Below are 57164 nucleotides of genomic sequence, written 5' to 3'. Positions count from 1 at the left end.
GCGCCAGAGCGGGTTTCGCGACGCGGTGGGGCGCACCGCCCGCGAACTCGTGCCCGATCTCCCGCGCAAGTGGCTCGACGTCTACGACCGCATCACGCGCAGCGGCACGGCCGAGCGCTTCGAGGAACAGCAGGAGAAGCCGCGCCGGTTCTTCGAGATCTATGCGACCCCGATCGAAGGGCCGGGCGGCTCGCGTCTGGCCGTCCTGTTTCGCGACGTCCTCCCGCGGCGGCGCGCGGAGGCGGAGCTGTCGCGCAGCGAGCGGCGGCTTTCGACCCTTGTTCAGAGCATGCCCCAATTCGTCTGGCGGGCGACGGCCGCCGGGCGGTGGACCTGGGCCAGTTCGCAATGGGGCGCCTATACCGGCCAGAGCGGTGCGGACAGCCGCGGCCTCGGCTGGCTTCGAATGATCCATCCCGACGACCGGGGACGTGTGGCGGCTGCCTGGGCGAAGGCGCGCGAGCGTGGGGAGTTCCAGGTCGAAATCCGCATCCGTCCGGCGGGTGGGGAGGGTTATCGCTGGTTCCATGCCCGGGCCCTGCCGGTCCGCGACGAGGCGGGCGCGACGCGCGAATGGGTTGGCACCTGCACCGACATCGACGAGATGCGGCAGCTCCAGGCCCGGCAGGAGGTGCTGCTGGCCGAGCTTCAGCACCGCACGCGCAACCTCCTGGGCGTCGTCACGTCCGTCGCGGAGCGCACCGCCCGCAGCGCGCGGTCGGTGGCCGACTTCCTCCCGCGCTTCCGCGAGCGGCTCCTGGCGCTCTCGCGCATCAACGGGCTCCTGTCGCAACTCGACCGCGGCCAGCGGGTGACCTTCGACGAGCTGATCCGCGCCGAGCTCGGCGCGCGCGGCGTCCTGGATGAAGGCGGGGAAAGGGTGGTGCTGGACGGGCCGCTCGGCGTGCGGCTGCGTTCGGCAACGGTCCAGACCTTCGCGCTCGCCATCCACGAACTGGCGACCAACGCGGTGAAATACGGGGCCTTGTCCGGCGATGCCGGGCGGCTGGCGGTGCGCTGGCGGCTCGGCGAGCCGGAGGGCGGGCCGCGGCGCCTCTGCGTGGAATGGATCGAGAGCGGCACGGCGCCGCCCCCGCCCGTGCCCGCCGCCCCCGGCCGCGGCTACGGGCGCGAGCTGATCGAGAAGGCGCTGCCCTACCAGATGAAGGCGCGCACGCGCTACGAGATCGGGCCGGAGGGCGTGCGCTGCACGATCGACGTGCCGGTGGACTGAGAGGCCTGTTCAGAACCCGCCGGCGATCCGCTTCTGCAGGGCATGGACCGGCGAGCCGCGGCGTCCCGGGGCGCCGAGTTCGAACTTGCCGATCATGGCGTTGAGGGCGTTCACCTCGTTGGAGAGTTCCGCGCAGGCCGCCGCCGACTCCTCGACCATCGCCGCGTTCTTCTGGATGCTCCGGTCGAGCGTGCCGACGCCGGCATTGATCTCCGACAGGCCCTGGGCCTGGTTGCGCACGGCCTGGACGATCGAGCCGACGTGTTCGTTCACTTCGGCGACCTTCCCGACGATGCTCTGGAGCGAGGTTCCCGCCCGCCCGACGAGTTCGACGCCTTCCTCGACCTGGCGGCGGGAGGTCGAGATAAGCTCCTTGATCTCCTTGGCCGCTTCCGCCGAGCGCTGGGCGAGGCCGCGCACCTCCTGCGCCACCACCGCGAAGCCCTTGCCGGCCTCGCCGGCCCGCGCGGCTTCCACGCCGGCGTTGAGCGCCAGGAGGTTGGTCTGGAAGGCGATCTCGTCGATCACCCCGATGATGCTGCCGATGCGATCGGACGAGCCCTCGATCTTGCCCATGGCCTCCACGGCACCGCCGACGATCGAGCCGGACTGCTCGGCCTCCTGACGGGTGCGGGCGACGAGTTCGCCCGCTTCCTCCGCCTTGCGGCTGGCGGTGCGCACGCCGTTGGTCATCTCGGACAGGGCTGCGGAAATTTCCTCGACCGCGGCGGCCTCCTGCTCGGTGCGACGCGCGAGATCGTCGGAAGCGGTGCGGATGCTTTCGGCATTGGCCTGGATGGTCGAGGCGTTCCGGGTGATCGCGACCATCGCCCCTTCCAGCGTCTCGACCGAGCCGTTGAAGCTCTCGCGGATCGGGTCGAGAGCCGCGTTGAAGGGCTGGTCGATGCGCTCGCGCAGGTTGCCTTCGGCGAGGTGCTCCAGGGCGATCCCAAGGGACGTGACGGCCCGGACCCGACCCGTGACGTCGGTGGCGAACTTCACCACCTTGGCCACCTTGCCGTCGAGGCCGAGAACGGGATTATAGGAAGCCTGGATGAAGACCTCGCGCCCGTTCTTGCCGATGCGGCGGAACTCGCCGGATACGAACTCCCCGTCGCGCAGCTTGGTCCACAAGGCGGCATAGCTCGGCGCGGCCACTTCGGCGCGCTCCAGGAACATGGAATGATGGCGCCCGACCACCTCATCCAGCGAATAGCCTAGAGCCGACAGGAACGCGGCGTTGGCCGTGACGATCTCGCCCTGGAGAGTGAACTCGATCACCGCCTGGGAGCGATCGATCGCGGCCATCTTCGCGACGCTGTCGATCTGGCTGCGCTTGGTCGCGGTAATGTCGTTGGCGAACTTGACGATTTTCGTCGGCTTGCCCGACCGGTTCATCACCGGATTGTAGTTGCCGCGGATGAAGACCTCTCGCCCGCCTTTCGCAAGGCGCCGGAACTCGTCGCATTCGAACTCCCCGCCGCGGAGCTTCGCCCAGAAGGCCACGTATTCGGGCGAGGCGGCATAGGCCGGATCGAGGAACATCGAGTGGTGGCGCCCGACGAGCTCGTTCTCGGCATAGCCCATCACGTCGCAGAAATTGCGGTTCGCGCGGAGGATCTTGCCGTCCAGATCGAACTCGATGATCGCCATGGACAGATCCAGGGCAGCCAGGAGCCGATCGGCATCCGAAGCGAACAAGGCACTCATTTTTTGATCTCCCAGCGCAATCGGCGGATGATGAACCGAAAGACTTAATTCGTGCTGAAGACCAAGCCCTGCTCCAGGGAAGGCGCAGGATGCCTAACGCTACGGCGCCCTTGCGCCGAAGCTGCCGACAAGAAGCGAAGCGGCGAGCGTCAGCATCACCGCGCCGACGATCGCGTCGAGAACGCGCCAGGCCTCGGGCCTCGCGAACAGCGGACGCAGGAGGCGCGCGCCGAAACCGAGCGAGGCGAACCAGGCATAGCTCGCCGCGGCCGCGCCGAGCACGAAGACCGGGCGCAGGTCCGCCGGCTGCGCCGAGCCGGCGACGCCCATCAGAAGCACCGTGTCGAGATAGACGTGCGGGTTCAAAAACGTGAAGGCGGCGGCGGTGGCGAGCGCGCGTCCGAGCGAGGATCCGCCCTCGGCCTCGGCCGCCAGCGCGCCAGGCGAGGCCATTCGCCGCAGCGCCGCCAAGCCGTACCAGGTGAGGAAGGCGGCGCCGCCGAGCGCCAGCGCGCGGGCGAGGCCCGGGGCCGCGGCCAGGAGCGCGCCCGCGCCGCCGACGCCGGCCGCGATCAGAAGCGCGTCCGCCGTGCCGCAGAAGAGGACGATCGGACCGACATGCCGGCGCAGGAGACCCTGGCGCAGCACGAAGAGGTTCTGCGCTCCGATCGCGACGATCAGGGCCGCCGACAGGGCGAAGCCGGAGAGGAAGGGGGGAAGGACCGTGCTCATGCCCTGTCCATGCCGGTCGGCGCCGATGTAGTAAAACTTGTTCTTCTTCGCTGGATGAAGCAAGGCTTCATTCGTGCTCGATTACTCCGCCCTTGCCGCCTTTGCCGCCGTCATCCGCGAAGGCAGCTTCGATCGCGCAGCCGCTTCGCTTGGCCTCACCCCGTCCGCCGTCTCGCAGCGGGTGCGGGGCCTGGAGGAGCGCCTGGGGGCGATCCTGGTCGTGCGCGGTGCGCCTTGTCTGCCGACGGACCTCGGACGCACGCTCTCAGCGCATGTCGACCGTGTCCGGCTCCTAGAGGCCGACCTCGGCCTGGCCGGGGCGGGGGCGGCCGAGCCCGTGAGCCTCAGGATCGCCGTCAACGCAGACAGTCTTGCCACCTGGTTTCCGGGAGCCGCCGCCGCGTTCGGCCAGGTGGGCGGCGCGACGCTCGACCTCGTGCTGGACGACGAGGCGCATACGGCCGACCGGCTGCGGTCGGGCGAGGTGGTGGCGGCCGTGACCGCCGATCCCGAGCCCGTCCAGGGCTGCCGGACCTTCCCGCTGGGAAGTCTCCGATATGCGGCCTGCGCCAGCCCCGGCTTCCATCAGCGCTTCTTTTCCGGGGGCGTCGATCCGGCCGCGCTCGCGCTTGCACCGGTTTTGCGCTTCGACCGGCGCGACGGGCTGCAGGCGCGCTGGATGCGGGAGGCCCACAGCTGCGCGCCCGGCGCGCCGACGCACTGGGCGCCTTCGACCCACGGCTTCCTGGACCTCGCGCTCGCCGGCCTCGCCTGGGGCCTCCAGCCGGTCGCGCTGGCCGAGGCGCATCTCGCGGCCGGTCGCCTCGTCGAGCTGCCCCCGGCCCGACGCGTCGCGGTGTCCCTGTTCTGGACCGTCTCGCGCCTTCCCTCCGCCGCGCTTCGCCGCCTGACGGAGGCGGTCCGGGCGGCGGCAGTCGGCGCCCTCGTGCCCTCGCGGGCTAACGATGGAGACGACGGCGGAGGCGGCCGATGAGGTTGCGGCGCCGGTTGAGCGGCTCGAACATCTCCTCCGGGCCTTCGGGGTCGAGGATCTTGTGATCCGCGAGCCATGCCTCGATGTCGCCGAGTTCGGGCGCCTCGTAAGGCACCAGCGAGCGGCCGGGGCCGCGAAGCGTCTCGATCGTCTCGATCAGCGACCCGGTCCGCGCCAGCGTCTCGGCGACGCGCTCGGGGCTGATGCCGAGATGCTCGGCCAGGAGATCGTCGCGGATCGCCGCGATCTGTGCCCGCGCGCCGTCGGGCGCGCGCTCGGCCTCTACCGTCACGTCGCATTCGGTGTCGAGCCGCATCGAGCGGTTGTTCATGTTGGAGGAGCCGACCCGCAGGTAGCGGTCGTCCACCACCAGGATCTTGGCATGGACATAGATCGACTCGCCGCCCGAGTTGACGGGATGGTAGAGGCGGAAGCGATGGGCCGTGTCGATCCGGCGAAGCGCCTCGGCGAGGCGCGCGCGCGCCGTGTCCATCGCCACCGGCTCCAGCCAGCCTTGGGCCGAGACCGGATTGATCACCACGATCTCCGGTCCGCCCGGCTCCTCCAGCCGATGCGCGATCGCCTCGGCGATGCGGCGCGAGGCGAAATACTGGCTCTCGGCATAGATGAAGCGCCGGGCGGCACGGATCTGATCGACGTAGAGTTCCTCGATCTCGCGGACCGGCTCGCGCCCGCCGTGGCACGGGGCGGAGCGCGACACGGCGATGTCGAGGTCCCGGAAATGCGTCCACAGGCCCGTCGGCCAGATGGGAACTGGTTCGGGCAAAGGCTCGGGATCCGGCTTGCCCCCCGCCACCTGCCAGCGGGCGCGGCAGATGGCCGCCAGCGTCTCCACCGCCGGGCCGGTGAAGGCGGTGGAGGCGTCGTGCCAGGGCTTGTAGCGGCGTCGGGTGAAGGGACGGCGGCGGCGCTCGTCCTCGAACAGGTGCTCGCGCGTGTCCCAGCGGTCGGCAGTCATGTCGATGCCGCCGCAGAAGGCGAGGGCGTCGTCGATCACCACGATCTTCTGGTGGTGCGAGGAGCCCGTCGGATGCGCGCCGTCGAGCTTGGTGTGGATGCGCGGATGGGCCATCCACCTGAGCAGCGTCAGGAAGGTCGATCCGCGCAGCAGCGTCTTCACCGCGCCCACGACCCAGCGCAGGAGGAAGATTTCGAGGTCCGGATTGCGCTCCACCAGCCAGTGGACGAAGTCGCCGAGCTTTTCCGGCCCCTCCTCGCCGAGGTCGTGGCCGAGCGTGATCCGGGCGTCGAAGTCCCAGCCGATCAGCATGATGCGGCGTCTGGCGGCCGTCATCGCGCGCCGGGCGAAGCGGAAGTAGTCGTCGGCATCGATGATCACCGACAGGCGGTCCGCCCGCGCGATCGCCATGCAGTTGCGCCCGGGCGCCAGAATGGTCGGCGCCGCATCCGCGGTCGCCCGCGCCGCACCAGCGGTCGCCTGCGCCGCGCCGGCGGTCGCCTCGTTCACCGTGTCCAAGCCCGCATCCTCTCGTCGTTCGCCCGAACCATTCCCGTGCAACCCGAACCGGCCTCCACCGCCCATGCATCGCGCGAACGTTCATGCCCTTCGATCCGCTTCATAGCAGACGCGATGCATCCGGCCATGGCACGACGCGCGCTTGTTGCCCTCACCGGATTTCCCCGGCCGCCTCGCGACGGCGCAGTTCCAGCTCCTCGCTGTAGCGCCGCAGCGTATGGCTTTCGGTGAGGAGCCCGACGACGCCGCGCGTCTTCGGCCCGTCCACCACTGCCAGCGCCTCGCTCTCGGCCGCATCGAACAGGGCGGCCGCGTCGCGCGCGCTCATCTGGGGCAGGAGCACGGCGTCCTGCCAGCGCAGGAGGTCGTCGATTCTGGCCTCGAGATCCGTCACCGCGTCGGAATAGGCGTCCGCCACGAGCACGATCCCGGCATAGGCGCCCGCGCCGTCCACCACCACGACGCGCTGGACGGAGCCCAGCGGGAAGTCGCGCCGGAAGGTCTTGAGGCTGGTGCCGAGGCTCGTGGTGCGCACGTCCGTTCGCATCATGCGGCCGACCGTCAGGTTGCGGATCCAGCCGATGTCGTGGGCGCTGCGGATGCTCTCTCCGCGCAGGTGAAAGCGCCAGGTGGCGAAGGAATAGCCGAAGGTCTTGCGCGCCGTCAGCGAGGCCGTGACGACGGCGGCCAGCGCCAGCGCGGTGATGGGGAAGTCGCCGGTCATCTCCAGGGCCAGGAAGGTCATGGTCATCGGCCCGCCGACGATGGTGACGGCCAGAGAGCTCATGCCGACGATGGCGAAGGTGACGGGCGTCAGCGCGGTGTCGGGGAAGAGGAGCGGTGCGAGGCCGGCAAAGAGCTTGCCGAGAAGCGCGCCCATGAAAAGGGACGCGAAGAACAGGCCGCCGCGAAAGCCGCTGCCGATCGACACGGCGGAGGCGAAGGCCTTGAGCGCGAGAAGCAGCGCCAGCGGAGCAAGCGCCGTCGGAAGGTCGAGCTGCAGGTGCAGCGCGCCGTGGCCGGACGACAGGACCTGCGGCGTGACGAGGGCGAGCGCCCCGAGCACCAGCCCGCCCGCCACCGGGCGCAACGGGGCGGGCAGGCCCGAGCCGCGCACGCCGCGCTCCACGGCCGTCACGCCCTTCATGACGGCGATGCCGAGCCCGGCGGCCAGCACCGCCAGGAGGATGGCCGGCGGATAGTCCTGCGCCATCATCGGCCCGGGATCGCCGGCATCGATCAGGAAGGGCGTCGAGCCGAAGAACCGCGCCACGAAGGTGCCGCACAGGGCCGCCGCGACGACCGGGGCCAGCGAGACCACCGAATAGGTGCCGATGATCAGCTCGAAGGCGTAGAACGCACCGGTCAGCGGCGCGTTGAAGGCGGCGGCGATCGCGCCCGCCGCGCCGCAGCCGACCAGCATGCGCAGGTCGCCCCGCCGCATCTCGAAGGCGATGCCGAGGCGCGAGGCGAGGCCGCCGGCCATCTGCGTATAGGCGGCCTCCAGGCCGACCGAGGCGCCGAAGCCGTTGGACACGAGGTTCTGGAACACGACGATCACGCTGTCGCGGATCGACATGCGCCCGCCATGCAGGGCGTTGGCCTCGATCGGATCGACGAGGGCGCGCGCCTTGCGCTTGCGCATCCAGAGAAGATAGGCGCCGAGAAGCGCGCCGCCGCAGGCCGGAATGGCCGCATGCCAGGGCGAGGCGAGGGCCGGCATCGCGCTGAGATGTCCGCCCTCGGCCGAGAAGAACAGGATGTGGAGCGCCTCGGCCGCCCGCCCGATCGCGGTGACGACGAGGCCCGCGAGGACGCCGACGACCGCCGCGACCAGGACGAGGCCGACCTCGTTGCCGCGCACCAGCGCCCGGAACCGGCTCGGCGCCTTGACCGGCACCGTGGTCGCGGGCGTTTCCTGGTGCGCCTTGCCTCCGTCCATGGTTCAGACCGTCGTCATGCCGTTCATCCCTTTGCCTGCCGCAACATAGGCCGCGGCAGGCAAAGGGCTCGGGAATGCGGCGATCTTTGTGGCGCTATCCCGCGTCCGAGCCCGGCGCGGTGCCGACCGAGATCCCGCCGGCCGCCTCCAGCCGCCTGGGCGCCGCCTTGGGCGGGCGGGCGCGCAACTGCTCCAGCCCCTCGCGCGACAGGGGCCGCAGGCCCGCGCCCCCGGCGTCGAGATGGGCGAAGATCATGGCGCGCATGCGCGGCGTCCAGAAGGCCGCGACATGGTCGGCGACGCCGAGAACGCCGGGCTCGTGCGCCTGGCTCTCGAAGAAGCGCGCCACCTGGTTGACCATGGTGACGAGCTTCTCCACCTCGCCGCCGTGGGTTTCGGCCTCGGCGCTCATTCGGCCGGCTCCGCTTGGGCGACGCGGCGCGAACGCTCGGCAAACGAGTTGTAGCGCTCCTGCCAGTCGGTCGGCCCGTTGGAGGGCGAGACCTGGACCGCCGTGACCTTGTATTCCGGGCAGTTGGTGGCCCAGTCGGAATAGTCGGTCGTCACGACGTTGGCCTGCGTCAGCGGGTGGTGGAAGGTCGTGTAGACGACGCCGGGCGCCACGCGGTCGGTCAGCGTCGCGCGCAGGGTCGTGTCGCCCGCGCGGCTCGCGACCTTGACGAAGGCGCCGTCCCGGATGCCCCGTTCCTCCGCGTCGTGGGGATGGATCTCGAGGACGTCCTCCTCGTGCCACATCGTGTTGTCCGTGCGCCGCGTCTGCGCGCCGACATTGTACTGCGACAGGATGCGGCCGGTGGTGAGCAGCAGCGGGAAGCGCGGTCCGACCTTCTCGTCGGTCGGCACGTATTCGGTGACGACGAAGAGGCCCTTGCCGCGCACGAATCCTTCCATGTGCATCAGGGGCGTGCCGAGCGGCGCCTTGTCGGTGACCGGCCACTGCAGCGTCTCCGTCTCCAGCCGCTCGTAGGAGACGCCGGCGAAGGTCGGGGTGAGCGCGGCGATCTCGGCCATGATCTCGCTCGGGTGCGCGTAGTTCATGGGGAAGCCGAGGGCGTTGGCGAGAAGCTGCGTGACCTCCCAGTCGGCATAGCCGTTCTTGGGTTTCATCACGCGGCGCACGCGCTGGATGCGCCGCTCGGCATTGGTGAAGGTCCCGTCCTTTTCGAGGAAGGTCGAGCCCGGCAGGAAGACATGGGCGTGGACGGCCGTCTCGTTGAGGAAAAGGTCCTGCACCACGACGCATTCCATCGCCGCCAGACCGGCGGTGACGTGGCGCGTGTTGGGGTCGGACTGGAGGATGTCCTCGCCCTGGATGTAGATGCCCTTGAACTCGCCCGCGACGGCGGCGTCGAGCATGTTGGGGATGCGCATGCCCGGCTCGTCGTCGAGCTCGACGCCCCACATGGTCTCGAAGAGGGCACGCGCCGTGTCGTCGGAGACGTGGCGGTAGCCCGACAGCTCATGCGGGAAGGAGCCCATGTCGCAGGCGCCCTGCACGTTGTTCTGGCCGCGCAAGGGGTTCACGCCGGCGCCCCGCTTGCCGATATTGCCGGTGGCCATCGCGAGGTTGGCGATCGCCATCACGGTGGTCGAGCCCTGTGAGTGCTCCGTCACGCCGAGGCCGTAATAGATCGCGGCGCGCCCGCCGGTCGCGTAGAGGCGGGCGGCGGCGCGAAGCTCGCCGGCCGGCACGCGCGTCATCGGCTCCACGGCTTCGGGCGAGCGCGAGGCGTCGGAGACGAACTCGGCCCAGGCCTGGAAGGCTTCGAGGTCGCAGCGCTCGCGAACGTAGGACTCGTCGATCAGCCCTTCCGTCACGATCACATGCGCCATGGCGGTCAGGACGGCGACGTTGGTGCCGGGGCGCAGCGGCAGATGGTGCGCCGCCTCGACATGGGGCGTCTTGACGAGGTCGATGCGGCGCGGGTCGATCACGATCAGCTGCGCGCCCTCGCGCAGGCGCTTCTTCATTCGGCTGGCGAAGACCGGGTGGCCGTCCGTCGGGTTGGCGCCGATGACGAGGATGACGTCGGCCTCCTCGACCGAATCGAAGTCCTGCGTGCCGGCCGAAGTGCCGAGCGTCGTCTTCAGGCCGTAGCCCGTCGGCGAGTGGCAGACGCGTGCGCAGGTGTCGACGTTGTTGTTGCCGAAGCCCGCGCGGATCAGCTTCTGGACGAGGAAGGTCTCCTCGTTGGTGCAGCGCGACGAGGTGATGCCGCCGACCGAGTTGCGCCCGTACTTCGCCTGGATGCGCTTGAACTCGGACGCCGTGTGGGCGATCGCCTCCTCCCACGACACCTCGCGCCAGGGCTCCGAGGTGGAGGCGCGGATCATCGGGGAGGTGATGCGCTCGCGGTGATTGGCATAGCCGTAGGCGAAGCGGCCCTTGACGCAGGAATGGCCGTGGTTCGCCTTGCCGTCCTTCCACGGTACCATGCGCACCAGCTCCTCGCCGCGCATCTCGGCCTTGAACGAGCATCCGACGCCGCAATAGGCGCAGGTCGTGACCTTGGAATGCTCCGGCACGCCCATGGCGACGACGGACTTCTCCATCAGCGTCGCGGTCGGGCAGGCCTGCACGCAGGCGCCGCAGGACACGCATTCGGAGGAGAAGAAGTCTTCGCTTTGGCTGGGAGAGACGCGGCTCTCGAACCCTCGGCCGGCGATCGTCAGCGCGAAGGTGCCCTGCACTTCCTCGCAGGCCCGCACGCAGCGCGAACAGACGATGCACTTCGACGGATCGTACTGAAAGTAGGGGTTGGAGAGGTCCTTCTCCATGAACAGCGGGTTCGGCGCGCCGTGCTCGTGCGGGTGGACGTGGTTCTCGCCGTGCTGGCCGTAGCGCACCTCGCGAAGGCCCACCTCGCCCGCCGTGTCCTGCAGTTCGCAGTCGCCGTTGGCCGAGCAGGTCAAGCAGTCCAGCGGATGGTCGGAGATGTAGAGCTCCATCACGCCCCGGCGCAGCTTGGCGATCCGGTCGGTCTGCGTCTTCACCACCATGCCCTCCGCCGCGAGTGTGGTGCAGGAGGCGGGCGTGCCGCGCATGCCCTCGACCTCGACCAGGCACATGCGGCAGGAGCCGAAGGGCTCGAGCGAATCCGTCGCGCAGAGCTTCGGAATCTTGGTGCCCATTTCGGCGGCCGCGCGCATCAGCGACGTGCCGGCGGGGACCGTGATCGTCTCCCCGTCGATGGTGAGGGTCACCTGCTTCTCGGCAACGCGGGCGGGGGTGCCGTAGTCGGTCTCATGAACGAGGGACATATCGGTCTTCTTCTTATTCCGCCGCCTGGAGCCCGGCCGGAAGGCGACGGGCGTCGAGGTCGAAGTCTTCGGGGAAATGGGTCATGGCGCTGGTCACGGGATAGGGCGTGAAACCGCCGAGCGCACAGAGCGAGCCGAACTTCATCGTGTCGCAGAGGTCGGCGAGCAGCGTGAGTTCGGCGGCGACCGGCTGACGCGCCTCGCGCTTCTGGAGAATGCGGTCCACCGCCTCGACCCCGCGCACCGCGCCGATGCGGCAGGGCGTGCACTTGCCGCAGCTTTCCGCCGCACAGAACTCCATGGCGAAGCGCGCCATGTGGGCCATGTCGACGGTGTCGTCGAAGACGGTGATGCCGCCATGGCCGATCAGCCCGTCCTTGGCGGCGAAGGCCTCGTAGTCGAAGGGCGTGTCGAAGAGGGCAGGGGGGAAGTAGGCGCCGAGCGGGCCACCGACCTGCACCGCGCGAACGGGCCTCCCTGAGGCCGTGCCGCCGCCGATCTCGTTGACGAGTTCTCCGAGCGTGATGCCGAAGGGCACCTCGACGAGGCCGCCATACTTCACGTTGCCGGCGAGCTGCACGGGCATGGTGCCGCGCGAACGCCCGAGGCCGAGCCGCTCGTAGGCTTCCGGTCCCTCCGCGAAGATCGCGGGGACGGCGGCGAGCGACAGGACGTTGTTGACCATCGTCGGCTTGCCGAAGAGGCCCTGGAGCGCGGGAAGGGGCGGCTTGGCGCGCACGATGCCGCGCTTGCCCTCGATGGAATTGAGGAGCGAGGTCTCCTCGCCGCAGACATAGGCGCCCGCGCCGACCCGCACCTCCATGTCGAAGGCGAGCCCCGAACTGCCGACGGAGGCACCCAGCCACCCGGCGCGGCGGGCGCCAAGGATCGCCTCTTCCATCGCCTCGATCGCGTGCGGATATTCCGAGCGGATATAGATGTAACCGTAGGTCGCGCCGACCGAGACACCGGCAATCGTCATACCCTCGACCAGGCGGAATGGATCGCCTTCCATGGTCATCCGGTCGGCGAAGGTGCCGGAATCCCCCTCGTCGGCGTTGCAGACGACGTACTTCTGCGCGGCTTCGGCCTTGCGGACCGTTTCCCACTTGATGCCGGTCGGGAAGCCCGCCCCGCCCCGCCCGCGAAGGCCGGAGGCGGCCACCGTCTTCACCCGCGCCTCGGCGTCCATCGCCAGCGCCGCTTTCAGGCCGCGCCAGCCGCCATGGGCGGCGTAGTCGCTCTCCGAGCGGGGATCGATCACGCCGCAGAGCGCCATCGTGGAACGCGTCTGGCGGGCGAGGAACGGATGCTCCTCCGGCCGGCCGATGCGGCTCGGGTGGTCGGCGCCCTCGAGCATGCCGGCGGCGATCAGCGCGCCGACATCCTCCGGCATGACCGGGCCGTAGCCGATGCGCCCGTCCGGCGTCTCGACCTCGACCAGCGGCTCCAGCCAGTGCATGCCGCGCGAGCCGGTGCGTACGATCTCGACCGGCCGGCCGGATGCCTGGAAGGCGGCGGCCACCTCGTCGGCGCCGACCGCGACGGCGGCCGCGTCGCGCGGCACGAAGATGCGGATGGCCTTGCTCATCGGATCGCCTCCTCGATGATGGCGGAGAGCCGGTCCTCGGACAGGCGTCCGTGAATTTTGCCGTTCACCATGGCGGCCGGCGCCACGGAACAGAGGCCGAGGCAGTAGACCGGCTCCAGCGTCGCCGCCCCGTCGCCGGTCGTGCCCTTCATCGCCACGCCGACGACGCGTTCGGCCGCCGCCTGGAGGGCGCGTCCGCCGGCGGCCTGGCAGGCCTCGGCGGCGCAGATCTTGACCACGGTGCGCCCGGCCGGCTGGCGGCGGAAGTCGTGGTAGAAGGTGAGCACGCCGTGCACGTCGGCGCGCGACAGGTTGAGCGCCTCCGCGATCACCGGCACGGCGGCGTCGTCCACCATGCCGAACTCGGCCTGCACGTCGTGCAGGATCGGCAGGAGCGCCCCTGCCCGGCCCTTGTGGGCGGCGAGGATCTCGTCCAGCCGCTCGCGGTCGAAGGGTGTGGCGCGTCGTGCGGAATCGAGCATGGGTGTCTCCCGAGGTGGTCAGGAGCCGGCGCGGCCAGGGCGCGCCGGCTTGGACTCATTCTAGAACAGAGCCGTCGCCTTCAGAAGCGTGATGTAGACGCCCCAGAGAAGCGGCAGCCCCACAGCGATCCAGGCCGCGATCGCCGGCGCGCTGACGCCGCCACGCCCGATCCCGTAGTCGCCGCCCGCTGGGGCGAGCGTCGCGCCCGCGGGGGCGGACAGGCCCGCGCCCTTGGCCTCCTGTCGCATCTGGTACTTTTCCGCCACCGGGCGCACCAGAAGATTTGCGACGAACCCGACGGCCAGAAGCGCCGCGACGGTGAAGAAGATCGGCTGGTACACGGCCTCGCGCGGCACGCCGGCGGCGATCTGCGCGTCGCGGATGTTGCCCGTGATCAGGCCGCCGAAGACGCCGGCGAGCGACCAGGCGGTCAACAGGCGCCCGTGGATCGCGCCGACGAACTTGGTGCCGAAGACGTCGGCGAGATAGGCCGGCACGGTGGCGAAGCCGCCGCCGTACATCGACGCGATCACGCAGAACGAGGCGACGAACACGAAGAGGAGGCCGCTCGACGCCGAGTAGGGGATCAGCGCCGCGTAGAGCGCGAGGCCGAGCGCCAGGATCACGGCATACATGGTCTTGCGGCCGAGCCGGTCGGAGAAGGAGGCCCAGAAGAAGCGGCCGCCGATGTTGAAGAGCGACACGAGGCCGACGAAGCCCGCACCCACCGCCGCGGCCGCGGCGCGCTGCTCGGGCGTGAAGTCGAGGAAGGACACGCCCTCCGCCCCGATCAGCCGGCCGGCGAAGATCTCCTGCAGCATGGGCGAGGCGACGCCGATGATGCCGATCGAGGCCGAGACGTTGGTCAGGAGCACGACCCAGATCAGCCAGAACTGCGGCGTCTTGTGCGCGTCCTTGAGATGGACGTCGCCGGTCGCGATCATCCGGTTGCCGGTGGCCGCCGGCGTCCAGCCGGCCGGGCGCCAGTTCTCCGGCGGAACGCGGTAGCCGAGCGCGCCCGCGACCATGAAGACGAAGTAGCCGGCAGCCAGGACCAGGAAGGTCTGCCAGACGCCGACGCCGTCGGGCGAGGCGAAGTGCCGCATCAGGATGTCGGCCAAGGGCGATCCGATCATCGCGCCGCCGCCGAAGCCCATGATGGCCATGCCCGTCGCCATGCCGCGCTGGTCGGGGAACCACTTGATCAGGGTGGAGACCGGGGAGATGTAGCCCAGACCGAGGCCGATGCCGCCGATCACGCCCGAGCCCAGCCACATCAGCCAGAGCTGGTGGAGGTAGATGCCGAGCGCCGAGATCACCATGCCGCCGCACCAGCAGACGGCCGATACGAGCCCGGCCTTGCGCGGCCCGGCCCGCTCCAGCCAGCCGCCCCAGATCGCCGCCGCACCCCCGAGCACGACGAAGAACAGCGTGTACATCCACAGAAGGTCCGACACGCGCCAGTCGCACGTCGTCGTGAAGAGGGCCGTCCAGAGCGTCATGCCCTCGCAGGCGACGGGCTGGCTTACGCCGATGGCGCGCGACAGGGGCAGCCAGAACACCGAGAAGCCGTAGGCCATCCCGATACAGAGATGGATGGCGAGCGCGCAGGGCGGGATGAGCCAGCGATTGAAGCCGGCCATCGCTACGGTGTTTTCCCGATCGAGGAAGCCGGTTCCCGGCGGTCTTGCGATATCGGCTGCGGAACTCATCGAACCTCCCCCATGTCCAGAGCCTCGGCCTCCCAGCCGTGCCCATGCGTCATGCGGTAAGGGTCGCGCCCAATTTAGAATGCGTCAAACGTCGGCGGAACGATCGATGATAGAGAGGATCTATCACGCCTCCGCGCGCAGCGGCTCGACGCGGCGTCTGAACTCGGCCGAGCGCGCGCAGGCGAGGACCGCGCGCGTCATTGCCGACATCGGATGGCGGTCGAGCACCACGAGGCCGACCGCCTGCGGCGGCGAAGGGTCGTCGAAGGGCAGGATCAGGATGGCCGGGTCGCGCTCGGCGGTGGCCGCGTGCGTATGGGGCAGGATGGAGGACATCTCGCCCATGCGCACCATCGACAGGAGGGCGGTGTAGGAATTGGCGGAGGCGCGCGGCTGCACCTCCATGCCGATCCGTCGCATCTGCGCGTCGAGGATGCGGCGGTTCTGCATGTCGCGCGTCAGAAGGCAGAGCGGCGCGGCCGCGGCCTCGGCCCAGGAGACGGACGCGCGCCCGGCGAAGGGGCCGCCCGAGGGCGTCGCGAAGCGGTATCGCTCCTCGTAGAAGGTCCAGGTGATGACGCCGGTGAGCGGCTCGCTCTCGAGATAGGTGACGCCGCCGTCGATGTCGTGGGCATGGAGCGCCCGCTCGATCTCGCGCGAGGTCATGGACAGGATCACGAGCTGCAACTCGGGGTGATCGAGCGCCAGCACGGGCGCCAACGCGCCGACGGCGGGCATGGCGGCGGGAATGACGCCGAGCCTGAGGCGCCCTGTCAGGCCGAGGCCCGGCTGCCCCGCCGCGCGCAGCAATCCGTCGCAGTCGGCCAGCATCCGCTGGGCCCAGGGAAGCGCGGTCTCGCCCTCCGGCGTCAGGCCGACATAGCGCCGGTCGCGCCTGACGAGTTCCACGCCGAGCGCGGTCTCCAGCGAGGCGATGCCGGCCGAGAGCGTCGGCTGCGACACGCCGCAGCTTTCCGCCGCACGTCGGAAATGGCCGAGCCGCGCCAGCGTCACGAAATATCGGAGATGACGGATCTGCATCGGCCCCCGCACGTCGCCGGCCATCACGGGCCCGCCGCGCGAGGGGTAGCGGCCGCGATCCGTCGTCGCAATGCGTCTCGTTCAACGAATGAAGGGCGACGTGACCCGCGATCCGGTCGAGCCGGTCCGAAAAATGCCGGTCGAGGCAATCCGAATTTAACGTTCTTCGCGGACCATCGGGCAACGCCATGGCCAAAACCGTGCATGGACCTGTTCGGCCGCATCCGTCACCGATCCATCCATGCAATGAGCCCATGACGCTGGAGCAGGGAAACACATGGCGAGGGAATGCCGCTTTCGGGGCTTCAGTCTGGCCCATGTCGAACTGGTCGAGGCCCGCGACGACGGCACGATCGCCATGATCGGCCTCAGCGGATCGGGCGATGCCGTCGCGATGATCGTCCATCCCGAGACCATCGACGAACTCCTGTCGAGGCTGCAGGCCGTCCGCGCCCAGCGGGACGCGCTCGCCTGAACGCACATCCACCCTCGCCGGCGGACGGATCGGTCTGCGACGAACCTTCCAGTCCTCTCCAACGGAGCCGACCATGACCGAAGCCTCCACCTCCGCCGAGAACCGCGAACTGATCGCCTTCACCGTCGCGGGGCAGGAGTTCTGCGTCGACGTCCAGACCGTTCGCGAGATCCGCAGCTACACCGCCGCGACCGCGATCCCGCATGCGCCGCCCTACGTGATCGGCGTCGTCAACCTGCGCGGCATGGTGCTCCCGATCGTCGATCTCGGCGATCGGCTGGGTTTCGGGCGCACCGCGCCCAACGCGCGCTCGGCCATCATCGTCGCGGACATCGGCGGCGATCTCGTCGGCCTGCTCGTGGATTCGATGTCGAGCATCATGACGGTCCGTCAGGACCAGCTCCAGCCTGCGCCCGATGTCGCGTCGTCGCTGGCCCAGTCCTTCGTCGGCGCCGTTCTGGCGATCGACGATCGCATGATCTCGCTGCTGTCGGTCCAAGGGGTCCTGCCCGCGAAACTGGACGTGGCGGCCTAAAGGCGCCTCGTCACCGAGCCGAAGAGCATCCGGCGTCGCAAGGGCCGCCTCGGCGCGGGGCCCGTCTTCGTCGTTCCATGCGATCGTGCAGGTTGGAACAGCTGGAATTGGAGCTGGTCGTGCGAGAGCTATGGCTGCGGATCAGGACCTAAGTCCTGTATCCGCACCGGTCGGCCACGACCGAGCGATAGGGCTCCGCGGCCGGTAGCCGCTGCGAACATTGGTCGATGATCAGGAGAACCGGGGCTCCAGTGCCCGGACGGGGAGCTTCGTATCTTGCCGAAATTCCCCGGGATCGAATGGTGGGCGTGACAGGGATTGAACCTGTGACCCCTACGATGTCAACGTAGTGCTCTCCCGCTGAGCTACACGCCCATTCGATGAAGCGGCTTACACCACAGGAGGCGCAGGGCGGTCAAGACCGTTTGCGCCCCTTGTGGCGGGTTGGCCGCAAAAAAATCAGGCGGCGTCCTGGAGCATCTTGCCGACCTCTTCCACCAGCTCGCGCAGGTGGAAGGGCTTCGACAGGATCTTGGCGTCCTTGGGAGCCTTGGAGTCCGGGTTCAGCGCGACGGCGGCGAAGCCCGTGATGAACATGACCTTGAGGTCGGGGTCGAGCTCGGTGGCGCGGCGCGCCAGCTCGATGCCGTCCATCTCCGGCATCACGATGTCGGTGAGGAGCAGCGAGAACGGCTCCTCGCGCAGGCGCTCGTAGGCGCTGCCGCCGTTGTCGTAGGCGGTCACCTCGTAGCCGGCCTTTTCCAAGGCCTTGGCCAGGAAGCGGCGCATGTCGTTGTCGTCTTCGGCCAGAAGAATCTTGTACATCTCGGAACCTGATTGTCGCGGCGTCCGCCGGACGTGAAGCCTTGGCTGAGATCAACCTTTTAGCAGATTGCTTAAGCAAGAGCTAAATGGAATGTTCGCACGAGAGAACAGCCCTATCTTACGATTAACACGGGCCGTGAAGGGAAGTGCATTTGGACGTCGCAGCGCCGACCCTGGAAACCGCCGCAGGTCCTTGCCCGGCCTTCGAGGTCATCGCGCCGACGCACCAGACGAGCCCGTTCGTGTTCTCCTCGCCCCATAGCGGCCGCGCCTATCCCGCCGCGTTCCTGGCCCAGAGCCGGCTCGGTCCCTCGGCCATCCGTCGCTCCGAGGACCTCTTCGTCGACCAGCTCTTCGACTTCGTGCCGGCGCTCGGCGCGCCGCTCCTGGTGGCGCGCTTTCCCCGTGCCTTCCTGGACGTGAACCGGGAGCCCTTCGAACTCGACCCGGCCATGTTCTCCGGGTCGATCCCGCCCCAGGCGAACTCCGCCTCGGTCCGGGTCGCGGGCGGGCTCGGCACCATCCCGCGGATCGTCGCAGAGCGCGAGGAGATCTATTCCGGCCGCATTCCCGTGGCGGAGGCCATGGCGCGGATCGAGACGATCTACATGCCCTTCCACCAGACGCTGGAGCGGCTGGTCGAGACCACCCGCCGCCGCTTCGGCTTCGCGATCCTGATCGACTGTCACTCCATGCCCTCGTCCGTCCGTCCGATGCCCGGCGGCCCGAAGGCGGACGTCGTGGTGGGCGACCGGTTCGGCACCAGCGCCGCCCATCACTATGTCGCCATGGCGACCCAGCGCCTGTCGGCCCTCGGCCTCGACGTGACGCGCAACAAGCCCTACGCCGGGGGCTACATCACCGAGCGCTACGGGCGGCCGCGCGCCGGCGTCCACGCCATCCAGCTCGAGATCAACCGGGCGCTCTACGCCGACGAGCGCAACTTCGTGCCGCATGCCGCCTTCGGCCATTTCCGGCGCGTGCTCTGGGAGTTCGTCTCCTGCTTCACGGCCGAGGTCGAGGCCGAGATCCAGCGGCCGGCCGCCGCGGAGTAGCGCTCTCGCCAGCCCCGGCCGTTCGGCCTATAGGACGGGCTCCCGCCTGGAGACCCGACCATGACGACTCTGCCCGACGCTTCCTTCCTGTTCCGCCTGGCGGACGCCGCCGCCAAGGAAACGCTTCCGCGCTTCCGCACCGCGCTCAGCATCGAGTCCAAGCCCAAGGAGGGCTTCACCTTCGATCCCGTGACGGAGGCCGACCGCGAGGCGGAAAAGGCGATCCGCGCCCTGATCGAGGCGGAGTACCCGTCGCATGCGATTCTCGGCGAGGAGTTCGGCCTCTCGGGTTCGGGCGACCATCTCTGGGTGATCGATCCGGTGGACGGGACGCGGCCCTTCATCTGCGGCGTGCCCGTCTGGGGCACGCTGATCGGCCTGACGGTGCGCGGGCGCGCCGAGATCGGCATCATGAGCCAGCCCTATACGGGCGAGCGTTTCTGGGCGACGCCGGAGGGCGCGTTCGGGGAGGGGCCTCTCGGCCGGACGTCCCTCAAGGTGCGCGACGTCGGCGGCCTGTCGGGCGCGACCCTCTTCTCGTCGGCGCCCGAACTCTTCAAGGGCGGGCTCAAGGACCGCTTCCAGACCCTGGTGGACCAGGTCCGGCTGACCCGCTTCGGGGCCGACTGCTACGCCTTCGCCATGCTGGCGTCGGGCCATGTCGACATCTGCGTCGAGCCGGGTCTCCAGCCCTACGACATCGTGGCGCTGACCCCGATCGTGGAGCGGGCGGGCGGCGTGATCACCACCTTCTCCGGCGACCGGCCGGAAGAGGGCGGCGACGTGGTGGCGGCCGCGACGCCCGCGCTGCACGAGGCGGCGCTGCGCATCCTCAACGGCTGACGGCGTCGCCTTCGGGCGAGGGAAGGGCGGCCGGCGGCGCCTCGGCAGCGACGGCCGCGCCGATCAGCGCCTCGTCGATCGGCGGCAGGGGCGGGGGTCGGGGCAGGGCGTCGGCCAGAAAGGCCTCGATGGCGGCCAGTGCCGGCTCGCGGAAGCGGTCGGCCTCCTGGAGGAGCTCGTGGCGGGCGCCGGGCACCCGGATCGAATGGCCCGCGCGCATGCGCCAGGCGAGCCGTTCGGCGGCGGCCGTCGAGACCACGCGGTCGTCGCCCGGCAGGAGAAACAGCGTCGGCAGGTCGAGACGCGCGATCCGGTCGGAATCGTCGAGGCGTCGCGTCGCCTTCAGCACGGCCCGCAGCCAGGACGCCGAGACGCCTTCCACGAAAAGCCAGGGCGCGGCCGCCTGGAGCGCGCGATTGCGCTCGAAGCGCCGGGCGTCGCTGGTCAGGACGTTGCCGGCGAGCGGCTCGCGCGGGTCGAGGCGGCGCGCGCGCCGCAGCGGCACGAAGCCGAGGCCGCACCAGTGGAAGGCGCCGGCGACCAGCGCCTGGAGGCGCCGCATCCCGGCCGAGCCCGGCAGGGCGACCAGCGGTGCCAAAACCACCATGCGCTCCACCAGAGACGACAGGTGCGACGTGGCGCTCAGGGCGACGAGGCCCCCCATGGAATGGGCGATGACGGCATAGGGGGGCGGACAGCGGTCCATCACCACATCGCGCAGGAAGCGTTCGAGATCGTGGATCAGCGTCGAAAGGCTGCCAACATGGCCGACGCCCGCCAGGAACGTGCCCCGCCCGGAGCCCCCCTGGCCACGCCAGTCGAAGCTCGCGACCGTGAAGCCGCGCGCGTTGAGGTCGGCGATCGTCTCGTAATACTTCTCCACCGCCTCGTTGCGCCCCTGCAGGAGCAGCACCGTGCCACGACTCGTCATCTCGGGCGGGCCGCGCCCGATCACGAAGCGCAGGCGCGCACCGTGCCCGAGCTCATGATGGCCCGTCTCCAGCCCGACGGGCTCGGGATTGGCGTCGATCGATGCGAAGGCGTCGGTGGATTGGGGCACGGCGGCTCCGTCGGGCGAAGGTGCCTCTAGCCTGTAGCGCAGCCGGGCGGCCGGTTGAAGGCGGGAAAGGGGGAGGTCGAGAGTTCCCTTCGGAGCTCTCGACCCCAAGCGACCGGGACGGAAGGGACGGGACGCCCCGATCGTTCGCGTGGATGGTGTCCGGACAGGGCCATGGCGGCCGGCCGGACGCGCGAGGCGGGATGGCCCCGAACCGAAGGGGACGCGACTCCCGGCTTCGATATCGGCGGTTGTAAGTGCTGCAACGTGAACGGTCTCCGAAGAGCGCGTTCATTTTCGGTTCAGCCGGAAAATCAGCGCTAAGCCGTTGCGATGAGTGAAGAAAAAAATTCGAGCGGGTTCGCGGGGCAGTGTCTTGAAGGCCCATTTCGCCTTTCCCATCTTCCCTTCAGCGGTCGCCGGATAGCGGGGCCGCCAGCCCGGACGGACCGGCCGCCGCCTTGTGTGCGGGGCATGACGGACCACGGGTTCGATACGCAAACAGTTGCTCAACGGAGAACAATCATGCGTCAGTTCGACTTCGCCCCTCTTTATCGCTCCACCGTCGGTTTCGACCGGCTCTTCTCGATGCTCGACGCGGCCGGCAATGCCGAGAACGCCCAGAGCTATCCGCCCTACAACATCGAGCGCACCGGCGAGACCACCTACCGCATCACCATGGCGGTGGCGGGCTTCTCGGAGAGCGACCTCTCGATCGAGTCGCGTGAGAACACGCTGACCGTGAAGGGCGAGAAGGCCGACGAGACGGCGGGGAACTCGGAGTTCCTGTATCGTGGGATCGCGGGCCGCGCCTTCGAGCGCCGCTTCCAGCTCGCCGAGCATGTGGAGGTCAAGGGCGCGAGCCTGAAGAACGGCCTCCTGCACATCGACCTCGCCCGCATCGTGCCGGAAGCCCTGAAGCCCCGCCGCATCGAGATCGCGACCGCCAACGGCAACGAGGCCAAGGCGATCGAGGCGACCGCGGCCTGATCCTTAGGGTCGCAAGACTTGGCAATGGACGGCGCCCCACGGGGCGCCGTTTTTCGTTGGGGCGGATGGTTCAGCCGATCAGGGCGCAGAAGCGCTCGACTTCGCTCGTCTCGGTCGACCAGCTCGTGACCAGGCGATAGAAGCCTTCGCCCTCGCCGACGAGCCCGGGCATGTCGTGGGGCGGGTTCCAGTCGTAGAAGGTCGCGCCTTCCGCCCGCAGCCGCTCGGCGGTCGCCTGGTCGATCACGGCGAAGATCTCGTTGGAGCGTGTGTCCCAGGCCTCGCGAGCGTGCGGCGAGCGGGCGATGCCGGCCCGCAGCGCATCGGCGGCGGCGTTGGCGCGGGCGGCGAGTTCTAGCCACAGGCCACCGTCCAGATAGGCCGCGAACTGGGCGGCCATGAAGCGCGTCTTGGAGAAGAGCTGCGCCCCGCGCTTGCGGATATAGGGGAACTGCTCGGCCTGTTTCGGGTCGAAGAAGACCACGGCCTCGGCACACCAGCAGCCGTTCTTGGTGGCGCCGAAGGACAGGATGTCGACACCCGCGCGCCAGGTCATCTCGGCCGGCGAGGCGTTGGTGGCCGCGAGCGCGTTGGCGAACCGTGCCCCGTCCATGTGGAAGGCGAGGCCCCGTTCGTGTGCGATCTCGCCGATCGCGGCGATCTCGGCCAGCGAATAGAGCGTGCCCGCCTCCGTCGCCTGGCTCACCGACACCGCCATCGGCTGACCGGCATGGACGAAGCCCGGCCGGAAGCGGCCGAGCTCGGAAACGAGATGGCCAGGGTCCATGCGCCCGAAGGCGCCCTCGACCGGCACCATGCGCGCGCCGTGCGTGAAGAATTCGGGCGCGCCGCACTCGTCCTGCGCGACATGCGCCTCGCGGTGGCACATCACCACGCCGCCCGGCCGGTTGACCGCGGCGAAGGACAAGGAGTTCGCCGCCGTCCCCGTGCCGACGAAGTAGACCGCGACCTCCCGCTCGAAGATCTCGTTGAACCGCCGCTCCACGGCCTTGTCGATGTCGCTCGCGCCGTAGGCGGCGGCATATCCGGCGCCGTGGTGCTCCAGGGATTGCGTGACGGCGGGATGGGCGCCGGACCAGTTGTCGGATGCGAAGATCATGGCGGCTGACTACTCCGCTTGCGAGCGGTCGTCAAAGCCGCGGGGGGCCGCCGCCTTTGCATGGAAAGCTTGAGGAAGTTAGAACCGCTCTTGCCGCTGGACCCCAAGTCTGGCATAAACCGGAAAATAGGTCAGCATTGCTGCCCTATATGGGGCGCAGGTCTCCGGGACGGCGCCCCCAGGCGCGCGCCGGGAGAGCGGGCGCTTCGACACGAACAGGGGCAGGCGCGGCGCGCGGCGGCGAGAAACCGACCGGGCGCCGAAGTCTTGCGCGAAGAAACCGGCCGCCCGAATCCTTCAGGCGCCTTCAGGACAGGGAGACACGCGATGACGATCGAAACGCCATCCATCATCGAGGGTGAGGCCACGACGGCCGTCAACACCGCGATGGGCGCCGTCAAACCGCGTCGCCTGCCGGAGCGCCAGGGCCTCTACGATCCGGCCAACGAGAGCGATGCCTGCGGCGTCGGCTTCATCGCGCACATGAAGAACCAGAAATCCCACTCGATCGTCGAGAAGGGGCTGAAGATCCTGCACAACCTCGAGCATCGCGGGGCGGTCGGTGCCGACCCCTTGATGGGCGACGGCGCGGGCATGCTGGTCCAGATTCCACACGACCTGTTCCAGGCCGAGATGAAGGCGCAGGGCATCGATCTGCCCGAGCCCGGCCACTACGGCGTCGGCTTCGTCTTCATGCCGCAGGACGAGGCGCGCCGCCTTCATTTCAAGGCGATCTTCGAGCAGGCCGCCGCCGAGGAAGGCTGCACCGTGCTCGGCTGGCGCGACGTGCCGGTCGACAATTCGTCGCTGTCCAAGGCGCCCGAGATCGCCGCGACCGAGCCCTGCCACCGGCAGGTCTTCATCGCGCGCCCGGCCTCGGCCGCGACCGACGACGAGTTCGAGCGCAAGCTCTACATCATCCGCAAGGTCGTCTCGAACCGCGTCTATGCGGAAGCGCATTCGGTGGACACCGACTTCTACGTTGTGTCCCTGTCCTCGCGCACGATCGTCTACAAGGGCATGTTCCTGTCCTATCAGGTCGGCGCCTATTACAAGGACCTCAAGGACCCGCGCTTCACGAGCGCTCTGGCGTTGGTGCACCAGCGCTTCTCCACCAACACGTTCCCGTCCTGGCGCCTCGCGCACCCCTATCGCATGGTGGCGCACAACGGCGAGATCAACACGCTGCGCGGCAACGTCAACTGGATGGCGGCCCGTCAGGCCTCGGTGGATTCGGAGCTCTTCGGCAACGACATCTCCAAGCTCTGGCCCATCTCCTATGAGGGCCAGTCCGACACGGCCTGCTTCGACAACGCGCTCGAATTCCTCACGCAGGGCGGCTACCCGCTCGCCCATGCGATGATGATGCTCATCCCCGAGGCCTGGTCCGGCAACAAGGAGATGAGCCCGGAGCGCCAGGCCTTCTACGAGTACCATGCGGCCCTGATGGAGCCCTGGGACGGGCCGGCCGCCGTGTGCTTCACCGACGGGCGCCAGATCGGCGCGACGCTCGACCGCAACGGGTTGCGGCCGGCGCGCTACGTCGTGACCGACGACGACCTCGTGATCCTGGCCTCCGAGGCCGGCACGCTCGAGGTCGCCGAGGAGCGGATCGTCAGGAAGTGGCGGCTCCAGCCGGGCCGAATGCTCTTGATCGACCTGGAAAAGGGCCGCATCGTCTCTGACGAGGAGGTCAAGAGCGAGATCGCAGGCGCCAACCCCTATCGCGACTGGCTGCGCTCCACCCAGCTCATCCTGGAGGACCTGAAGCCCGTGCAGCCGCGCGCGTCCCGCGCGGACGTGTCGCTGCTCGACCGCCAGCAGGCCTTCGGCTACAGTCAGGAGGACACCAAGATCCTGATGGCGCCCATGGCCACGACCGGCCAGGAAGCCATCGGCTCGATGGGCACGGACACGCCGATTTCCGCCATGAGCGAGAAGTCGAAGCTGCTCTACACCTATTTCAAGCAGAACTTCGCCCAGGTCACCAACCCGCCGATCGATCCGATCCGCGAGGAGCTGGTGATGAGCCTCGTCTCCTTCATCGGCCCGCGCCCGAACATCCTCGACCTGGAGGGCACCTCGCGCCGCAAGCGGCTGGAGGTGCGCCAGCCGATCCTGACCAATGCGGACCTCGAGAAGATCCGCACGATCGGCCACACCGAGGACCGGTTCGACACCAAGACGCTCGACACGACCTATCCGTCCGAACAGGGCGCGAGCGGCATGGCGGGCGCGCTCGACCGGCTCTGCGAGCGGGCGGAGGCGGCCGTCGTCGGCGGCTACAACATCATCATCCTGTCCGACCGCCAGATGGGGCCGGACCGCATCCCGCTGCCGGCGCTTCTCGCCACGGCCGCCGTGCACCATCACCTGATCCGCAAGGGCCTGCGCACCGCCGCCGGCCTCGTGGTGGAATCGGGCGAGCCGCGTGAGGTCCACCACTTCGCGTGCCTCGCCGGCTACGGCGCGGAGGCGATCAACCCCTATCTCGCCTTCGACACGCTGCTCGGAATGCACGCGCGCGGCGACTTCCCGCCGGAGGTCGACGCCAAGGAGCTCGTCTCGCGCTTCATCAAGTCGGTGGGCAAGGGGCTGCTCAAGGTCATGTCGAAGATGGGCATCTCGACCTACCAGTCCTATTGCGGCGCGCAGATCTTCGACGCGATCGGCCTCAAGTCCGAGTTCGTGAAGCGCTACTTCGCCGGCACCTCGACCACGATCGAGGGCGTCGGGCTGGAGGAGATCGCCCGCGAGACCGTGGAGCGCCATGCGCTCGCCTTCTCCGACGACCCGGTTCTGGCGCGCTCGCTCGAAGTCGGCGGCGAATACGCCTACCGCATGCGCGGCGAGGCCCATATCTGGTCGCCGGATGCGGTCGCGACGCTGCAGCACGCCGTGCGCCTCGACAGTTACAACACCTACAAGGAATACGCCGCGCTCGTGAACGAGTCGGCCGTCGCCAACTCCACCATCCGCGGCCTGTTCAAGCTGCGCATGGCGGAAGAAGTGGGTCTCTCCCCCGTGCCGCTCGACGAGGTCGAGCCGGCCGCCGAGATCGTCAAGCGCTTCTCGACGGGCGCGATGAGCTTCGGCTCCATCTCCCGCGAGGCCCACGCGACGCTCGCTGTCGCCATGAACCGCATCGGCGGCAAGTCCAACACGGGCGAGGGCGGCGAGGAGCCGGACCGTTACCTGAAGCTGCCCGACGGCTCGGCCAACCCCGAGCGCTCGGCCATCAAGCAGGTGGCGTCGGGACGCTTCGGCGTGACGACCGAGTATCTCGTCAACGCCGACATGCTCCAGATCAAGGTGGCGCAGGGTGCCAAGCCCGGCGAGGGCGGCCAGCTGCCCGGCCACAAGGTGGACGCGACCATCGCCAAGACCCGGCACTCGACGCCGGGCGTCGGCCTGATCTCGCCGCCGCCGCACCACGACATCTATTCGATCGAGGATCTGGCGCAGCTCATCTACGACCTGAAGAACGTCAATCCGGAAGCCGACATCTCGGTCAAGCTCGTCTCCGAGGTCGGCGTCGGCACGGTGGCCGCCGGCGTCGCCAAGGCGCGCGCCGACCACATCATCGTGTCGGGCTACGACGGGGGCACGGGCGCCTCGCCGCTCACCTCCATCAAGCACGCGGGTAGCCCATGGGAGATGGGCCTTGCCGAGACCCAGCAGACGCTGGTGCTCAACGGCCTTCGCTCGCGCATCGCGCTGCAGGTCGACGGCGGCCTGCGCTCGGGCCGCGACGTCGTGATCGGGGCGCTTCTCGGCGCCGACGAGTTCGGCTTCTCGACCGGCCCCTTGATCGCGGCCGGCTGCATCATGATGCGCAAGTGCCACCTCAACACCTGCCCCGTCGGCGTCGCGACGCAGGATCCCGTCCTGCGCTCGCGCTTCAAGGGCACGCCCGAGCACGTCATCAACTTCTTCTTCTTCGTCGCCGAAGAGGTGCGCGAGATCATGGCGGCCATGGGCGTTCGCACCCTTGCCGAGCTGATCGGTCGCTCCGAGCGGCTCGACAAGCGGGAGCTGGTTGATCACTGGAAGGCGAAGGGCCTGGACTTCTCCAAGGTCTTCTTCAAGCCGGACGCGCCGATCGAGGAGACCTACTGGACGCAGCGCCAGGAGCATCCGATCCAGGACGTGCTCGACCGCAAGCTGATCGCCGAGGCGCAGGTTGCGCTGACCGCGCGCCAGCAGGTCGAGATCGAGACGGCCATCGGCAATGTCGACCGCTCGGCCGGCGCGATGCTGTCCGGCGAAGTCGCCAAGCGCTTCGGTCACAAGGGGCTCGCTGACGACACGATCAAGGTGAAGCTGCTGGGGACCGCCGGCCAGAGCTTCGGTGCGTTCCTCGCCAAGGGTGTCACCTTCGATCTCGTGGGCGACGGCAACGACTATGTCGGCAAGGGCCTGTCGGGCGGCAAGATCATCGTCCGGCCGCGTCCCGAGACGCGGATCGTGCCGGAGGAGTCGATCATCGTCGGCAACACGGTGCTCTACGGCGCCATCGCCGGCGAGTGCTACTTCCGGGGCGTGGCGGGCGAGCGCTTCGCCGTGCGCAACTCGGGCGCCATCGCGGTGGTCGAGGGCGTGGGCGACCACGGCTGCGAGTACATGACCGGCGGCGTGGTGGTGATCCTCGGGCATACGGGCCGCAACTTCGCGGCCGGCATGTCGGGCGGCATCGCCTATGTCTACGACCCGGAGGGCAACTTCGCCAACCGCTGCAACATGGCGATGGTCGAGCTCGAGCCGGTGCCGGAGGAGGACGACCTCCTCGAGAAGCTGCACCACCACGGCGGCGACCTCCAGCACAAGGGACGCGTCGACGTGTCCTCCAACATGACCGGCCACGACGACGAGCGGCTCTACCGGCTGATCTCCAACCATCTCGAATACACGGGCTCGACCCGCGCCAAGGAGATGCTGGACCACTGGGAGACCTATCGCCCGAAATTCGTGAAGGTCATGCCGGTGGAGTACCGCCGCGCGCTTCTCGAAATGGAGCGCATGCGCATGGGCGTCGCGGCCGAGTAGGGCCGCCGCCTCCCGGAGCCCGAACGCGCCGGGCCGCGCCTCGCCAGGAGGGAGCGGCCCGGATGCCGGGCCTCGGTTCGCACTCGCGAAGTCTGGACGCGTTCTATTCTCGCGGAAATTGGTGTAAGGCGAGCCCGGTCGGCAAGGGGTCCGATCGCTCGCACAAGGGTGGCCCGCGCGCCGATGGCGGCGCCGCCGCCCGGACGGAGGGGCATATGGGCAAGGTCACGGGCTTTCTCGAGATCGACCGGCAGACGGCGAAGTATCAGCCGGCTTCCGATCGCATCCGGCATTTTCGCGAGTTCACGCTGCCGATGTCCGACGAGGAGGTCGGCAAGCAGGCGGCGCGCTGCATGGACTGCGGCATCCCCTTCTGCCATGGGCCGACGGGCTGCCCCGTCCACAACCAGATCCCGGACTGGAACGACCTCGTCTATTCCAACGACTGGGAAGGGGCGATCCGCAACCTCCACTCCACCAACAACTTCCCCGAGTTCACCGGCCGCATCTGCCCGGCGCCCTGCGAGGAAGCCTGCACGCTGAACCTCGAGGACACGCCGGTCGCCATCAAGACGGTGGAACAGGCGATCGCCGACAAGGCCTACAAGCTCGGCCTCATCAAGCCGCAGCCGGCCGAGACGAAGACGGGCAAGCGCGTCGCGATCGTCGGCTCCGGCCCGGCGGGCCTTGCCGCCGCCCAGCAGCTCGGCCGCGCCGGCCACGAGGTGCATGTGTTCGAGCGCGAGAGCCGCGCCGGGGGCCTCCTTCGCTACGGCATCCCCGACTTCAAGATGGAGAAGCACTTCATCGACAAGCGCGTCGAGCAGATGGAAGGCGAAGGCGTCACGTTCCACTACGGCGTCAACGTCGGCAAGACCAAGCCCCTGGCCGAGCTGCGTGCCGAGTTCGACGCGGTGCTTTATTGCGGCGGCGCCGAGCGTCCGCGCGATGCCGGCATCCCGACCAACGGCCTCCACGGCATCCACGACGCCATGCCCTATCTCGTCCAGCAGAACCGCCGCGTCGGCGGCGAGCCGGTGGAGAGCGCCGGCTGGAACGCGGGCGAGATCTGGGCCGGCGGCAAGCATGTGGTCGTCGTCGGCGGCGGCGACACGGCGTCCGACTGCGTCGGCACCGCCTTCCGTCAGGGCGCGGTGAAGGTCACCCAGCTCGACATCCGCCCGCAGCCGCCGAAGATGGAGAACAAGCTCGAGGTCTGGCCCTACTGGGCGACCAAGATGCGCGTCTCCTCCTCCCAGGCCGAGGGCGCGGTGCGCGAGTTCCAGGTCGCGACGCTGGAGTTCATCGGCGAGGACGGCCAGCTCACCGGCGTCAAGTGCGCCGAGGTGGACGAGCGCCGCAAGCCCATCCCCGGCACCGAGTTCGTGATCCGCGCCGACCTCGCCTTCATCGCCATCGGCTTCGCCGGTCCGTTCACCGACGCCCTGGTGGCCGAAGCCGGCGAGGCGCTGGCGCTCAAGCGCGACGCGCGCGGCAACGTCTCGGTGCAGGCCGACGACAAGGCTTATGCCACCTCGATGGAGGGCGTGTACGCCGCCGGCGACGTGCGCCGCGGCCAGTCGCTCGTCGTCTGGGCGATCCGCGAGGGCCGCCAGGCCGCCCGCGCGATCGACCTCGCGCTCACCGGCCAGACGACCCTGCCGCGCTGAGCGCTTGGCTGGCGCCGGCTCCGCCCGGCGCTAGTTCGATTCTCTCCAAAGGGGAGGCGACATGGACTGGTTCGCGCCGATCGACGCCTATTGCGAGCGGCTCGGACCCGGCCTCTGGGCCGAGCCGGTCAACGCGCTCACCAACGCCGCGTTCATCGCGGGTGCCGCTTACGCCTTTGCCGAATGGCGTCGCCATCCGAAACGCGACGGCATCACGCTCGCCTTCATCCTGCTGGTTGCGGTGATCGGCACAGGATCCCTCCTGTTCCATACCTTCGCCAACGGCTGGTCGCTGCTGGCCGACGTCCTGCCGATCGCCGTCTTCATCTACGGCTTCTTCGCGCTGGCCCTGTTTCGCTTCCTCGGGCTGCGTCCGGCGCTCGCGATCGTCGGCACGATCGGCTTCGCGGTCCTGGCGCAAGGTGTGGAGCGGCTGGCCGGGCCATGGCTCGGCTCTTCGGCCTCCTATCTGCCGGCTTTGCTCGCGCTCGGCGGCATCGGCACCATGCTGGCGATGCGCTGCCACGGGGCAGGGCGCTGGCTGCTGGCGGCGGCCGCCGTCTTCACGCTGTCCCTGACGCTCCGTACGCTCGACGGTCCCCTCTGCCCCCGTCTCGGTCTCGGCACGCACTTCCTCTGGCACATGCTCAACGCCGCGACGCTGACGCTCTGCCTCCTCGCCGCGATCCGCTTTCCCCCTGACTCCGCAGGAGTTCGGCCCGCCCACGGCGAAGGCAGTCCGGCGCGCCGGGCGTAAAAAAAGGGCCGGGCGCTTCCCCCGAAGCACCCGGCCCGCGGCGTCCCCCGCCGTGAAACGTATTCCTCAGCTCTGCGGCGCGTTGCGGCGGCGATCGGCCAGCCGCTCCTTGCCCTGGAGCACGATGACGCGGGCGTTCATCGGCACGCGGTCGTAGAGGTCGACGATGTCCTGGTTCATCAGGCGGATGCAGCCCGACGAGACGGACTTGCCGATCGACCACCATTCGGGCGTGCCGTGCAGGCGATACAGCGTGTCCTTGTTGCCCTGGTAGAGATAGAGGGCACGGGCGCCGAGCGGGTTCATCAGGCCCGGATTCATGCCGACCTCGTTGCCGTAGGGCTTGAGCTCGGGGCGACGGGCGATCATCTCGACCGGCGGAAACCACTTCGGCCAGTGCTGCTTGTCCTTGATGTCGGCCTCGCCCGCCCAGGAGAAGCCGGCCTTGCCGACGCCGATGCCGTAGCGCATCGCGGTGCCCTGCGGCTCGACGACATAGAGGAAATGGTTGGCGGTATCGACCACCACGGTGCCGGGCTCCAGGCCCTCGCCGTTGTAGACGACACGCTGGCGGCGGAACTTCTCGTCGACCTTGTTGATCGGGATCGCCGGAAGCTTGAAGCCGCCGTCCTCCATCGCGGCATAGGCCGTCAGCTCGACGGGGCCGATCGGGCCGCCGGAGACGATGGTCTCGGCCGGCGCCGGCGCAACATAGGCCTGGGCCATCGGCGCCGCGCTGATGCTGGCGCGCTGCTGGCCCTGCGTGGTGCAGGCGCCGAGCGTTGCGAGGGCGGCGAGCGAGACGCCGAGAAGAAGAGGATTCGAGCGGGTCTTCATGGAGCGTCCGGTGCGGCTGCGAGGGCATGACGGCCAGGCGTGACGGGCTCCCAGGACAGGCAGTCCCCCGTCGGAGGCCTCCCTCTGGTACGCCCCGCCGAGTCGCGTGGCAACGAGAGGAGTAGACCCTCTTATGGTTAAGATTGTCCTTGTTGCCCCCTCACCACAGTTGACGGTCGCACCCTGGGTTCCAGTTCAGGGCTGAGGGACGAAGTTCAAGGACGAGCGGGGACTTCGGATGAATATCGGCGAAGCGGCGCGGCGCTCCGGCCTGCCGGCCAAGACGATCCGGAACTACGAGGACATGGGTCTCGTGAAGCCGGCGCGCGCCTCCAACGGGTATCGCGACTATGCCGAGCGGGACGTCCAGGTCCTGCGCTTCATCCAGCGCTCGCTCTCCCTCGGCTTCCCGCTGGACGAGACGCGGCGGCTGCTCGCCGTCTTCGCCCCCGGCGCGCGGCGCGACGAGGCGCAGCGCCTGGCCCGGCGGCGCGTGCGCGAGATCGATCGGAAGATCGAGGAACTCCAGACCCTGCGCCGGGCGCTCGCGGGGCTGATGGACGAGGCCGCGCCGGCTTGTCCGCGCGGCTGGCCGGTGCTGGACGAGATGCCGAACGAAGGCGCGCGCGTCGCACGCCCGGCGATCTGAACCGGAAGCCGGAGCCTGCGGCGTTTCCGATTCGTTTCTCGCGGCCCCTTGATTTGGTTGGCCTTTCCCGGCTAGTCGAAGGGCATGCCGATCGTCTCCCCCTTTCGCCGCGATCCCCTGGTGGACGGACGCCAGTCCGAGCGGGCCATGCTGGTCCGGCGCGGCGTCCAGCGACTGATGATCCAGATGCGGGTGTCCGTCCTGCCCGAGATTCCGCTGGTTTCCGGGCGGCGGGCCGACCTTCTCTGCCTGTCGGAAAAGGGCGAGTTCTCCATCGTCGAGATCAAGTCCTCGATCGAGGACTTCCGCGTCGACCGCAAATGGCCGGACTATCGGCTGCATTGCGACCGGCTGTATTTCGCCACGCATCCGGGCGTGCCGACCGATATCTTTCCCGAAGACTGCGGGCTGATCCTCTCCGACGGCTACGGCGCCGAGATTCTGCGCGAGGCGCCCGAGACGAAGATGCCCCCCGCCACGCGCAAGGCGCTGACGCTGCGCTTCGCGCGGCTCGCCTCGGACCGCCTGCTCCAGGCCGAATGGGTCGCCAATCCCTACATGACCGGCGAGGCCGCGGACTGACCGATCGTCAGCGCGGGGCGCGCTTGGCGAGGATCCGCTGGAGCGTGCGCCGGTGCATGGACAGGCGCCGGGCCGTCTCCGACACGTTGCGGTCGCACATCTCGTAGATGCGCTGGATGTGTTCCCAGCGGATGCGGTCGGCCGACATCGGGTTCTCCGGCGGCTCGGCCTTGGCCTCCGGATCGCGCGTCAGGGCGGCGATCACCTCGTCGGCGTCGGCGGGCTTGGCGAGATAGTCGATGGCGCCGAGCTTCACCGCGTTGACGGCGGTCGCGATGTTTCCGTAGCCGGTGAGCACGACGGCGCGGGCGCCCGGCCGCTGGCGGCGCAGGGCCTCGATCACGTCGAGCCCGTTGCCGAGGCCGAGCCGGAGGTCCACCACGGCATAGGCCGGCGCCTGGGCCTTCAAGGCTGCGAGCCCTTCCGAAACGGTCTCGGTGGTTCGGACCTCGAACCCCCTCTGCTCCAGGGCGCGGGCCATACGACCGACGAAGGGGCGGTCGTCGTCCACCAGGAGCATCGTGCGGTCTTCGCCCGGCTGCGGGGCGGCAGTCTGTTCGTGAAGCATCGGGTCGTTCCTTCCTCCTCCGAAAGATACGTCGTCCGGCTGGCTTATCAACCGGCACGCGAGACAATTGGTCGCGTGCGATGTCTTTGTGGGGGTGGGCTCAGGCGAGCGGCGGCGGAAGGTCGAGCGTCTCCGGCTCCGCCGAGGGCGCGACGGTCAGCCGGCCGAAGCTTTCCGCGGGCCAGGATAGGACGACCCGCGCGCCGGTGGCGTGGTCCGACTGGCCGTTGTCGAAGCGGATGCGCGCACCCGACCGCTCGATCAGCGTCTTGGCGATAAAGAGACCGAGACCCAGGCCGCCCCCCGACTGCCGCCGCTCCTCGTCGCGCATCGACATGTAGGGGTCGCCGATCCGCGCCAGCACGTCCGGGGGGAAGCCGGTGCCGTCGTCCGAAATCTCGATGGCGATCCGCGTCTCGTTCCACGACATGGCGACGGTCACCTCGGACCGCGCGAAGTCCACCGCGTTCTCGATCAGGTTGCCGAGCCCATAGATCACGCCGGCATTGCGACGCAGGACCGGCTCCGGGCCGGACGCTTCGAGGACGCGCACCCGAATGTCGACGCCGAAGTCGCGATGGGGCGCGACGGCTTCCTCCACGAGGGACGACAGGGTAAGCTTGGCGAGGTGCTCCTCCGAGACGGAGGACAGGCTGGCGAGCTGTCCGAGGATCGCGCGGCAGCGCTCGGTCTGGCTGATCAGGAGGTCGATGTCCTCGCGGAAGCCGTGGTCGGCGGGCGCGGCGCGGCCCATCTCCTTGGCCACCAGCGAGATCGTGGCGAGCGGGGTGCCGAGCTCGTGCGCGGCCGCGGCGGCCAGCCCGTCGAGCGCCGACAGGTGCTGTTCTCGCTGGAGCATGAGCTCGGTCGCCGCCAGCGCGTCGGAGAGGGCGCGGGCTTCGGCGGCCACGCGGTAGATATAGAAGGTCGAGAAGACGAGCGTCGTCGTCAGCGCGAACCACATGCCGCCGAGATAGGGGAAGGGGAGGGCCAGGCTGTGCCCCGCCGGCCAGGGGATCGGGTGGTGGAGGAAGGCGAGAAGCGTGGCGCAGAGGACGGCCAGGACACCGATGCCCACCGAGATGCGGGCCGGCTGCGTCGCCGCCGCGATCATCGCCGGCACCACCAGGAACACGGCGAACGGGTTCTGGATGCCGCCGGTGAGAAACAGGAGCCCGGTCGGCTGCACCACGTCGAAGACGAGGATCAGCGCCGTGTGCCGCTCCGACAGCCTCTCGGCCTTCCGGTAGCGGGTGGACAGGAACAGATTGAGGAGGACCGAGACGCCGATGAGCGCGAAGCAGGCCCAGACGGGATAGGGATACCAGAGACCCCAAGCGACGAAAACGCAGGCCGCCGCCTGGCCGGCGATCGACAGCCAGCGCAGGCGCACGAGCGTGGCCAGCCGCACGCGCTGCCCCTCGCGCGACAGGCGGCGCTCCAGCGGCATGTCGGCTTCGAAATCAGGGGCCTTGGCGATCGTCATCATGCATGGCGAACTAGGCGCGGCGCACGTGGCGCAAAGGTGCGGCCCGCGCGCGCAGGGGCCATCGTCGCGGCCCGGTCAGCCGCGCGGCTTCGCTCTGGCCGTGGGCGGGGCGCTCGCCGGGTCCTCCGGCCAGGAATGGCGGGGATAGCGGCCGCGAAGATCGGCCCGGACGTCGGCCCAGGACCCCCGCCAGAAGCCCGGCAGGTCGCGAGTGATCTGGATCGGCCGGTGGGCGGGCGACAGGAGCTCCAGGATCAGCGGCAGGCGGCCGCCCGCGATCGCGGGATGGCGGGCGAGGCCGAACAGTTCCTGGACGCGCACCGCGAGCACCGGCCCTTCCGCCTCGTAGCGGATCGGCAGGTGCGACCCGGTCGGCGCGGTGAAGTGGGAGGGCGCGAGCTCATCCAGCCGGCGCGCCTCGCCATGGGGCAGGCGGGCGAGCAGCGCCTCGCGAAGCGCGCCCTCGCCGATCTGGGACAGGGCGGTGGCGCCGGGCACGAAGGGCAGGAGCCAGTCCTCGAGCTCGGCCAGCAGCGCCTCGTCGGAAAAGGACGGCCAGCCCGCCTCTGTGCCATAGGCGGGCTGCAGGAAGCGCAGGCGCGCGAGCAGCCGCTCGCCGTCCTTGCCCCAGGGCAGCGCGCGCAGTCCGATCTCGCGGATGCCCGTCATCAGCGCCCGTCCCGTCGCCTCGCCTGCCGGGGTCGGCAGCGGCGTCTCGGCAAGGACGGCCCGGCCGAGCCGGCGCACGCGCCGCGCGCGCACCGAGCGGCTGGCGGGGTCGAAGGCGAGCGTCTCCTCCTCCACGATGCGTGCCTTGAGAAGGGCGTCGAGGCGGGCCTTGTCGATGGCGGCGGCCGCGCGGATGCACCCCGTCCGCTGGGCGGCGCCCGTCGCAACGCCCTGGAGATCGGCGACCACCAGGGCCGCCTCGCGCGACAGGGCGTGCTCCCGGTCGAGGACGCCGCCGCGCCCGTTGGACAGGAGATAAGCGCCCGGCCCGCCGCGCTGGAGCGCCACCCGGTCGGGATAGGCGAGCGACAGGAGCGCGCCGGGATCGTCGTCGTCCAAGAGGTCGGGCAGGAGCGGAAGCGCGGCGGCGGCGATGCGCCCCGCCAGTTGCTCGGCGGAGCGGGCGCGGGGCGAGCGGTCGGCGCGCCAGGCGCGCAGGCGCTCGGTCAGATCCACCGCCGCGCCGCCGAGGCCGGGCTCGGTGAGAAGCACGGCGAGCCGGGCCGCCTCGCGTCGAGCCGTGCCCTTTGCCGCGCCTGCCACCATGCGCGCCAGGCGCGGTGGGAGGGGAAGCCCGCGCATCGCCTCCCCGACGGGCGTCATGCGCCCGTCGGCATCCAGCGCACCGAGTTCCTTGAGAAGCGCGCGGGCCTCCGCCACGGCGGGGCCGGGGGGCGGGTCGAGGAAGCGGAGGGAGGCCGGATCGGACACGCCGAAGGCCAGGGCGTCCAGGACCAGCGCCGACAGGTCGCTCGACAGGATCTCCGGCTGGTCGAAGGGCTCCAGCGCCGCCGTCTGCTCGGCCCGCCAGAGCCGGATCGCCTCGCCCGGCGCCGTGCGCCCGGCGCGGCCCGCCCGCTGATCGGCCGAAGCGCGCGACACGCGCACCGTCTCGAGGCGCTGGAGGCCCGTCGCCGGCTCGAAGACGGGCGCCCGCTTCAGGCCCGAATCCACCACCGTGGTCACCCCGTCGATGGTGATCGAGGTTTCCGCGATGGTCGTGGCGAGCACCACCTTGCGGCGCCCCGCCGGAGCCGGGCGAATGGCACGATCCTGGGCTTCGCCCTCCAGCCGGCCGAAGAGCGGGGCGAGGATCACGTCGGCGGGCAGGCGTCCCTCCAGGCGCTCCAGCGTGCGCTCGATCTCGCGCTGGCCCGGCAGGAAGGCGAGGATCGAGCCGGAACCGGCACCGATCGCCTCGCGCACCGTCGCGGCGACGGCGTCCTCCACGGCTTCCGCCGCGCCCCGGTCGCGGTGGCGGACCGTGACGGGAAAGGCCCGGCCCTCGCTTTCCACCACGGGGGCGTCGCCGAGCAGCGTCGCCACGCGCGCGCCGTCCAGCGTCGCCGACATGACGAGGAGCTTCAGGTCGGGCCGCAGCGCCTCGCGCACGTCGAGCGCGAGCGCCAGCGCGAAGTCGCCGTCGAGCGAGCGCTCGTGGAACTCGTCGAAGAGGATCGCGGCGATGCCGGAGAGTTCCGGGTCCGACAGGATCATGCGCGTCGCCACGCCTTCCGTCACGACCTCGATGCGCGTCGCGGCGGAAACGCGGGTGTCGAGACGCATGCGCCAGCCGACCGTGTCGCCCGGCTCTTCGCCGAGAATGTCGGCCATGCGGGAGGCGGCGGCGCGCGCGGCGAGCCGGCGCGGCTCGACCAGAACGATGCGGCCGGCGGGGAGATCCCGCAGGAGGTGGAGCGGCACAAGCGTGGTCTTGCCCGCGCCCGGCGGCGCCACCAGCACCGCGGCGCCATGGGCCATCAGGGCGGCGCTCAAGGGCGCGAGGACGTCGGAGACGGGAAGGTGGGGAAGGGCGGGAGCGGCCAGCATGGCTGCCGTCTTGCCCGAGGCGCGGAGCGCTTGTCCAGCGAAGGCTCGCCGGTATCAGATCACGCTCGCGCCGACATTCACCGCGAGCGCCAGCACCGTGGTGTTGAACAGGAAGGCGAGGATCGTGTGGGCCAGCACCAACTCGCGCATGCTCTTCGTGGTGACGGCGACGTCCGACGTCTGGCAGGCGGCGCCCATGGTGAAGGCGAAGTAGAGGAAGTCGCCATAGCCGGGCGTCCTGTCTTCGCCGGGAAAGGCGAGGCCGCCCTCGGCGTCGGGCCGCGAGTAGAACTCGCCGGCATAGTGCAGGGCCATCACGATCTGCGTCACCGTCCAGGACAGGAGGATCGTGGAGCCGGCCAGAGTCAGCCGCCAGCCGTTCGGATCGTGGTCGTCGAGCCCGTGCAGCTCGGCCGCGATGGCGGCGAAGCTCGCGGCGATGGCAAGCCCGGTGAGGAACAGGATCGCACGCCGTCCCTCGTCCTGGCGCCGGGCGCGGCGGCGGAGGTCTCCGGCATCCGCCGAGCGCAGCATCATGCGGGCGATCACGCCGAGATAGAACAGGACGCCGGCGTCCCAGCCGAGGAGGATGCGGGTCGAGAGGTCGAGACCGCGCGGCGCCAGGAGCGTCACGGCCACCGCGATCACGGCCGCCAGGATCAGGCGCGGCCGGGCGCGCAGGCCGCGGATGAAGGCGCGGTGGAAGGTATGGGATCCGGGCTTGGCCGTCATCGGGCGCTCGCTTGTCCGCCCGGTGCGCGCAGGATGGCTCGGTCGGCGGAATGATGGTTCGCGCGCGGGCAGGGATCGGCTAAAGGAAGTTTCGACGCGCCGCAACCGTCCCGCGCCGGCGCCCTATCGCGAGTGCCTCCATGTCCCGTGCCGCCCCCGACGCCGCCGCCACGCCCGCCGACGCGCGCCCCACGATCGTGCTGACCGGCGCCTCGCGCGGCATCGGCCATGCGACGGTGAAGCGCTTCTCGCGCGAGGGATGGCGGGTCATCACCTGCTCGCGCCAGGATTTCGCCGCCGACTGCCCCTGGCCGGCCGGCCCCGAGGACCACATCAAGGTCGACCTGTCGGACCCCGAGGACGTCGGCTACGCCGTGTCGGAGATTCGCCAACGGCTCCAGGCGAACGGCGGCAGGCTCCAGGCTCTCGTCAACAACGCGGCGATCAGCCCGAAGGCCGAGAAGGGCGCGCGGATGGATTCGATCCGCACGCCCATGCATGTCTGGCGCGACGTGTTCCAGGTGAACTTCTTCGCCCCGATCATGCTGGCGCGCGGCCTGCACCAAGAGCTGGCTGCGGCGGGCGGGGCGATCGTCAACGTGACGTCGATCGTCGGCAGCCGCGTCCATCCCTTCGCCGGCACGGCCTATGCCACATCCAAGGCGGCGCTCGCCTCGCTGACGCGCGAGATGGCGGCCGACTTCGGGCCGGACGGCATCCGCGTCAACGCCATCGCGCCGGGCGAGATCGACACCGCGATCCTGTCGCCGGGCACGGAGAAGATCGTCGAGCAAATCCCGATGCGCCGCCTCGGCAAGACCTCGGAAGTCGCCGACATCATCTACTTCCTGTGCTCGGGCCAGGCGTCCTACGTCAACGGCGCGGAGATCCACATCAATGGCGGCCAGCACGTCTAGAGGTCAGCGGGCGCGCAGCGCGGCGACGAGAAGGCTCGCGCCCGAGCTGATCAGGGAAATGCCGAGGAACAGGCCGACGGCCCAGACGGCCGTGCCGGGCAGGCCGACCACCAGGAACAGGGCCAAGCCGATATTGACGATGCCGGCCAGCGCCAGCAGCCAGAACTGGCCGCCCGAGACGCGGAAGGCATTGGCCATGGCGAAGGTCGCAAGGCCGAGCAGCATGAAGTAGACGGCGAGCAGCGTCGTCAGCGCGACCGCGCCGGCAAAGGGCTGGGCGACGATCAGGAGGCCGAGGATCAGGGCGCCGATGCCGACCACGAGGCTCGTGCCGAAGCCGCCGAACCCCTTCCCCGCGCGGAAGGCCGCAACCAGCCCGACGATGCCGAGCACGATCATCAGCCAGCCGAAGAAGAGGGTGGAGGCGAGCGTGGCGGCGAAGGGCACGACCAGCGCCAGGAGGCCCGCCGCGATCATCAGGACGGCCTGGACGGTGTAGCCCTTCCAGTGCGCATGGAGGTGGCGCTGGACGTCTCGTTCGACCGGGTCGTTCGGCATGGCGGCTTGGGTCATCGGAACGCTCTCCCCGCAAGGTTTGCTAGCCGACCAACGAGAGGTGGCGAAGATGGTTCCCCCTGCCGTCCTCAGCCGCCCTGGCGCCCCAGCGCCCGCGTCGCATCGAGGAGGCGGTCGAGCCAGTCGTCGAGGCGTTTACGATCCGCGGCGTCCAGGAGCCGGCCCTTCGCGTCGAAGGCCTCGTCCGGGCGGGCGAGGCGGAATTCGGCGGTGAGGACGTCCGCGCCGAGCGCCGCGAAGGTGGCGCGCAGGGCGCCGAGCCCCGCGCGACCGTCCTCCACGCCGTGGCCGACGGAGGCGAGCGCCACCACCAGCCGGGCGAAGGGCTGGCGCTCCGTGCGCTCGGCGGTGCCGGCGGCGGCGGTCCAGTCCAGCGCGTTCTTGAGGACGGCCGGCGGCCCGGCGTTGATCTCCGGGCAGACCAGGAGGAGCCCGTCCTGCAGGGCCAGCCGCTGGGCGAGGAGGCGCGCGTTCTGCGGCGCCTCCTCGCCGGCCCCCGCCCCGTCGAAGAAGGGGAGGGGGTAGTCGGCAAGGCTCGCGCCCGTCAGCGCCGCGTCCGTCAGCGCCAGGATGCGCGTCGCCTCCGCGCCGAGGCGCGTGGCCGGCGAGCCGGGCGCCGTGTCGCCGGGCAGAACGAGGATGCGCGGGATCAATGGAGCGGACGGTTCCCGGCCTGCGAGTAGATCCAGACGCGCGCCGGGGGGATGTTGTCCCAGACGATGTCGGAGGACGACACGTCGAAGAGGCCCGGCACGGGCTTCACCGGCGGCTTCCAGAGATAGGAGAGCTGCGTGACGTTGCCGCCCGGCAGGAGCCGGCCGAAATAGCGGGTGAACAGCGCCTGCCGCTCGTCCTGCGGAAACTTCACGATGGGAATCGCGAAGAGGATGGCGGCGAACTTCGTCGCCCCGCCGTCGCCGAGCGTGGCGTCGAGGTCGAATCCGTCGCCCCGGATCACGTTGACCGCCGGGAAGCGCTCCTTGAGGGTGCGGGCGAACTCGGCATCGTACTCGATGGAGGTGATCCGGCCGGGATCGACGCCGGCATCCAGAAGGGCGCGCGTGACGCAGCCGAGGCCGGGGCCGAGCTCCAGGATCGGCCCGTCGATGCCGGTCGTCGCCGAGGCCACCATGGTCGCGCAGTAATGGGCCGAGGAGGGCGCCACGGCGCCCATCTTGATCGGGTTGCGGACCCAGGTGCCGAAGAAGCGCGCCAGATCCTTGCGCCGCTCGCGTGCCGCGTCCTGTCCGATGCGTCCGGTCATGTGCTTCTCCACTAAACCCCGTCACGGCTCGGCGAGCCGGCTCCGACAGCATGCCTTATCCCACCATTTTGGCACTGGGACGAAGGCCGGCAATCCCGTTCACCCGCCGTCTCGCCGGTATGTGATGACGCGGGCCGGCGGAAGGTTGCGCTTGATCCAGGGCGACACGGTCGCCTCGGCGCCGACGTGCCGGGCGCGCACGGGCGGCGCGAAGGCGTAGGAGAACTGGATGAACGGGGCACCGGGCGGCAGGAGATCGAGATAGCCGGCGACGGCGCGCTCGCGGTCGTGCTCGGGGCGCGTCATCAGCGGAAGGCTGGAGACGACGGCACGCAAGGGGCGCCCGGCGAGCGCGCGCTTCAGCGCGGCCGGCGGCGCGTAGGCGTCGCCCTGAAGGATGTGGACGCGGGGAAAGCGCGCGCGCAGGAGGGTGCAGAACTCGGGCGCATATTCCAGGCACACGAGATGGTCGGGCTCGATGCCCGATTCCAGGAGGCAGCCGGTGACCACGCCCGTGCCCGGCCCGAGCTCCACCACGACGCCGTCCGCCGGCTCGTCCGGCACGGCCTCGGCCATGCGCCGCCCGAGGGCGCGGGAGGACGGCGAGACGGCACCCATCTTGAGCGGGCTCTTCAGCCAGCTCCGGATGAACGCGGCGTCCGCCTGCCGGCGCAGTGGATTCTCATGTCCGTCCAACCCGGCCTCCCCATCGCCGCGCCATCCGATGGCTTCAGTCGCTGAGGCCCTCGAAGAAGTCCTTCATGCGCGAGAAGAAGCCCGTCGACTGGGGCGAGTTTTCCGACGACGAGATATCCTCGAACTCCTGCAGGAGTTCGCGCTGGCGGCGCGACAGGCTCTGCGGCGTCTCGATGGAGATCTGGATGAAGAGGTCGCCGGTCTGGGTGGAGCGCAGGACCGGCATGCCCTTGCCCTTGACGCGGAACTGCTTGCCGTACTGCGTGCCTTCGGGAACCTTCACGCGCGACTTCGCGCCATCGAGCGTCGTGACCTCGAAGGAGCCGCCGAGCGCGGCCGTGGTCATCGAGATCGGCACCTTGCAGAAGAGGTCCGCCCCGTCGCGCTGGAAGAACTCGTGCGGCTTCACCGAGAGGAAGATGTAGAGATCGCCCGCCGGGCCGCCGCGCAGGCCCGCTTCGCCCTCTCCGGCGAGACGGATGCGCGTGCCGTCCTCAATGCCGGCCGGGATGTTGACCGACAGGTTGCGCTCTTCGGGCAAGCGCCCGTCGCCGCCGCACTTGCCGCAGGGATCGGCGATGATCTCGCCGCGCCCCTGGCAGGTCGGGCAGGTGCGCTCGATGGAGAAGAAGCCTTGCGCCGCGCGCACCCGGCCGATGCCGCCGCAGGTCGGGCAGGCCTTCGGCGCGGTGCCGGCCTTGGCGCCGGTGCCATGGCACTGGTCGCACTGAATGGTGGTCGGCACGCCGATTTCGGCGGTCTTGCCGAGAAAGGCCTCCTCGAGGCTGATCTCCATGTTGTAGCGCAGGTCCGAGCCGCGCTCGCGCCCCGACTGGCCGCCCTGGCGGCGCCCGCCGCCGCGCCCGTTCATCATCTCGCCGAAGATGTCGTCGAAGATGTCGGCCATGGAGGAGGCGAAGTCGCCGCGTCCGGCTCCGCCGCCGCCGTTCTGGAAGGCAGCATGGCCGAAGCGGTCGTAGGCGGCGCGCTTCTGCGGGTCCTTCAGGACCTCGTAGGCTTCGCCGATCTCCTTGAACTTCAGCTCGGCCGCCGCATCTCCGGGGTTGCGGTCGGGGTGGTACTGCATGGCGAGCTTGCGGAACGCGGCCTTCAGGGTCTTGTCGTCGCAACCCTTCACGACGCCGAGCGTCTCGTAGTAATCGACCTTCACGGACAAGCGGTTCACCGTTCTTGAGGCTCGCACCGGCTTTCGCGTCCGGTGCCGTCATGACGTGGGGCGGGAGCCTTCGCGCATCCCGCAGCGGTCCGGATGTAGGCGTGGACGCGCCGCGTTACCATAGGACGGCCCCGAGCGAAAGCCGAACCCCGTTGCCGGCGGGCGCGGGGATCAGGCCGCGGCGAGAGAGGACGGGGGCTTGGCGCCGCGCTCGCCCGCGAGGAGCCGGCCGAGCGGCCCTTCGACGAAGCGGAAGGCGAGCCAGGCCAGGGCGATCGTCGCTCCCATCGGCAGGGCGAGATAGGCGTAGAAGTTGACCACGCCCAGCGGCTTCACGATGTGGTTCCAGGCGAAGGACAGGAGCACGAACTCGCAGGCGGCATGGAGGATGTAGACGCCGAAGGACAGGCGCGTCAGCCCCATGAGCGGCTCCAGCCGCGCCGTCGACGCGGGGCGGGCGCCCTCCGAATGGCCGATGAGGAGCATCGCCAGGAACAGGAGCGCCAGCGTGAGGTGGACGAGCTGGGGCCAGCCCATGGTGACGAGGGCGAGCGCCAGTGCGGCGAGACCCGGGAGATGCGAGGCGACGGGCAGGATGCGGCGCGCCACCAGGGCCGCGGCCAGCGCACCGGCGGTGAAGTCGGCGAAGGCTCGATAGGCTCCGAACGTATCGGCGTTGGTCCAGTGACCGCCGGGAAAGACGCCTTGGCGGCTCCAGACCTCGAGGACCGCGATCCAGCCGACGAGGAGAAGACCGAGGCCCGCCACGCCCGCGCGCCGCCAGACGAGGACGACAGCGGGAAACAGGAGATAGCAGAAGAATTCGGCACTGACCGACCAGCTGGGATAGTTGAAGGCCAGCCGGTCGGTCGTGCCCCAGGCGTGGAGCGCCAGGAAATGGAACGGCAGGTCCGCGAGCCTCCAGCGCCCCGGGTCGGTCAGCGTGACCAGGCCGAGGGCGCTCGCCACGCCGACGGCGGCGAAGAAGATGAGGGTCAGGACATGGAGCGGGTACAGCCGCGCCACGCGTCGCCGCAGGAAGCGCCGATAGTCGCCCATCGTGTTCATGCGCGGCGCGTAGCGCGCGGCGATCACGAAGCCCGAGATCATGAAGAAGACGTCGAGCAGCGGCCGGAAGTGGAGATGGAGCGTCGCGGTCCAGGCTGCGGTGCCCGGTCCGGGCGCGAAGAACAGGAAATGATAGGTCATCACGAGGATGGCGGCCGCGAAGCGCCAGCACTCAAAGATCCGGTAGTGCATGGGCCTTCTCGCCTCGTGTTCGATCCGGTCCCGGACCTTCGGTCTCCCGGATGTCGACATCGTTGACAGGGAGGGGGACGGCGCGGGCGCGATCCCCTTCGTTCTGCGTCAGGCGGCCCGGCGGACGTTGCGGGCGCCGGCGTCCCGGCCGCGACCCTCGCCGACCTGGAAGTGGGCGACGAGCCGGCTCAGCTCTCCCGCCTCGCTGCGCAGCGCCTGGCTCGCGGCGGCGGCCTCCTCGAGCATGGCGGCGTTCTGCTGGGTGGTCTGGTCGATATGCGAGACGGCGGTGTTGATCTCGCGGATGCCGGTCGACTGCTCCGACGCGCCCCGGGCGATCGCGGAGACCTTGGCGTCGATCTCGAGCACCTTGGCCGCGATGCCCTGCAGCGAGGTGCCGGCGCGCTCCACGAAGGTCACGCCGACCTCCACCTCGTGCGAGGCGCCGGCGATGAGGTCCTTGATCTCCTTGGCCGCTTCCGCCGAACGCTGGGCAAGCCCTCGCACTTCCTGCGCGACGACCGCGAAGCCCCGGCCGGCTTCCCCAGCGCGCGCGGCCTCGACGCCCGCGTTCAGCGCCAGAAGGTTGGTCTGGAACGTGATCTCGTCGATCACGCCGATGATCTTGGCGATCCGGGCGGACGAGTGCTCGATGGCGCGCATGGCTTCGATCGCCTGGTGCACCACCTCGTCGGAGGCCTTCGCCGCGTCGCAGGCGCTGCGCACCGTGGCGGTCGCCGACGACGCGTGCGCGGCGCTCTCGTTGACGCGCGAGGTGATGTCGGCGAGCGCGGCGGAGGTTTCTTCCAGGCTCGCCGCCTGCCCCTCGATCCGGCGCGCCATTTCCTGGGCCGCCGCCGTGATCTCGCTGGTGCCGCCGTCGATGCTGGTGACGGCGCCGGTCACGCTGCGGATCGTGGCCTGGAGCTGGGAGACGGCGGTGTCGAAGTCCTCGGCGAGCCCGGCATAGGCGCCGCCGATCTGCCCGGAAAGGCGGGCCGTCAGGTCGCCCTGCGCAAGCCGCGCGAGGCCGGCGCCGACCCGCGCCACGACCTCGGCCTGCTCCGCCGCGTTGCGCGCGCGCTCCGCCTCGCCCTCGCGCCGTACGGCTTCGGCCCGCACGCGCTCCTCGGCGGCCACCGCCTCGGCCTGCCGGCCGGAGGCGAGCTCGTGGCGGAAGCCTTCCAGGGCGGTGGCGAGCGCGCCCGCCTCGTCGCGGCCGTCGCGGCCCTCGACGGGCTGGGTGTAGTCGCCCGCGCTCAGCGTCTGGACGCTGGTCAGGAGCCGGCGCATCGGGCGGCCGACGACGCGGTGGGAGGCGAGCGCCAGCGTGCCGAGCGCGATGGCGACCAGCAGAACGCCGCCGCCGATGAGGATCGTGAGCTGCTCGTTCACGGGACCCGCCACGACCTCGGCGGGCACGTCGACGAGGGTCGCCCAGGTCGTGTCGAAGCCCGGCACGACGAAGGGAAGGATCACGCGCGTCGCCCCGTCGGGCAGCAGGCCGAGGACGCGCGGCGCCATGGCCGCGACGGCCTTCGGGATCTCGTCGGCGCCGATCTCCTCGTAGGGCCTGGTCCGCATGGCGGCGTCGGGCGACACGAGCCACTTGCCGTCGCCGCTGACCAGAAGCGCCCGCCCGGTGCCGAAGGGCTTCAGGGCGGAAACGGTGGAGGTCAGCTCCTCGAGGCCGATGTCGATGCCCGACACGCCGATCAACCGGCCCCCGGACCGGACGGGATAGCCGGCGGAGGACATGAGGACGCCTTCCGACGACAGATAGGGCGGGGTCAGCTGACCCTTGCCGGCGTCGGCCGGGAGCTTGTACCAGTCCTTGGCGTAGTCGATGGCGAAGGTGCTGAACGTCGCCGTGCCGTCGGAGGCCCGCGTCCAATAGGGGGCAAAGCGGCCGTCCTTGTTGGTGCCCAGCGCGGTGGTGTCGGTGACCCCGTCCAGGCCGCCCGGCGCTTCGGCGATCCACGAGCCGAAGAGATTGGGATAGGTGCCGATCGCCGGCTTCAGCATGGCGATGTAGGTGGCGCGGTCGCGAAGACCCGCCTCGTGGGCGGCGCTGATCGCGCCGGCCATGGCGTTGCCGACCGCCGTCGCCTGGCCCAGCCCCGTGCCGATCGTGTTGGCAACGACCCGCGCTTCGGCGTCGGCCCGCTCCAGCGCCATCGCCTCGATCCGGGCTGCGGAATTCGTGGAAATCAGCGTGATGGCACCGGCCAGGACCAAGGTGACGGCACCGCCGGCGGCCAGGATCAGCTTCGCGGACAGGGAGCTGGAGATCGATTTCATGGCATCCTCGCAGGTTCGGGCGGGGGCATTGCCATCATCGTCTACAGAATGACTGATAAGATTTGGTTTTAAGTCTATCGGACAGCCGGACGCAAAAGGGCCCCGGCGGAGCGATCCGCCGGGGCCCTTTTCTTTTGCGCCGACCGATCAGGCCGACTTCTTGCGCTCGTCGTCCTGGACTTCCTCGAAGTCAGCGTCGACCACGTCGTCGCGGCCGCCCTGCGCCGTGGAGGCACCAGGCTCGGCACCGGCCTCGTCGGCCTGGCTCGCCTCGTACATGGCCTGGCCGAGCTTCATCGAGACCTCGGCCAGCCGATCCGACTTGGCCTTGATGGCGTCGGCATCGGCGTCCGTCTTCTCGAGTTCGAGGCGCAGATCTGCGATGGCGTCCTCGATCGACTTGCGGTCGGCCTCGGAGACCTTGTCGCCGTAGTCCTTGAGCGACTTCTCGGCCGAATGGACCAGGCTCTCGCCGTGGTTCTTGGCCTCGACGCCGGCGCGGCGCTTCTTGTCGGCGTCGGCGTTGGCCTCGGCTTCCTTGACCATCTTCTCGATGTCGGCGTCCGACAGGCCGCCCGAAGCCTGGATCGTGATCCGCTGCTCCTTGTTGGTGCCCTTGTCCTTGGCCGACACGTTCACGATGCCGTTGGCGTCGATGTCGAAGGTCACCTCGATCTGCGGCACGCCGCGCGGTGCCGGCGGGATGCCCTCGAGGTTGAACCGGCCGAGCGACTTGTTGTCGGCCGCCATCTCGCGCTCGCCCTGATAGACCTGGATGGTCACGGCGTTCTGGCCGTCCTCGGCGGTCGAGAAGACCTGGCTCTTCTTGGTCGGGATCGTCGTGTTGCGGTCGATCAGGCGCGTGAACACGCCGCCCAGCGTCTCGATGCCGAGCGAGAGCGGGGTCACGTCGAGAAGCAGGACGTCCTTCACATCACCCTGGAGAACGCCGGCCTGGATCGCAGCGCCCATGGCGACGACCTCGTCCGGGTTGACGCCCTTGTGCGGCTCCTTGCCGAAGAACGCCTTCACGACTTCCTGGACCTTGGGCATGCGCGTCATGCCGCCGACCAGCACCACCTCGTCGATGTCGGACTGCGACAGGCCGGCATCCTTGAGGGCGGCCTTCATCGGGCCGACCGTGCGCTGCACGAGATCGTCCACCAGCGCCTCGAACTTGGAGCGGGTGAGCTTCAGGGTCAGGTGCTTCGGACCGCTGGCGTCCGCCGTGATGAAGGGCAGGTTGATCTCGGTCTGCGAGGCGGAGGACAGCTCGATCTTGGCCTTCTCGGCCGCCTCCTTCAGGCGCTGAAGGGCGAGCTTGTCGTTCTTCAGGTCGATGCCCTGGTCCTTCTTGAACTCGGCCGCCAGGTAGTCGACGAGGCGCATGTCGAAGTCCTCGCCGCCGAGGAACGTGTCGCCGTTGGTCGACTTCACCTCGAAGACGCCGTCGCCGATCTCCAGCACCGACACGTCGAACGTGCCGCCGCCGAGATCATAGACCGCGATGGTCTTGCCGTCGTTCTTCTCCAGGCCGTAGGCGAGGGCTGCCGCCGTCGGCTCGTTGATGATGCGCAGGACGTCGAGGCCCGCGATCTTGCCGGCGTCCTTGGTCGCCTGGCGCTGGGCGTCGTTGAAGTAGGCGGGAACGGTGATGACCGCCTTCTCGACCTTCTCGCCGAGATAGGCCTCCGCCGTCTCCTTCATCTTCTGAAGGATCATGGCCGAGACCTGGCTCGGCGAATACTTGTCGCCGTGCGCCTCGACCCAGGCGTCGCCGTTGGAGGCGTTGACGATCTTGTAGGGCACGAGGCCCTTGTCCTTGGCCACGGTCGGATCGTCGTAGCGGCGGCCGATCAGGCGCTTGACCGCAAACAGCGTGTTCTCGGGGTTCGTCACCGCCTGGCGCTTGGCCGGCTGGCCGACGAGGCGCTCGCCGTCGTTCGTGAAGGCGACGATGGAGGGCGTCGTGCGCGCGCCTTCCGCGTTCTCGATCACCTTCGCGCTCTTGCCGTCCATCACGGCGACGCAGGAATTGGTGGTTCCGAGATCGATGCCGATCACCTTCGCCATGTCGTGTCTCTCCTTATTGAGCGTGAGGACCGGACCCTCGATCGAGGCGTTCCGTCGGACCTCACCTTTGATGGGATTCCGGTTCGCCGAAGGGCCTTGGAAACGGCCGCCCCGGCGGGCTGAGGGCTATATATGAACGGGGTTTGGAGCGTGCAAGACGGTTCGGCGACCCCTTGCACGACCGCGTGATCTCCCTGTCCGGGGGCAAACGCGTAGACGGCCAAGCCGAAAAAAACCGTCGGAGGGCGAAACAATAAGCCGAAGTGGAAGGTTGGCAGTCCTGAGCGGCCGGCGAGCGACGCGCCTCGTCCGATCGCAGTTTCGTCCGTGTGAAAGGAGGCCGCCCGTGAACAGCATCATCTATCTCATCGGGTTAATCGTCGTCGTTCTCGCCATCCTGTCGTTCCTCGGCCTCAGGTAGGGAGATCCCCATGTCCGACACAACCCGTTCCGACGCGGCGGCGAAGGCCGACGCCGATCGGCAAGCCATCGGCGACGCCGCGCGCCGCGAGGGCGAAGCGATGCGCGACACGGCCGCCCGTGCCGGCGAGACCCTTCGCCAGGAGGGCGCCAGCCTCGGGGCGAACGTGCGCGAGCGCGCCGTCGCCCAGGCCGAGGAAGGCAAGAAGGCCGCCGCCTCCAGCCTGTCCGACTTCACCGCCGCGATCCGCAAGGCGTCCGAGGAACTCGGCGAGCGCGACCAGTCGATGGCCGCCGGACTCGCCCGCCAGGCCGCGTCCGGTCTCGAACAGGCCGCCGAGGCCATCGAGGGACGCAGCGTCCAGGATCTCACCCGCTCCGTCGCCGACTTCGCACGGCGTCAGCCGGGCGCCTTCCTGATCGGGGCGGCGCTCGCCGGCGTCGCGCTCGGCCGCTTCGCGCGGGCCTCCGGCGACCATGCCGGCCCGCTGGGTCATAACCAGGCTCGCCGGGACCGCCGCGACGACGACTGGCGCCGCGACACCCCGCGATCCGCCGCGACCACCCGCCACCAGGGCGGCGCCGCGTCGTCCTCCCCGTTCGACGCGTCGGGCGAGCGCCACGGCAACGGCTCGTCCTTCGGTTCGGCGGGGTCGGGCACCGTCAACCCGGCCTCCTCGTCCTCCCAGGCCGATGCGACGGGGCAGTTCGGCGCCTCGGGCACCACCGGCTCCTCCCTGAACCGCCCGGGCACCTCGGGTTCCTCCGACACGGCCGGCCTGTCGGGCTCGGCATCCTCGACCACGGGAGGCCGCCCATGAGCGTCGATCCGCAACCGGGCCGCACGGTTCCCGACCTTCTCGGCGACCTCCTGCGCGAGGCGACCGAACTCTTCCGCACCGAAGGCAAGCTGATCCGCGCGGAGATTTCCGACAAGATCACGCAGCTCCAGGTCGGCGGCGGCTCGATCGCGGCGGGCGGCATCTGCCTCCTCGTCGCGCTGATCGTGCTGGCCCAGGCACTGGTGATCGCGCTGGCCCACGTGGTGGGCGCGGGCTGGTCGGCGCTGATCGTCGGCGTGGTGATCGCCATCATCGGCGTCATGCTTCTCGCCAAGGGCAAGAAGGACCTCGAGGTGGTCAACCTGGCGCCGGACCGCACGTTGGACCAGCTCCAGAAGGACAGCCGCATGGTGAAGGAGCAGGTTCGATGAGCACCGAAACCGACCGTCTCGCCCGCGAGGCCGAGGAGCGCCGCTCCAACCTCGACGCCACCCTGGAGAGCCTCAAGGGCAAGCTCTCGCCCGGTCAGATCGTCGACGAGGCGATGGGCTACCTGAAGGAAGGGCAGGGCGCCGACATGGCGCGCAACCTCAGCCGTCAGGTGCGCGACAATCCGCTGGCGCTGGGCCTCGTCGGCGCGGGCATCGCCTGGCTGATGCTCGGCCAGGGCGCCCGCGACACCGGCCGCTCGCTGCGCGACCGCTATGATTCCTGGGACGACCGCGATCCGGCCTACTGGCCGGCCGACGACCGCGACAACCGCTTCGAAGGGGCCAACTCCTTCGGATCGGACCGCATGCGGGGCGTGACCTCGGGCCCCTATCCCGGTTCGTCGTCCTCTTCGGGCATCGGCTCGTCCGTGTCGGGGGCGGCGTCCTCCGTGCGATCCTCGGTTTCGGGCGCAGCTTCCAGCGTCGGATCGGCGACCTCCAGCGCCGCCGGGACGGTTTCGGACGCCGCGCGCCGGGCGGGCGACGCCGTGTCCGATGCGGCCTCCTCGGCATCGGACCGTGCTTCGCACCTGTCGCACGACCTGCGCGACGCGGCCGCCCAAGCCGGCGACCGGGCGAGCTACTACGGCCGGCGCGCCCGGCGCACCTTCCTCGATACGCTGCAGGACGAGCCGCTGGTTCTCGGCGCGGTGGCGCTGGCGGTTGGCGCGGCCATCGGCGCGGCGCTTCCCTCGACCCGGACGGAGGACGAGTGGCTGGGCGAGACGCGCGACCGGTTGCGCGACCAGGCGCTCGATTCCGGGCGCGACGCGCTCGACAAGGCCGGTACGGTGGCCGCCAAGGCGTTCGAGGCCGGCAGCCAGGAAGCAGAAGCCAAGGGGCTGAAGCCGAGCGGCGAGGGCGAGACCGTCGCCGAGAAGGTGTCGTCGGTGGCCCAGGCGGCCTACGGCACGGCCAAGGACGAAGCCAAGAAGGAAGGGCTCGCCTGAGCCGAGGCTTCCTGAACGAAGACAGGCCGCCGGCGATGCTTCGCCGGCGGCCTTTTCATTGAGGGGTCAGCCGCCGAAGAGGCCGCGGAACAGCGAGCGGTCGCTGGCCCGTCCGCCCGGAGCCGGTCCCTCCAGCACGGCATCGGGCGGCAGCTGGTCAGGGCTCACCGCGATCGCAGGACCTTCGAGGACGGCGTCCGGCGGCAGCTCGCCCCGGCTCACGCGGCGCGGCGGGCCGATGTCGGCGGGCGGGCGCATGCGGGCCGGTTCGCCATAGCCGTATTCGGGGGGCGGACCGCCATAGAAATCGTCGCCGTATAGATCGTCGTCGCTCGGCGGCGGGCGGCGGGCATAGGCCGGCTCCTCCGGCGGTTCGCGATAGCCCGGCGTCCGGCGATTCCGCGGCTCGTCCCGGGGGGCGCCGCGCAGCGGCTCCGCGGCATAGCCGTCCTGGCCCGGCACGAGCCCGCCCGGTTCCGCCATCGGCGGCAGGCCGCCCTCGGTCGGCGCCGTGCCCGGCTCCTCGTAGCCCGGCCCCGGCAGCTCGTTGCTCTCGTAGACCGGGTTGCCGTCCGCGTCGTAGCCGATGATGCGGTCGCCATAGCCTGAAGCCATCGGCTGGTTGCCGGGATCGCCGATCCGATAGTTGCCGGGCAGCGGCATGGCCGGCAGGCCCTCGTGGGCGGCCGTCATGAAGCGTTTCCAGGCGTCGGCGGGAAGCGAGCCGCCCGTCACCTGCCGCATCGGTTTGCCGTTGTCGTTGCCGAGCCAGACGCCCGTCGTCAGGTTGGCCGTGTAGCCGACGAACCAGGCGTCCTTGAAGTCCTGGGTGGTGCCGCTCTTGCCGGCCACCTGCCAGCCCTCCAGCGCCGCGCGACGGCCGGTGCCGGAGGTGACGACGCGGGTCATCATCGCGTTCATCATGCCGACGATGTCCGAGGTCACGATGATCGGCGGCACCGCGTCGTCGCGCTGGTAGAGAACCTTGCCGGAGACCGTTGTCACCTTGTTCACGAGATGGGGCGTCGCCTGATAGCCGCCGTTGGCGAAGGTCGCATAGGCGCCGGTCAGCTCCAGGAGCGAAACCTCCGAGGTGCCGAGCGCGAGCGAGGCGTTGTCGACCATGGGCGACTGGATGCCCATGCGCTTGGCCGTCTCGATCACGGCGGCCGGGCCGACCTGGGCGGTGAGCTGGGCGGCGATCGTGTTGAGCGAGCGCATCAGCGCGTCGGCCACGGTGACGGGGCCGCGGAAGCGGTTGTCGTAGTTCGAGGGCGACCAGTTGCCGATCTTGATCGGACCGTCGTTCATCACCGTTTCCGGGCGCACGCCGTATTCCAGCGCCGTCTGGTAGACGAAGGGCTTGAACGCCGAGCCCGGCTGGCGCTTGGCGTCCACCGCGCGGTTGAACTGCGAGGCGGCGTAGTCGCGCCCGCCGACGATGGCGCGGATGGCGCCCGTGCCGTCGATGGAGACGAGCGCGCCTTGCGTGACGTTCTGCGTCGCCCGGTCGATCGTGCCGGCGATCGCCTCCTGCGCCTGCTTCTCGAGGTTGAGGTCGATCGTGGTGTCGACCACGACGTCCTCCTTGATCTCGCCGCCGACGAGAAGGGGAAGGTCGCGCATCACCATGTCGGCCGCGTAGTGCTCGGGGCCGGTCCAGAAGCTCCGGGCCTTGGTGGGCTTGGCGGCCAGCGCGTCGTCGAACTCGGCCCGCGTGATCTTGCCTTCGTCCAGCATCGCCTGGAGCACGACCTGGGCGCGGGCGCGCGCGGCCTCGGGGTCGCGCACCGGCGACAGGCGCGAGGGCGCTTTGAGGAGGCCGGCCAGCGTCGCCGATTCGATGAGGTTCAGCTCGTCCGCGTTCTTGTCGTAGTAGCGCCGGGCGGCGGCCTGGATGCCGGTCGCCCCAGAGCCGAAATAGACGCGGTTGAGATACATCTCCAGGATCTGGTCCTTGGAGAACTTCGTCTCCAGCCAGAGCGCCAGGATGGCCTCCTGGATCTTGCGCTGGAGCGTCTGGTCGGGCGTCAGGAAGATGTTCTTGGCGAGCTGCTGGGTCAGCGTCGAGCCGCCCTGCACCGTGTCGCCGGCCGCCACGTTTTCGGAGAAGGCGCGCAGGATGCCGACGGGATCGACGCCCCAGTGCGAGTAGAAGCGCCGGTCCTCGATCGCCATGACCGCCTGCGGCACGTAGGGGCTGATCCGGTCGAGCGCCACGGCCTCGCCGCCCGTGGTGCCCCGGTCGGCCAGGAGATCGCCCGAGACGGAGACGATCTTGACGTTGGGCGGACGGTCGGGGATCGCCCAGGCCTCCTGCGGCAGCTTGACCGCGAAATAGCCGAGCACCGCCAGACCCGCGATGCCACCCCAGAAGACCAGAAGGAAGGACAGACGGAAGAGATGACCGATGAAGGACCGCCGCCGCCGGGGACGTCCGCCGCCGAAGAAGCCGCGACCGCCTTCATCGCCGCCTGATCCGCCCGAGCCGCCGCCGCGCCGCGCGCCGCGCCCGCCCGAGCCGAGATCGCGGGTGCGCCGGGTGGCTTCGCCCTCGATCTGGCGTCCGCGCGAAGGACGGCCCGCCGTGGCCACGGCGCGGTCGTCCGGCGAGATGCGGATCTCGTCCGCGCCGCTGCCCGACCCGCCGAAGCTCGGCTCGATTCGCTCGCCCTTGCGCCAAGCGGCCATCGCGACTGTCCCCTCGTCTTTCGAACGCCGGCCGCATCGCGAGGGGCGCTCGGCCCCGAACGATGCCGGTTGCATGCGACCCCTAGGACGAAGCGCCTGAACGCGCGCTGAACTCTCGCCCGCGCACGTTCCCGCCGCCGGCCGGTCCCATGGGTGGCCGTGCAGAGTAAATGCGGCGATTTAACGGGGCGTTAACGAAGGCTGACGGGGCGTTAAGCGGGCTTACGCCTGCCCGAAGCGCGCGCTTCGAACCGAAAAACCCCGCTCGCCGCGCGAACGGGGTTCCCGATGCGGCTCGACGCGCGCCGGCTCAGAAGAGGTCGAGCGTGAACCGTTTGGACAGGCCGATGCCGGCGAAGAACTGGTCTTCCGAGCCGACCTTGACGATGGGCGAGTCGGCGGCGTCGCCGACCATGCGCTCGTAGGCGGCGTTGGCGTTGAGGAACCAGTCCGGACGGAATTCGAAGCGCGCGGAAGCCGCCACGCCCACCGACTTGAAGCCGCCGTCCGCCTCGAAGGCGGCGAGGCGCCCGCGCGAGCCGATCGATTCGATCGGCCGGACGGAGAAATAGGTGTCCATGTAGTTGGAATCGGCGAAGGTGGTGCGCGGTCCGAACTTCAGCTCCCAGGCCTGCGTCGGGCGCGAGATGAAATCGATGCCGGCGCCGCCGACGAAGCCCTCGCCCTCGTTGAAGGCGTATCGCGCCTCGCCGTACACTTCGACGTTGAGCGTGTCGTAGACCGGGAACTCGTAGCCCGCGCGCAGGCCGAGCTGGTAGCTCCGCTCCAGCGGCAGCGTGCCGTCGAGTTCTGGATATTCGTCCGCGTTGCGCTTGTCGATGAAGCGGAAGGACGGCGAGATGCGCAGGCCGCCCTGCTTTTCCTCGGGCGAGCCGATGTCGAAAAGGCCCGGCAGGCTGAGATACTGCAGGGAGACGATCGGAAAACCCGAGATCGTGTAGTCGTCCGAGCCCTCGTAGGCGGGCTGGGTGGAGACGCCGGCGCCGAGCTCGATGATGAGGTCGGCGTTGTTCATGATCGCCACCTCGCTCGTGTCGACCGTGCCGTAGTCGGCCGCGAGGGCCGGCGTGGCGAAGAGGGCGGTGGCGGCCAGAAGGCCGGCGAGGCGACGATGCGACATGATGGGAAACTCCGATGGCGATACGCCGCCCGAGCGATCATCTTTCGCACAAAGGGGACGGTTTCAACCGGAACGCTCGTCTTGGTGCGACTTCACGGCAACGACGTTGCCTGCGGGACACATCTCACGAAGCCGTGAGGTCGGGTTTCAATCGATTGCAGATCGAGCGAGGCGATTGCGACCGGAAACGGAGGAGTCCATCCTCCCGCCGCTTGCCCACCAGGGCCGGTTCCAGGGAGGATGCATGAAGACCCTTTCCGCCATTGCAGGAGCCTTCGCGCTCCTGGCCGCCACCGCCGCCGGTGCGCTGGCGCAGACCTATCCCGACAAGCCGGTGACGCTGGTCGTGCCGTTCGCGGCAGGCGGCTCGACCGACCTTGTGGCCCGCACCATCGCGCAGAAGATGAGCGAGAAGCTGGGCCAGCAGGTGCTGGTGGACAACAAGGGCGGCGCGGGCGGAAATCTCGGCGCGACCTTCGTGGCGCAGGCGCGGCCCGACGGCTACACGATCCTGATGGGCACGATCGCCACCCATGCCCTCTCGGCCTCGCTCTATGCCAAGCCCCCCTTCGACCCGATCGCGGACTTCACGCCGATCGTCTGGCTGGTGACCGTGCCGAACGTCCTGACAGTCAATAAGGACTACCCGGCCACGACGGTGCAGGAGCTGATCGCGCGGCTGAAGGAGAAGCCGGGCGAGGAGGTCTATTCGTCCAGCGGGAACGGCACGCCGCTGCATCTCTCGGGCGAGCTCTTCAAATCGATGACCGGCACGGACATGGTGCACGTGCCCTACCAGGGTTCGGGGCCGGCTCTGGTGGACGCCGTGTCGGGCGCGGTGCCGATCAACTTCGACAACCTGCCGTCCTCCACCGAGTTCATCCGCTCCGGCGCGCTGCGTGCGCTGGCGGTGACCACCAAGGAACGCGCCGCCAACTTCCCCGACATTCCGACCATGGAAGAGGCGGGCGTGCCGGGCTACGAGACCAACACCTGGAACGCCTTCTTCGGACCGAAGGGCCTGTCGCCGGAGATCGTCGCCGTTCTGAACAAGGCGGCCAACGAGGCGATCCAGGATCCGACGGTCAAGGCGCGCCTTGCCGAGGTCGGGGCGACCACGGTCGGCGGCACGCCGGAGGAACTGGCCACCCACGTGACCTCGGAGATCACCCGGTGGAAGCCGGTGATCGAGGCGGCCGGCGCCCGGATCGAGTAGGCTCCAACGAGCCATCACCATCTGTGCGAAGGGCGAAACGATTCGCCCTTCTCCGTCCGCGAGCATCCCATGACCCCGACCCTCCACGGCATCCGCAACTGCGACACGGTCAAGAAGGCGCGGGGCTGGCTCGACGGGCGGGGGATCGCCTATCGCTTCCGCGACTTCAAGACGGAGGCGCCGGGCGAGGAGGAACTGCGCCGATGGTGCGCGGCGGCCGGTTGGGAAGCCGTCCTGAACCGCGCCGGCACCACCTTCCGCAAGCTCCCCGAGACGGAGCGCGTCGATCTAACCGAAGACAAGGCGATCGCCCTGATGCTCGCCCATCCGAGCGCGATCAAGCGGCCCGTGACGGAGAGGGGCGAGGCGATCCTCGTCGGCTTCAAGCCGGAGGTCTTCGAACAGGCCTTCGGCTGACGGGTCGAAGGCCGCGGGAGGCGGAACTGCCCTGGCTGTTCAGTCCGATGCGGAAGTCCTAGGCTTCGATCCCCGCCCGGACCCAAGGAGGCCGCCTGCATGCGCCCGTTCCCGCCTTTCGCCGCGCTGGCCCTGCTGGCCGCCGGTGGTGCGCCGGCATACGCCAACGATTCCACCGCCTCCTTCGCGACCGGGGGGCTGGTTCTGACCCGGACGGATGCCATCGCCATGCGGTCGGAGGACCTGTCGGTCTCCACGCGGGAGATCCGGGTCGCCTATGTCTTCCGCAACACGAGCGACAGGGCCGTGACAACCACCGTCGCCTTTCCCGTGCCGAACGTGACGGCGTTGCCCTATATCGACATCTCGATCCCGAACGACGATCCGGCCGATCCGCTCGGGTTCGAGACGCGGGTGAACGGCAAGCCCGTGGACATGGCGCTCGACCAGAAGGCGAGCCTCGACGGGCGCGACGTCACCGCCATGCTCGCGGACCTCGGCGCTCCCCTCGCGCCGCAGGACGAGAAGGCCGCGAATGCGCTGAACGCTCTGCCGCGGATGAAGCAGGACCAGCTCCTCGCGGCCGGGATCGTCGATGCGGAAGAGCCGGACGCCGCCGACAGCACGCAGCGCGGCCTTCATGCGCTCTGGAGCTGGAGCGGCACCTATCACTGGGAGCAGACCTTCGAACCCGGCCGCGACCTCAAGGTCGAGCATCGCTACACGCCCTCCGTCGGCAGCAGCGTCGCGACGGTGCTGGACATGGAGACGGACTATCCGGACG

General features: G+C 69.7%; 47 protein-coding genes and 1 tRNA gene (2 of these 48 running past the window's edge). 19 read left to right on the top strand and 29 right to left on the bottom strand.

Annotated elements, in window-relative coordinates; genetic code table 11:
- Window positions 1-1234, top strand: partial view of a sensor histidine kinase gene (locus O5O54_RS08750; RefSeq protein WP_279480743.1) — the 3' portion only. The gene continues 470 nt to the left of window position 1, outside the view; 1234 of the gene's 1704 nt are visible here — the last part of the coding sequence; the start codon falls outside the window, past its left edge; it ends in the stop codon at window positions 1232-1234.
- Between the two features lie 9 nt (window positions 1235-1243).
- Here O5O54_RS08750 and O5O54_RS08745 read toward each other — a convergent pair whose 3' ends face one another.
- Both O5O54_RS08745 and O5O54_RS08740 read right to left on the bottom strand, forming a co-directional pair.
- Window positions 1244-2944 carry a PAS domain-containing methyl-accepting chemotaxis protein gene (locus O5O54_RS08745; RefSeq protein WP_279480741.1) on the bottom strand — a complete coding sequence of 567 codons (1701 nt, stop codon included), beginning with the start codon at window positions 2942-2944 and terminating at the stop codon, window positions 1244-1246.
- 99 nt (window positions 2945-3043) lie between these two features.
- Window positions 3044-3676, bottom strand: a complete 633-nt coding sequence (locus tag O5O54_RS08740; RefSeq protein WP_279480739.1) for a LysE/ArgO family amino acid transporter — start codon at window positions 3674-3676, stop codon at window positions 3044-3046.
- Window positions 3677-3749: 73 nt separating this feature from the next.
- Here O5O54_RS08740 and O5O54_RS08735 point away from each other — a divergent pair, with 73 nt between their 5' ends.
- Window positions 3750-4670: a LysR family transcriptional regulator ArgP gene (locus O5O54_RS08735; protein WP_279480736.1), complete on the top strand. Its 921-nt coding sequence runs from the start codon at window positions 3750-3752 to the stop codon at window positions 4668-4670.
- Here the strand turns inward: O5O54_RS08735 and O5O54_RS08730 are convergent.
- From O5O54_RS08730 to O5O54_RS08695, 8 genes are all read right to left on the bottom strand, one after another.
- Window positions 4636-6159 (bottom strand): phospholipase D-like domain-containing protein, encoded by a 1524-nt coding sequence (locus O5O54_RS08730; protein ID WP_347814877.1) that lies wholly within the window; start codon window positions 6157-6159, stop codon window positions 4636-4638. The genes O5O54_RS08735 and O5O54_RS08730 overlap by 35 nt on opposite strands.
- Before the next feature lie 160 nt (window positions 6160-6319).
- Entirely contained in the window at window positions 6320-8110 is a 1791-nt protein-coding gene (locus O5O54_RS08725) for a chloride channel protein (protein ID WP_279480734.1), read from the bottom strand.
- Window positions 8111-8204: 94 nt separating this feature from the next.
- Window positions 8205-8522 carry a formate dehydrogenase subunit delta gene (locus O5O54_RS08720; protein ID WP_279480733.1) on the bottom strand — a complete coding sequence of 106 codons (318 nt, stop codon included), beginning with the start codon at window positions 8520-8522 and terminating at the stop codon, window positions 8205-8207.
- Window positions 8519-11392, bottom strand: coding sequence for a formate dehydrogenase subunit alpha (gene fdhF / locus O5O54_RS08715; RefSeq protein WP_279480731.1), 2874 nt, complete (start codon window positions 11390-11392; stop codon window positions 8519-8521). Before fdhF ends, O5O54_RS08720 begins: the two co-directional genes overlap by 4 nt.
- Before the next feature lie 13 nt (window positions 11393-11405).
- Window positions 11406-12983, bottom strand: coding sequence for an NADH-quinone oxidoreductase subunit NuoF (locus tag O5O54_RS08710; protein WP_279480729.1), 1578 nt, complete (start codon window positions 12981-12983; stop codon window positions 11406-11408).
- Entirely contained in the window at window positions 12980-13465 is a 486-nt protein-coding gene (locus tag O5O54_RS08705; RefSeq protein ID WP_279480727.1) for a formate dehydrogenase subunit gamma, read from the bottom strand. The genes O5O54_RS08710 and O5O54_RS08705 overlap by 4 nt, the downstream gene beginning before the upstream one ends.
- A 60-nt stretch (window positions 13466-13525) precedes the next feature.
- A complete protein-coding gene (locus tag O5O54_RS08700) occupies window positions 13526-15178 on the bottom strand; it encodes an OFA family MFS transporter (RefSeq protein WP_279480725.1) in 1653 nt (550 codons plus the stop codon).
- A gap of 123 nt (window positions 15179-15301) precedes the next feature.
- Complete coding sequence (locus O5O54_RS08695) at window positions 15302-16243, bottom strand: LysR family transcriptional regulator (protein WP_279480724.1); 942 nt, start codon at window positions 16241-16243, stop codon at window positions 15302-15304.
- A gap of 253 nt (window positions 16244-16496) precedes the next feature.
- Between O5O54_RS08695 and O5O54_RS08690 the strand changes: the two genes are divergently transcribed.
- Both O5O54_RS08690 and O5O54_RS08685 read left to right on the top strand, forming a co-directional pair.
- A complete protein-coding gene (locus O5O54_RS08690; protein WP_279480722.1) occupies window positions 16497-16694 on the top strand; it encodes a hypothetical protein in 198 nt (65 codons plus the stop codon).
- Between the two features lie 73 nt (window positions 16695-16767).
- Entirely contained in the window at window positions 16768-17229 is a 462-nt protein-coding gene (locus tag O5O54_RS08685; protein ID WP_279480720.1) for a chemotaxis protein CheW, read from the top strand.
- 300 nt (window positions 17230-17529) lie between these two features.
- On the opposite strand, the gene O5O54_RS08680 is transcribed toward O5O54_RS08685, so the two are convergent.
- Both O5O54_RS08680 and cpdR read right to left on the bottom strand, forming a co-directional pair.
- A tRNA-Val gene (locus O5O54_RS08680) sits at window positions 17530-17604 on the bottom strand.
- An 84-nt stretch (window positions 17605-17688) separates the two neighbouring features.
- Entirely contained in the window at window positions 17689-18054 is a 366-nt protein-coding gene (gene cpdR / locus O5O54_RS08675) for a cell cycle two-component system response regulator CpdR (RefSeq protein WP_019996719.1), read from the bottom strand.
- A gap of 152 nt (window positions 18055-18206) precedes the next feature.
- Here cpdR and O5O54_RS08670 point away from each other — a divergent pair, with 152 nt between their 5' ends.
- Both O5O54_RS08670 and hisN read left to right on the top strand, forming a co-directional pair.
- Window positions 18207-19109 (top strand): N-formylglutamate amidohydrolase, encoded by a 903-nt coding sequence (locus O5O54_RS08670; protein ID WP_279480716.1) that lies wholly within the window; start codon window positions 18207-18209, stop codon window positions 19107-19109.
- A gap of 60 nt (window positions 19110-19169) precedes the next feature.
- On the top strand, window positions 19170-19952 hold the full coding sequence (gene hisN, locus O5O54_RS08665) for a histidinol-phosphatase (RefSeq protein WP_279480714.1): 783 nt from the start codon (window positions 19170-19172) through the stop codon (window positions 19950-19952).
- On the opposite strand, the gene O5O54_RS08660 is transcribed toward hisN, so the two are convergent.
- On the bottom strand, window positions 19942-21012 hold the full coding sequence (locus tag O5O54_RS08660; RefSeq protein WP_279480712.1) for an alpha/beta hydrolase: 1071 nt from the start codon (window positions 21010-21012) through the stop codon (window positions 19942-19944). The genes hisN and O5O54_RS08660 overlap by 11 nt on opposite strands.
- A gap of 522 nt (window positions 21013-21534) precedes the next feature.
- Here O5O54_RS08660 and O5O54_RS08655 point away from each other — a divergent pair.
- Window positions 21535-21999, top strand: a complete 465-nt coding sequence (locus O5O54_RS08655; protein ID WP_279480710.1) for an Hsp20 family protein — start codon at window positions 21535-21537, stop codon at window positions 21997-21999.
- Window positions 22000-22069: 70 nt separating this feature from the next.
- Here the strand turns inward: O5O54_RS08655 and O5O54_RS08650 are convergent, their stop codons facing one another.
- The gene (locus O5O54_RS08650; protein ID WP_279480706.1) at window positions 22070-23119 is read right to left on the bottom strand and encodes a low specificity L-threonine aldolase; all 1050 of its coding nucleotides are present in this window, start codon (window positions 23117-23119) and stop codon (window positions 22070-22072) included.
- Window positions 23120-23446: 327 nt separating this feature from the next.
- Between O5O54_RS08650 and gltB the strand changes: the two genes are divergently transcribed.
- The 3 genes from gltB to O5O54_RS08635 all read left to right on the top strand — a co-directional run bounded on the left by gltB (window position 23447) and on the right by O5O54_RS08635 (window position 30592).
- Window positions 23447-28165 carry a glutamate synthase large subunit gene (gene gltB / locus O5O54_RS08645; protein WP_407061676.1) on the top strand — a complete coding sequence of 1573 codons (4719 nt, stop codon included), beginning with the start codon at window positions 23447-23449 and terminating at the stop codon, window positions 28163-28165.
- 215 nt (window positions 28166-28380) lie between these two features.
- Window positions 28381-29835, top strand: a complete 1455-nt coding sequence (locus O5O54_RS08640; RefSeq protein ID WP_279480705.1) for a glutamate synthase subunit beta — start codon at window positions 28381-28383, stop codon at window positions 29833-29835.
- A gap of 61 nt (window positions 29836-29896) precedes the next feature.
- A complete protein-coding gene (locus O5O54_RS08635; protein ID WP_279480703.1) occupies window positions 29897-30592 on the top strand; it encodes a ceramidase domain-containing protein in 696 nt (231 codons plus the stop codon).
- A 66-nt stretch (window positions 30593-30658) separates the two neighbouring features.
- Here O5O54_RS08635 and O5O54_RS08630 read toward each other — a convergent pair whose 3' ends face one another.
- Window positions 30659-31429 carry a L,D-transpeptidase gene (locus O5O54_RS08630; RefSeq protein ID WP_279480702.1) on the bottom strand — a complete coding sequence of 257 codons (771 nt, stop codon included), beginning with the start codon at window positions 31427-31429 and terminating at the stop codon, window positions 30659-30661.
- 238 nt (window positions 31430-31667) lie between these two features.
- Here O5O54_RS08630 and O5O54_RS08625 point away from each other — a divergent pair, with 238 nt between their 5' ends.
- Together O5O54_RS08625 and O5O54_RS08620 are read left to right on the top strand one after the other, a co-directional pair.
- On the top strand, window positions 31668-32078 hold the full coding sequence (locus O5O54_RS08625) for a MerR family transcriptional regulator (RefSeq protein WP_279480701.1): 411 nt from the start codon (window positions 31668-31670) through the stop codon (window positions 32076-32078).
- A gap of 84 nt (window positions 32079-32162) precedes the next feature.
- Complete coding sequence (locus tag O5O54_RS08620) at window positions 32163-32660, top strand: MmcB family DNA repair protein (protein ID WP_279480699.1); 498 nt, start codon at window positions 32163-32165, stop codon at window positions 32658-32660.
- A gap of 7 nt (window positions 32661-32667) precedes the next feature.
- Here O5O54_RS08620 and O5O54_RS08615 read toward each other — a convergent pair whose 3' ends face one another.
- From O5O54_RS08615 to O5O54_RS08600, 4 genes are all read right to left on the bottom strand, one after another.
- Window positions 32668-33228, bottom strand: a complete 561-nt coding sequence (locus O5O54_RS08615) for an ActR/PrrA/RegA family redox response regulator transcription factor (RefSeq protein WP_279480697.1) — start codon at window positions 33226-33228, stop codon at window positions 32668-32670.
- Between the two features lie 100 nt (window positions 33229-33328).
- The gene (locus tag O5O54_RS08610) at window positions 33329-34717 is read right to left on the bottom strand and encodes an ActS/PrrB/RegB family redox-sensitive histidine kinase (RefSeq protein WP_407061675.1); all 1389 of its coding nucleotides are present in this window, start codon (window positions 34715-34717) and stop codon (window positions 33329-33331) included.
- 75 nt (window positions 34718-34792) lie between these two features.
- Window positions 34793-37276: an ATP-dependent helicase HrpB gene (gene hrpB, locus O5O54_RS08605; protein WP_279480695.1), complete on the bottom strand. Its 2484-nt coding sequence runs from the start codon at window positions 37274-37276 to the stop codon at window positions 34793-34795.
- A gap of 54 nt (window positions 37277-37330) precedes the next feature.
- Window positions 37331-38008 carry a DUF1345 domain-containing protein gene (locus O5O54_RS08600; protein ID WP_279480691.1) on the bottom strand — a complete coding sequence of 226 codons (678 nt, stop codon included), beginning with the start codon at window positions 38006-38008 and terminating at the stop codon, window positions 37331-37333.
- Window positions 38009-38148: 140 nt separating this feature from the next.
- On the opposite strand from O5O54_RS08600, the gene O5O54_RS08595 reads away from it, so the two are divergent.
- The gene (locus O5O54_RS08595; protein ID WP_279480689.1) at window positions 38149-38925 is read left to right on the top strand and encodes an SDR family NAD(P)-dependent oxidoreductase; all 777 of its coding nucleotides are present in this window, start codon (window positions 38149-38151) and stop codon (window positions 38923-38925) included.
- Window positions 38926-38928: 3 nt separating this feature from the next.
- Here the strand turns inward: O5O54_RS08595 and O5O54_RS08590 are convergent, their stop codons facing one another.
- The 8 genes from O5O54_RS08590 to dnaK form a co-directional block, all read right to left on the bottom strand.
- A complete protein-coding gene (locus O5O54_RS08590; protein ID WP_279480687.1) occupies window positions 38929-39498 on the bottom strand; it encodes an HdeD family acid-resistance protein in 570 nt (189 codons plus the stop codon).
- A gap of 71 nt (window positions 39499-39569) precedes the next feature.
- Complete coding sequence (locus tag O5O54_RS08585) at window positions 39570-40154, bottom strand: NAD(P)H-dependent oxidoreductase (protein WP_279480686.1); 585 nt, start codon at window positions 40152-40154, stop codon at window positions 39570-39572.
- Window positions 40151-40765, bottom strand: a complete 615-nt coding sequence (locus O5O54_RS08580) for a ribose ABC transporter permease (RefSeq protein WP_279480684.1) — start codon at window positions 40763-40765, stop codon at window positions 40151-40153. The genes O5O54_RS08585 and O5O54_RS08580 overlap by 4 nt, the downstream gene beginning before the upstream one ends.
- 99 nt (window positions 40766-40864) lie before the next feature.
- Window positions 40865-41461: an rRNA adenine N-6-methyltransferase family protein gene (locus O5O54_RS08575; protein ID WP_279480682.1), complete on the bottom strand. Its 597-nt coding sequence runs from the start codon at window positions 41459-41461 to the stop codon at window positions 40865-40867.
- Window positions 41462-41495: 34 nt separating this feature from the next.
- Window positions 41496-42632, bottom strand: coding sequence for a molecular chaperone DnaJ (gene dnaJ / locus O5O54_RS08570; RefSeq protein WP_279480798.1), 1137 nt, complete (start codon window positions 42630-42632; stop codon window positions 41496-41498).
- A gap of 177 nt (window positions 42633-42809) precedes the next feature.
- Window positions 42810-43898: an acyltransferase gene (locus tag O5O54_RS08565; protein WP_279480680.1), complete on the bottom strand. Its 1089-nt coding sequence runs from the start codon at window positions 43896-43898 to the stop codon at window positions 42810-42812.
- 108 nt (window positions 43899-44006) lie between these two features.
- Window positions 44007-46199: a methyl-accepting chemotaxis protein gene (locus O5O54_RS08560; protein WP_279480678.1), complete on the bottom strand. Its 2193-nt coding sequence runs from the start codon at window positions 46197-46199 to the stop codon at window positions 44007-44009.
- A 147-nt stretch (window positions 46200-46346) separates the two neighbouring features.
- Window positions 46347-48314: a molecular chaperone DnaK gene (dnaK, locus tag O5O54_RS08555; RefSeq protein WP_279480797.1), complete on the bottom strand. Its 1968-nt coding sequence runs from the start codon at window positions 48312-48314 to the stop codon at window positions 46347-46349.
- 389 nt (window positions 48315-48703) lie between these two features.
- Here dnaK and O5O54_RS08550 point away from each other — a divergent pair, with 389 nt between their 5' ends.
- Genes O5O54_RS08550 through O5O54_RS08540 form a run of 3 tightly spaced genes read left to right on the top strand, consistent with a single transcriptional unit; the run spans window position 48704 to window position 50915 of the window.
- On the top strand, window positions 48704-49513 hold the full coding sequence (locus tag O5O54_RS08550) for a hypothetical protein (protein WP_279480676.1): 810 nt from the start codon (window positions 48704-48706) through the stop codon (window positions 49511-49513).
- Window positions 49510-49905, top strand: a complete 396-nt coding sequence (locus tag O5O54_RS08545) for a phage holin family protein (protein ID WP_279480675.1) — start codon at window positions 49510-49512, stop codon at window positions 49903-49905. The genes O5O54_RS08550 and O5O54_RS08545 overlap by 4 nt, the downstream gene beginning before the upstream one ends.
- Window positions 49902-50915 carry a DUF3618 domain-containing protein gene (locus tag O5O54_RS08540; protein ID WP_279480673.1) on the top strand — a complete coding sequence of 338 codons (1014 nt, stop codon included), beginning with the start codon at window positions 49902-49904 and terminating at the stop codon, window positions 50913-50915. The genes O5O54_RS08545 and O5O54_RS08540 overlap by 4 nt, the downstream gene beginning before the upstream one ends.
- Before the next feature lie 66 nt (window positions 50916-50981).
- Here the strand turns inward: O5O54_RS08540 and O5O54_RS08535 are convergent, their stop codons facing one another.
- Together O5O54_RS08535 and O5O54_RS08530 are read right to left on the bottom strand one after the other, a co-directional pair.
- Window positions 50982-53606, bottom strand: a complete 2625-nt coding sequence (locus O5O54_RS08535; protein WP_279480671.1) for a PBP1A family penicillin-binding protein — start codon at window positions 53604-53606, stop codon at window positions 50982-50984.
- Between the two features lie 310 nt (window positions 53607-53916).
- Window positions 53917-54747: a MipA/OmpV family protein gene (locus O5O54_RS08530; RefSeq protein WP_279480669.1), complete on the bottom strand. Its 831-nt coding sequence runs from the start codon at window positions 54745-54747 to the stop codon at window positions 53917-53919.
- 244 nt (window positions 54748-54991) lie between these two features.
- On the opposite strand from O5O54_RS08530, the gene O5O54_RS08525 reads away from it, so the two are divergent.
- The 3 genes from O5O54_RS08525 to O5O54_RS08515 all read left to right on the top strand — a co-directional run.
- Window positions 54992-55963 (top strand): tripartite tricarboxylate transporter substrate binding protein, encoded by a 972-nt coding sequence (locus O5O54_RS08525; RefSeq protein ID WP_279480668.1) that lies wholly within the window; start codon window positions 54992-54994, stop codon window positions 55961-55963.
- 69 nt (window positions 55964-56032) lie between these two features.
- A complete protein-coding gene (locus O5O54_RS08520) occupies window positions 56033-56380 on the top strand; it encodes an arsenate reductase (protein WP_279480666.1) in 348 nt (115 codons plus the stop codon).
- A gap of 99 nt (window positions 56381-56479) precedes the next feature.
- Window positions 56480-57164, top strand: the 5' portion of a protein-coding gene (locus tag O5O54_RS08515) for a DUF4424 domain-containing protein (protein ID WP_279480665.1). It continues 341 nt past the right edge of the window; 685 of the gene's 1026 nt are visible here — the first part of the coding sequence; its start codon is at window positions 56480-56482; the stop codon falls past the right edge of the window.

The sequence above is a fragment of the Aureimonas sp. SK2 genome, from assembly GCF_029813115.1.
Lineage (GTDB): Bacteria > Pseudomonadota > Alphaproteobacteria > Rhizobiales > Rhizobiaceae > Aureimonas.
The sequence above is the reverse complement of the archived record's forward strand: the minus strand, read 5'-3'. Positions and strand labels throughout refer to the sequence as shown.

Excerpts from the sequence above, each read along its gene's own strand:
- O5O54_RS08745 (WP_279480741.1), bottom strand. The coding sequence starts at position 2,944 with ATGAGTGCCTTGTTCGCTTCGGATGCCGATCGGCTCCTGGCTGCCCTG.
- O5O54_RS08740 (WP_279480739.1), bottom strand. The coding sequence starts at position 3,676 with ATGAGCACGGTCCTTCCCCCCTTCCTCTCCGGCTTCGCCCTGTCGGCG.
- O5O54_RS08725 (WP_279480734.1), bottom strand. The coding sequence starts at position 8,110 with ATGGACGGAGGCAAGGCGCACCAGGAAACGCCCGCGACCACGGTGCCG.
- O5O54_RS08720 (WP_279480733.1), bottom strand. The coding sequence starts at position 8,522 with ATGAGCGCCGAGGCCGAAACCCACGGCGGCGAGGTGGAGAAGCTCGTC.
- fdhF (WP_279480731.1), bottom strand. The coding sequence starts at position 11,392 with ATGTCCCTCGTTCATGAGACCGACTACGGCACCCCCGCCCGCGTTGCC.
- O5O54_RS08710 (WP_279480729.1), bottom strand. The coding sequence starts at position 12,983 with ATGAGCAAGGCCATCCGCATCTTCGTGCCGCGCGACGCGGCCGCCGTC.
- O5O54_RS08705 (WP_279480727.1), bottom strand. The coding sequence starts at position 13,465 with ATGCTCGATTCCGCACGACGCGCCACACCCTTCGACCGCGAGCGGCTG.
- O5O54_RS08700 (WP_279480725.1), bottom strand. The coding sequence starts at position 15,178 with ATGAGTTCCGCAGCCGATATCGCAAGACCGCCGGGAACCGGCTTCCTC.
- O5O54_RS08695 (WP_279480724.1), bottom strand. The coding sequence starts at position 16,243 with ATGGCCGGCGACGTGCGGGGGCCGATGCAGATCCGTCATCTCCGATAT.
- O5O54_RS08690 (WP_279480722.1), top strand. The coding sequence starts at position 16,497 with ATGGCGAGGGAATGCCGCTTTCGGGGCTTCAGTCTGGCCCATGTCGAA.
- O5O54_RS08685 (WP_279480720.1), top strand. The coding sequence starts at position 16,768 with ATGACCGAAGCCTCCACCTCCGCCGAGAACCGCGAACTGATCGCCTTC.
- cpdR (WP_019996719.1), bottom strand. The coding sequence starts at position 18,054 with ATGTACAAGATTCTTCTGGCCGAAGACGACAACGACATGCGCCGCTTC.
- hisN (WP_279480714.1), top strand. The coding sequence starts at position 19,170 with ATGACGACTCTGCCCGACGCTTCCTTCCTGTTCCGCCTGGCGGACGCC.
- O5O54_RS08655 (WP_279480710.1), top strand. The coding sequence starts at position 21,535 with ATGCGTCAGTTCGACTTCGCCCCTCTTTATCGCTCCACCGTCGGTTTC.
- O5O54_RS08650 (WP_279480706.1), bottom strand. The coding sequence starts at position 23,119 with ATGATCTTCGCATCCGACAACTGGTCCGGCGCCCATCCCGCCGTCACG.
- gltB (WP_407061676.1), top strand. The coding sequence starts at position 23,447 with ATGACGATCGAAACGCCATCCATCATCGAGGGTGAGGCCACGACGGCC.
- O5O54_RS08640 (WP_279480705.1), top strand. The coding sequence starts at position 28,381 with ATGGGCAAGGTCACGGGCTTTCTCGAGATCGACCGGCAGACGGCGAAG.
- O5O54_RS08635 (WP_279480703.1), top strand. The coding sequence starts at position 29,897 with ATGGACTGGTTCGCGCCGATCGACGCCTATTGCGAGCGGCTCGGACCC.
- O5O54_RS08630 (WP_279480702.1), bottom strand. The coding sequence starts at position 31,429 with ATGAAGACCCGCTCGAATCCTCTTCTTCTCGGCGTCTCGCTCGCCGCC.
- O5O54_RS08625 (WP_279480701.1), top strand. The coding sequence starts at position 31,668 with ATGAATATCGGCGAAGCGGCGCGGCGCTCCGGCCTGCCGGCCAAGACG.
- O5O54_RS08620 (WP_279480699.1), top strand. The coding sequence starts at position 32,163 with ATGCCGATCGTCTCCCCCTTTCGCCGCGATCCCCTGGTGGACGGACGC.
- O5O54_RS08615 (WP_279480697.1), bottom strand. The coding sequence starts at position 33,228 with ATGCTTCACGAACAGACTGCCGCCCCGCAGCCGGGCGAAGACCGCACG.
- O5O54_RS08610 (WP_407061675.1), bottom strand. The coding sequence starts at position 34,717 with ATGATGACGATCGCCAAGGCCCCTGATTTCGAAGCCGACATGCCGCTG.
- hrpB (WP_279480695.1), bottom strand. The coding sequence starts at position 37,276 with ATGCTGGCCGCTCCCGCCCTTCCCCACCTTCCCGTCTCCGACGTCCTC.
- O5O54_RS08600 (WP_279480691.1), bottom strand. The coding sequence starts at position 38,008 with ATGACGGCCAAGCCCGGATCCCATACCTTCCACCGCGCCTTCATCCGC.
- O5O54_RS08595 (WP_279480689.1), top strand. The coding sequence starts at position 38,149 with ATGTCCCGTGCCGCCCCCGACGCCGCCGCCACGCCCGCCGACGCGCGC.
- O5O54_RS08590 (WP_279480687.1), bottom strand. The coding sequence starts at position 39,498 with ATGACCCAAGCCGCCATGCCGAACGACCCGGTCGAACGAGACGTCCAG.
- O5O54_RS08580 (WP_279480684.1), bottom strand. The coding sequence starts at position 40,765 with ATGACCGGACGCATCGGACAGGACGCGGCACGCGAGCGGCGCAAGGAT.
- O5O54_RS08565 (WP_279480680.1), bottom strand. The coding sequence starts at position 43,898 with ATGCACTACCGGATCTTTGAGTGCTGGCGCTTCGCGGCCGCCATCCTC.
- O5O54_RS08560 (WP_279480678.1), bottom strand. The coding sequence starts at position 46,199 with ATGAAATCGATCTCCAGCTCCCTGTCCGCGAAGCTGATCCTGGCCGCC.
- O5O54_RS08550 (WP_279480676.1), top strand. The coding sequence starts at position 48,704 with ATGTCCGACACAACCCGTTCCGACGCGGCGGCGAAGGCCGACGCCGAT.
- O5O54_RS08545 (WP_279480675.1), top strand. The coding sequence starts at position 49,510 with ATGAGCGTCGATCCGCAACCGGGCCGCACGGTTCCCGACCTTCTCGGC.
- O5O54_RS08540 (WP_279480673.1), top strand. The coding sequence starts at position 49,902 with ATGAGCACCGAAACCGACCGTCTCGCCCGCGAGGCCGAGGAGCGCCGC.
- O5O54_RS08535 (WP_279480671.1), bottom strand. The coding sequence starts at position 53,606 with ATGGCCGCTTGGCGCAAGGGCGAGCGAATCGAGCCGAGCTTCGGCGGG.
- O5O54_RS08530 (WP_279480669.1), bottom strand. The coding sequence starts at position 54,747 with ATGTCGCATCGTCGCCTCGCCGGCCTTCTGGCCGCCACCGCCCTCTTC.
- O5O54_RS08525 (WP_279480668.1), top strand. The coding sequence starts at position 54,992 with ATGAAGACCCTTTCCGCCATTGCAGGAGCCTTCGCGCTCCTGGCCGCC.
- O5O54_RS08520 (WP_279480666.1), top strand. The coding sequence starts at position 56,033 with ATGACCCCGACCCTCCACGGCATCCGCAACTGCGACACGGTCAAGAAG.